General features: G+C 70.0%; 50 protein-coding genes (1 of these 50 only partly in view). 25 read left to right on the top strand and 25 right to left on the bottom strand.

What is annotated here, in order from left to right; genetic code table 11:
* Positions 1-73 precede the first annotated feature (73 nt).
* The 5 genes from ACIBI9_RS28125 to cysS all read left to right on the top strand — a co-directional run bounded on the left by ACIBI9_RS28125 (position 74) and on the right by cysS (position 8384).
* Positions 74-850 (top strand): class I SAM-dependent methyltransferase, encoded by a 777-nt coding sequence (locus tag ACIBI9_RS28125; RefSeq protein ID WP_397225875.1) that lies wholly within the window; start codon positions 74-76, stop codon positions 848-850.
* 112 nt (positions 851-962) lie between these two features.
* Positions 963-3290 carry a hypothetical protein gene (locus ACIBI9_RS28120; protein ID WP_397225873.1) on the top strand — a complete coding sequence of 776 codons (2328 nt, stop codon included), beginning with the start codon at positions 963-965 and terminating at the stop codon, positions 3288-3290.
* A gap of 4 nt (positions 3291-3294) precedes the next feature.
* Complete coding sequence (locus ACIBI9_RS28115) at positions 3295-5115, top strand: UvrD-helicase domain-containing protein (RefSeq protein WP_397225871.1); 1821 nt, start codon at positions 3295-3297, stop codon at positions 5113-5115.
* A gap of 50 nt (positions 5116-5165) precedes the next feature.
* Entirely contained in the window at positions 5166-7010 is a 1845-nt protein-coding gene (locus ACIBI9_RS28110) for a sigma factor-like helix-turn-helix DNA-binding protein (protein WP_397225869.1), read from the top strand.
* 18 nt (positions 7011-7028) lie between these two features.
* Positions 7029-8384: a cysteine--tRNA ligase gene (gene cysS / locus ACIBI9_RS28105; RefSeq protein WP_397225867.1), complete on the top strand. Its 1356-nt coding sequence runs from the start codon at positions 7029-7031 to the stop codon at positions 8382-8384.
* A 139-nt stretch (positions 8385-8523) separates the two neighbouring features.
* Here cysS and ACIBI9_RS28100 read toward each other — a convergent pair whose 3' ends face one another.
* A complete protein-coding gene (locus tag ACIBI9_RS28100) occupies positions 8524-9756 on the bottom strand; it encodes a serine hydrolase domain-containing protein (RefSeq protein WP_397225865.1) in 1233 nt (410 codons plus the stop codon).
* Positions 9757-10157: 401 nt separating this feature from the next.
* Between ACIBI9_RS28100 and ACIBI9_RS28095 the strand changes: the two genes are divergently transcribed.
* Both ACIBI9_RS28095 and ACIBI9_RS28090 read left to right on the top strand, forming a co-directional pair.
* Positions 10158-12644, top strand: a complete 2487-nt coding sequence (locus tag ACIBI9_RS28095) for a penicillin acylase family protein (RefSeq protein ID WP_397226071.1) — start codon at positions 10158-10160, stop codon at positions 12642-12644.
* 87 nt (positions 12645-12731) lie between these two features.
* Positions 12732-13583, top strand: a complete 852-nt coding sequence (locus ACIBI9_RS28090) for a hypothetical protein (RefSeq protein ID WP_397225863.1) — start codon at positions 12732-12734, stop codon at positions 13581-13583.
* Between the two features lie 23 nt (positions 13584-13606).
* Here ACIBI9_RS28090 and ACIBI9_RS28085 read toward each other — a convergent pair whose 3' ends face one another.
* A complete protein-coding gene (locus ACIBI9_RS28085) occupies positions 13607-14029 on the bottom strand; it encodes a hypothetical protein (protein ID WP_397225862.1) in 423 nt (140 codons plus the stop codon).
* Between the two features lie 75 nt (positions 14030-14104).
* Between ACIBI9_RS28085 and ACIBI9_RS28080 the strand changes: the two genes are divergently transcribed.
* The gene (locus tag ACIBI9_RS28080; protein ID WP_397225860.1) at positions 14105-15040 is read left to right on the top strand and encodes a hypothetical protein; all 936 of its coding nucleotides are present in this window, start codon (positions 14105-14107) and stop codon (positions 15038-15040) included.
* Positions 15041-15135: 95 nt separating this feature from the next.
* On the opposite strand, the gene ACIBI9_RS28075 is transcribed toward ACIBI9_RS28080, so the two are convergent.
* From ACIBI9_RS28075 to mshB, 3 genes are read right to left on the bottom strand one after another with little or no spacing between them, the layout of a single operon-like run.
* On the bottom strand, positions 15136-15630 hold the full coding sequence (locus tag ACIBI9_RS28075) for a flavin reductase family protein (protein ID WP_397225858.1): 495 nt from the start codon (positions 15628-15630) through the stop codon (positions 15136-15138).
* An 18-nt stretch (positions 15631-15648) separates the two neighbouring features.
* Entirely contained in the window at positions 15649-16065 is a 417-nt protein-coding gene (locus tag ACIBI9_RS28070) for a DUF6113 family protein (RefSeq protein ID WP_397225856.1), read from the bottom strand.
* 11 nt (positions 16066-16076) lie between these two features.
* On the bottom strand, positions 16077-16982 hold the full coding sequence (mshB, locus tag ACIBI9_RS28065) for an N-acetyl-1-D-myo-inositol-2-amino-2-deoxy-alpha-D-glucopyranoside deacetylase (RefSeq protein WP_397225854.1): 906 nt from the start codon (positions 16980-16982) through the stop codon (positions 16077-16079).
* A 72-nt stretch (positions 16983-17054) separates the two neighbouring features.
* Between mshB and ACIBI9_RS28060 the strand changes: the two genes are divergently transcribed.
* Complete coding sequence (locus tag ACIBI9_RS28060) at positions 17055-19118, top strand: prolyl oligopeptidase family serine peptidase (RefSeq protein WP_397225852.1); 2064 nt, start codon at positions 17055-17057, stop codon at positions 19116-19118.
* A gap of 48 nt (positions 19119-19166) precedes the next feature.
* Here ACIBI9_RS28060 and ACIBI9_RS28055 read toward each other — a convergent pair whose 3' ends face one another.
* The gene (locus tag ACIBI9_RS28055) at positions 19167-20135 is read right to left on the bottom strand and encodes a hypothetical protein (RefSeq protein WP_397225850.1); all 969 of its coding nucleotides are present in this window, start codon (positions 20133-20135) and stop codon (positions 19167-19169) included.
* A gap of 184 nt (positions 20136-20319) precedes the next feature.
* Between ACIBI9_RS28055 and ACIBI9_RS28050 the strand changes: the two genes are divergently transcribed.
* The gene (locus ACIBI9_RS28050; RefSeq protein ID WP_397225848.1) at positions 20320-21720 is read left to right on the top strand and encodes an alpha/beta fold hydrolase; all 1401 of its coding nucleotides are present in this window, start codon (positions 20320-20322) and stop codon (positions 21718-21720) included.
* Between the two features lie 278 nt (positions 21721-21998).
* On the opposite strand, the gene ACIBI9_RS28045 is transcribed toward ACIBI9_RS28050, so the two are convergent.
* Positions 21999-22742 (bottom strand): MarR family winged helix-turn-helix transcriptional regulator, encoded by a 744-nt coding sequence (locus tag ACIBI9_RS28045; RefSeq protein ID WP_397225846.1) that lies wholly within the window; start codon positions 22740-22742, stop codon positions 21999-22001.
* 67 nt (positions 22743-22809) lie between these two features.
* Between ACIBI9_RS28045 and ACIBI9_RS28040 the strand changes: the two genes are divergently transcribed.
* On the top strand, positions 22810-23694 hold the full coding sequence (locus ACIBI9_RS28040) for an MBL fold metallo-hydrolase (protein ID WP_397225844.1): 885 nt from the start codon (positions 22810-22812) through the stop codon (positions 23692-23694).
* A 281-nt stretch (positions 23695-23975) separates the two neighbouring features.
* On the opposite strand, the gene ACIBI9_RS28035 is transcribed toward ACIBI9_RS28040, so the two are convergent.
* On the bottom strand, positions 23976-24614 hold the full coding sequence (locus ACIBI9_RS28035) for a TetR family transcriptional regulator (protein WP_397225842.1): 639 nt from the start codon (positions 24612-24614) through the stop codon (positions 23976-23978).
* Positions 24615-24722: 108 nt separating this feature from the next.
* On the opposite strand from ACIBI9_RS28035, the gene ACIBI9_RS28030 reads away from it, so the two are divergent.
* Complete coding sequence (locus ACIBI9_RS28030) at positions 24723-25685, top strand: aldo/keto reductase (RefSeq protein WP_397225839.1); 963 nt, start codon at positions 24723-24725, stop codon at positions 25683-25685.
* A 545-nt stretch (positions 25686-26230) separates the two neighbouring features.
* On the opposite strand, the gene ACIBI9_RS28025 is transcribed toward ACIBI9_RS28030, so the two are convergent.
* The 3 genes from ACIBI9_RS28025 to ACIBI9_RS28015 all read right to left on the bottom strand — a co-directional run bounded on the left by ACIBI9_RS28025 (position 26231) and on the right by ACIBI9_RS28015 (position 31165).
* Positions 26231-27988, bottom strand: a complete 1758-nt coding sequence (locus ACIBI9_RS28025) for an ABC transporter ATP-binding protein (RefSeq protein WP_397225837.1) — start codon at positions 27986-27988, stop codon at positions 26231-26233.
* Between the two features lie 244 nt (positions 27989-28232).
* On the bottom strand, positions 28233-29921 hold the full coding sequence (locus ACIBI9_RS28020) for an ABC transporter ATP-binding protein (RefSeq protein WP_397225835.1): 1689 nt from the start codon (positions 29919-29921) through the stop codon (positions 28233-28235).
* Positions 29922-29998: 77 nt separating this feature from the next.
* On the bottom strand, positions 29999-31165 hold the full coding sequence (locus tag ACIBI9_RS28015) for a nitrate/nitrite transporter (RefSeq protein ID WP_397225833.1): 1167 nt from the start codon (positions 31163-31165) through the stop codon (positions 29999-30001).
* 45 nt (positions 31166-31210) lie between these two features.
* On the opposite strand from ACIBI9_RS28015, the gene ACIBI9_RS28010 reads away from it, so the two are divergent.
* From ACIBI9_RS28010 to ACIBI9_RS27990, 5 genes are read left to right on the top strand one after another with little or no spacing between them, the layout of a single operon-like run.
* The gene (locus ACIBI9_RS28010) at positions 31211-34705 is read left to right on the top strand and encodes a nitrate reductase subunit alpha (protein WP_397225831.1); all 3495 of its coding nucleotides are present in this window, start codon (positions 31211-31213) and stop codon (positions 34703-34705) included.
* Positions 34705-36312 carry a nitrate reductase subunit beta gene (gene narH / locus ACIBI9_RS28005; RefSeq protein ID WP_397225829.1) on the top strand — a complete coding sequence of 536 codons (1608 nt, stop codon included), beginning with the start codon at positions 34705-34707 and terminating at the stop codon, positions 36310-36312. The genes ACIBI9_RS28010 and narH overlap by 1 nt, the downstream gene beginning before the upstream one ends.
* Positions 36309-36875, top strand: coding sequence for a nitrate reductase molybdenum cofactor assembly chaperone (gene narJ / locus ACIBI9_RS28000; protein WP_397225827.1), 567 nt, complete (start codon positions 36309-36311; stop codon positions 36873-36875). Before narH ends, narJ begins: the two co-directional genes overlap by 4 nt.
* A complete protein-coding gene (narI, locus tag ACIBI9_RS27995; RefSeq protein ID WP_397225825.1) occupies positions 36872-37552 on the top strand; it encodes a respiratory nitrate reductase subunit gamma in 681 nt (226 codons plus the stop codon). The genes narJ and narI overlap by 4 nt, the downstream gene beginning before the upstream one ends.
* Positions 37553-37600: 48 nt before the next feature.
* Entirely contained in the window at positions 37601-38221 is a 621-nt protein-coding gene (locus ACIBI9_RS27990) for a phosphotransferase (RefSeq protein ID WP_397225823.1), read from the top strand.
* Positions 38222-38228: 7 nt separating this feature from the next.
* Here the strand turns inward: ACIBI9_RS27990 and ACIBI9_RS27985 are convergent, their stop codons facing one another.
* Positions 38229-38909: a phosphotransferase gene (locus ACIBI9_RS27985; protein ID WP_397225821.1), complete on the bottom strand. Its 681-nt coding sequence runs from the start codon at positions 38907-38909 to the stop codon at positions 38229-38231.
* A gap of 62 nt (positions 38910-38971) precedes the next feature.
* Between ACIBI9_RS27985 and ACIBI9_RS27980 the strand changes: the two genes are divergently transcribed.
* Both ACIBI9_RS27980 and ACIBI9_RS27975 read left to right on the top strand, forming a co-directional pair.
* Entirely contained in the window at positions 38972-40051 is a 1080-nt protein-coding gene (locus ACIBI9_RS27980) for a serine hydrolase domain-containing protein (protein ID WP_397225819.1), read from the top strand.
* Between the two features lie 88 nt (positions 40052-40139).
* Positions 40140-40355, top strand: a complete 216-nt coding sequence (locus tag ACIBI9_RS27975) for a hypothetical protein (protein ID WP_397225817.1) — start codon at positions 40140-40142, stop codon at positions 40353-40355.
* A gap of 66 nt (positions 40356-40421) precedes the next feature.
* Here ACIBI9_RS27975 and ACIBI9_RS27970 read toward each other — a convergent pair whose 3' ends face one another.
* Genes ACIBI9_RS27970 through ACIBI9_RS27960 form a run of 3 tightly spaced genes read right to left on the bottom strand, consistent with a single transcriptional unit; the run spans position 40422 to position 41752 of the window.
* A complete protein-coding gene (locus tag ACIBI9_RS27970) occupies positions 40422-40829 on the bottom strand; it encodes a hypothetical protein (protein WP_364850923.1) in 408 nt (135 codons plus the stop codon).
* A complete protein-coding gene (locus ACIBI9_RS27965; RefSeq protein WP_185068507.1) occupies positions 40826-41074 on the bottom strand; it encodes a hypothetical protein in 249 nt (82 codons plus the stop codon). Before ACIBI9_RS27965 ends, ACIBI9_RS27970 begins: the two co-directional genes overlap by 4 nt.
* 54 nt (positions 41075-41128) lie before the next feature.
* Complete coding sequence (locus ACIBI9_RS27960; RefSeq protein WP_397225815.1) at positions 41129-41752, bottom strand: TetR/AcrR family transcriptional regulator; 624 nt, start codon at positions 41750-41752, stop codon at positions 41129-41131.
* 80 nt (positions 41753-41832) lie between these two features.
* Here ACIBI9_RS27960 and ACIBI9_RS27955 point away from each other — a divergent pair, with 80 nt between their 5' ends.
* Together ACIBI9_RS27955 and ACIBI9_RS27950 are read left to right on the top strand one after the other, a co-directional pair.
* Complete coding sequence (locus ACIBI9_RS27955) at positions 41833-43263, top strand: DHA2 family efflux MFS transporter permease subunit (RefSeq protein ID WP_397225812.1); 1431 nt, start codon at positions 41833-41835, stop codon at positions 43261-43263.
* Positions 43260-44054, top strand: coding sequence for an SDR family NAD(P)-dependent oxidoreductase (locus tag ACIBI9_RS27950; protein WP_397225810.1), 795 nt, complete (start codon positions 43260-43262; stop codon positions 44052-44054). The genes ACIBI9_RS27955 and ACIBI9_RS27950 overlap by 4 nt, the downstream gene beginning before the upstream one ends.
* Here the strand turns inward: ACIBI9_RS27950 and ACIBI9_RS27945 are convergent.
* The 6 genes from ACIBI9_RS27945 to ACIBI9_RS27920 form a co-directional block, all read right to left on the bottom strand.
* On the bottom strand, positions 44042-45196 hold the full coding sequence (locus tag ACIBI9_RS27945; protein WP_397225808.1) for an RtcB family protein: 1155 nt from the start codon (positions 45194-45196) through the stop codon (positions 44042-44044). The two genes, ACIBI9_RS27950 and ACIBI9_RS27945, sit on opposite strands and share 13 nt — an antisense overlap.
* Before the next feature lie 117 nt (positions 45197-45313).
* Positions 45314-45985, bottom strand: coding sequence for a nitroreductase (locus ACIBI9_RS27940; protein WP_397225806.1), 672 nt, complete (start codon positions 45983-45985; stop codon positions 45314-45316).
* 117 nt (positions 45986-46102) lie between these two features.
* Positions 46103-46588, bottom strand: coding sequence for a MarR family winged helix-turn-helix transcriptional regulator (locus tag ACIBI9_RS27935; RefSeq protein WP_397225804.1), 486 nt, complete (start codon positions 46586-46588; stop codon positions 46103-46105).
* Between the two features lie 72 nt (positions 46589-46660).
* Positions 46661-46957 carry an antibiotic biosynthesis monooxygenase family protein gene (locus tag ACIBI9_RS27930; RefSeq protein ID WP_397225802.1) on the bottom strand — a complete coding sequence of 99 codons (297 nt, stop codon included), beginning with the start codon at positions 46955-46957 and terminating at the stop codon, positions 46661-46663.
* Positions 46958-47132: 175 nt separating this feature from the next.
* On the bottom strand, positions 47133-47555 hold the full coding sequence (locus ACIBI9_RS27925; protein ID WP_397225800.1) for a hypothetical protein: 423 nt from the start codon (positions 47553-47555) through the stop codon (positions 47133-47135).
* 73 nt (positions 47556-47628) lie between these two features.
* Positions 47629-47844, bottom strand: coding sequence for a DUF397 domain-containing protein (locus ACIBI9_RS27920; protein WP_397225798.1), 216 nt, complete (start codon positions 47842-47844; stop codon positions 47629-47631).
* Between the two features lie 259 nt (positions 47845-48103).
* Between ACIBI9_RS27920 and ACIBI9_RS27915 the strand changes: the two genes are divergently transcribed.
* Positions 48104-49348 (top strand): helix-turn-helix domain-containing protein, encoded by a 1245-nt coding sequence (locus ACIBI9_RS27915; protein ID WP_397225796.1) that lies wholly within the window; start codon positions 48104-48106, stop codon positions 49346-49348.
* Here ACIBI9_RS27915 and ACIBI9_RS27910 read toward each other — a convergent pair.
* The 4 genes from ACIBI9_RS27910 to ACIBI9_RS27895 form a co-directional block, all read right to left on the bottom strand.
* Positions 49325-50170 carry an alpha/beta hydrolase gene (locus ACIBI9_RS27910; protein WP_397225794.1) on the bottom strand — a complete coding sequence of 282 codons (846 nt, stop codon included), beginning with the start codon at positions 50168-50170 and terminating at the stop codon, positions 49325-49327. The two genes, ACIBI9_RS27915 and ACIBI9_RS27910, sit on opposite strands and share 24 nt — an antisense overlap.
* Before the next feature lie 416 nt (positions 50171-50586).
* Positions 50587-51327, bottom strand: coding sequence for a succinate dehydrogenase/fumarate reductase iron-sulfur subunit (locus ACIBI9_RS27905; protein WP_397225792.1), 741 nt, complete (start codon positions 51325-51327; stop codon positions 50587-50589).
* Positions 51324-53246: a fumarate reductase/succinate dehydrogenase flavoprotein subunit gene (locus tag ACIBI9_RS27900; RefSeq protein WP_397225790.1), complete on the bottom strand. Its 1923-nt coding sequence runs from the start codon at positions 53244-53246 to the stop codon at positions 51324-51326. The genes ACIBI9_RS27905 and ACIBI9_RS27900 overlap by 4 nt, the downstream gene beginning before the upstream one ends.
* Complete coding sequence (locus ACIBI9_RS27895) at positions 53246-53995, bottom strand: succinate dehydrogenase cytochrome b subunit (RefSeq protein ID WP_397225788.1); 750 nt, start codon at positions 53993-53995, stop codon at positions 53246-53248. Before ACIBI9_RS27895 ends, ACIBI9_RS27900 begins: the two co-directional genes overlap by 1 nt.
* Positions 53996-54129: 134 nt before the next feature.
* Between ACIBI9_RS27895 and ACIBI9_RS27890 the strand changes: the two genes are divergently transcribed.
* The 3 genes in view from ACIBI9_RS27890 to ACIBI9_RS27880 are tightly spaced (at most 31 nt apart) and all read left to right on the top strand, a layout consistent with a single transcriptional unit that may run on beyond the window.
* A complete protein-coding gene (locus ACIBI9_RS27890; protein ID WP_185068521.1) occupies positions 54130-55059 on the top strand; it encodes a LysR family transcriptional regulator in 930 nt (309 codons plus the stop codon).
* Between the two features lie 31 nt (positions 55060-55090).
* Positions 55091-56224, top strand: a complete 1134-nt coding sequence (locus tag ACIBI9_RS27885) for a PP2C family protein-serine/threonine phosphatase (protein WP_397225786.1) — start codon at positions 55091-55093, stop codon at positions 56222-56224.
* Positions 56221-56723 carry the start of an ATP-binding protein gene (locus tag ACIBI9_RS27880; protein WP_397225784.1) on the top strand. It continues 643 nt past the right edge of the window, so only the first 503 of its 1146 coding nucleotides appear in the window; its start codon is at positions 56221-56223; its stop codon lies beyond the right edge, outside the window. The genes ACIBI9_RS27885 and ACIBI9_RS27880 overlap by 4 nt, the downstream gene beginning before the upstream one ends.

Below are 56723 nucleotides of genomic sequence, written 5' to 3'. Positions count from 1 at the left end.
CGTTCAGGCTCTAAAGTGAGCAGACAGCACGGCCACGGGGGCCCGATGTCTGATCGAATGTGAGCTGATCGTCTTGCGATATGACACACCGAGCTTGGAGCGGTGGAACAGTCGCGCCTACGACAGCAGCTTCGGCTACGTCTCAACTCAGGGCGCTCCACTGGTCGACCTGCTGGATCCGCGGCCCGGCGAGCGGGTGCTCGACCTCGGCTGCGGCACGGGCGTGCTCACCGCGCAGATCGCCTTCAGGGGCGCCGACGTGCTGGGCATCGACGGCTCCCCCGCGATGATCGAGAAGGCCATCGCGCAGTACCCGGGGATCAACTTCATCGTCGGCGACGGGCACGACTTCAACGTCGTGAACCCGTACGACGCGGTGTTCTCCAACGCGGCGCTGCACTGGATGAGCCGCGACCCCGACCTGGTGATCGCCAGCGTGCGCGAGGCGCTGACGCCTGGCGGGCGTTTCGTCGCCGAGATGGGCGGGGCGGGCAACTGCGCCGAGCTGACCGCCGCGATGCTGACGGCCTGGCGCGAGTACGGCCTGCGCGAACCCGATCTTCCGTGGTACTTTCCCTCGCCTGCCGAGTACGCCCGCCGCCTCGAGCAGGAGGGATTCGTGGTCAGGCTGCTGGAATACTTCGACCGGCCGACCCCCCTGGACGAGTGCCCTGGCGGGGCCGCCGACTGGGTGCGCATGTTCGCCTCGTCGGTGCTCGAAGGACTCCCGCCGGAGATCGTGGAGCCCCTGCTTCATCGTGTGAACGAGTTGGCCGCGCCCGCGCTTCGCAGGGAGACTGGCTGGATGGCTGACTACGTGCGTCTACGCTTTGCCGCTGTTCGGCGTTGATGCGTTGTACATGATGCGTAGGGCTGATTTGCCGGACTATGGTCTGTTCCGTGGGCGGCGAGATTATGGCTGCACCGCTGCGGCGGCGTGAGGGGCTGGTGAACGGAACGGAATGAACTTCTGCCTGAGCGACCTCGTACCACCGTTGAGGTGGAGCGACGCCACGACGATCACGCTACTCACCGGGCAACCGGAGCTGCCCGACGCGTGGTGGCGCAGCCTGCCCATGCCACACGTCCTGAGGGCCATCGGCCCCGAGTCGTTGGGCGAGCTGCTGACGGAGATCGCCCTGGAGCACTGGCCCGCGGCGGCGGTGGGTGACGTCCTGCCGGCGCTGCACGTGCTGGACCCGGAGGAGGCCGACGAGCCCGCCGTCGCGATCGCCCTCGACCGGGCCGGATCGTGGGCCGGGCTGCTGGCGCTGACCAGCAGGGACCTGGTGGACCAGCCCTTCATCCAGGCGCGGCCGGTGCTGAACACGCTGTTCTCGGCGGTCCTGGTACGTCTGGCGCACCCGCGGGTGGAGCAGCCCGCGCACCCGGCGCCGGTTCCGGCCCCGAGCGAGCAGGCGGCGGAGGCCGAGCACCCGCCCGCCGAGGAGCCGGAGCCCGTGGCCGAGGAGCCGTCCTCCGAGCCGGTCGAGGAGCCCGACCCCGTGGTCCGGTTCGCCGCGGTCGGGTCGGTGATCGACGACCCCGAGCCCGTCGCCCACTTCGTCCCCGCCGGTTCGGTCATCGACGACCCCGAGCCCGACGAGGGCGCGGCCGCTCCCGAGCCCGCCGAGGCCCCGCACGCCGTCGAGGCCGAGCACCCGTCGGACGAGGAGCCCGTGGCGTCCCACGAGAGCACGCCCGAGACCGCCGCTCCCCAGGAGGAAGAGCCCCAGGCCGTCGCGCCGCACGAGGACGTCCTCGAGACCGCCGCTCCTCAGGAGGACGTGCTCCAGAGCGCCGCTCCCCAGGAGGACGCCTCCGAGGTCGCCGCTTCGCACGAAGGCGCGCCCGAGGCTGTCGCTCCCCAGGAGAGCGAGCCCGAGGCCGCCGCACCCGAGGCCGTCGCTTCGGACGGGAGCGAGCCCGAGGCCGTCGCCTCGCAGCAGGACGCGTCCGAGGACGCCGAGCCGGTGCTGGACGCCGACGCCGAGCCGGTCGCCGACGAGGCGCCCGAGCCCGAGCCGCAGCCCGTGCTCGACGCCGCCGAGGAGCCCGCCCCCGAACCGGCCGCCCAGGAAGCAGCCGCCCAGGAAGCAGCCGCCCTGGAAGCAGCCGTCCTGGAAGCAGCCGTCCTGGAAGCAGCCGTCCTGGAGGAGGCGGCAGCCCCGGAGGCCGGGAGCGCGGACGCGGCGCCCGAGCCGGAAGGGGCCGAGGCGCCCGAGCCGGAGCCCGCCCAGGCGGTCGCCCCCGAGCAGGGTCAGCCGCTGCCGGACCTCATCGAGGCCGCGTTCGCCGGGCTCGACGACAAGAGCTGGGCCGTCGCCCAGAACCGCGTCTTCACCGACGAGCCCTCCGCCGTGGACCAGCTGGCCAAGCTCTTCGCCGTCCCCCCGGCCGAGATCTCCGCCACCGAGGACGAGCTCCGTACCCGCCTCGACCACTGGCTGGCGAGCGAGGAGGCGGCCCCGTACCGGGCCCATCTGGAGGAGCTGCGCAGGACCCTGGGCCCGGCCGCCCCCAAGGAGCAGCTCATCGGCGCGGCCGACTGGCACAACGTGGAGATCCGCGCCCTGGAGGTCCCGGCCTGGCAGTTCGTGCTCGCGACGCTGTCACCTCAGCCCCAGCCGCAGCCCCAGTTGCAGCCGCAGTCGGCGTTCGGCTCGCCCCAGATGCCGCCGTCCCCTCCCCCGGGCCCGCCGCAGTTCCAGGCGTTCACCCCGGCCGCCCCGCCGGTGGAGGAGGCCAACGGCGACGGCGAGCACAAGCCGTACCAGCCGCTGAAGGACGTCTCGCAGACCAGGCGCTGCTTCAGGCAGCCCGACGGACGCTGGTGGCTGCGCATCGACGTGACGGCCGAGCAGCTGGCCGGGGGCGAGTGCGCGCTGCCGACGGGGTTCGCCTCGTACCTGGGCCTGTCGCCCGGCGAGAGCCGGACGGTCAGGAGCGCCGCGGGCGAGCTGACCATGACGTGGCACGGCAGGCCGGTGCTCGAATCCATCGAACGCCTCCTGGTGGACGTGGGCGCGCGAGAGGGCGGGCACCTGTTCCTGACGCTGTCGGACGAGGGCGTGCTCAGGGCCAGGCACCTCCCGGTCGCCGCGCAGGGCGCCGAGAAGATCACCAAGGCGCTCCGGCTGGTCGGGTACACGGCCCCGGGCGGCACCCGGGACCAGGCGGCCAGGGTGATCGCCACCAGGATCGGCATGACGGGACCGGTAGCGCTCCCTGACCTGCTCACCAGGCTCCGCGAACGCGGGGACCGCGACCTGCTCGCCCTCCTGGACTGAGCCGGTGCCGCGGCTCGCGATCGGCCCTGAGTTTGCCGGGGAGCTCAGCGCACTGGCCCAGCCGGTGCGCAGGGACGCCGTTGTCGCGCTGCGCCGGTTCCTGCTGAACGTGGCCGGCGCCCCGCACCCCGAGCGGGTCAGGGGCTGCCGGGATGCGCGGGTCGCGACGCTGCGGCTGGCCGAGGGCCATCGCGGGGTGGTGGTGCGGCAGCGGGACGTGTACTGGCTGCGTACGGTGCTGCCCGACCCCGAGGCCTGGTCGTACGCGCGCCGCTTCAGGTTCGGGGTCAACCCGGTGATCGGCGTGGTCGAGGAGTGGGACGCCGAGGCGCTCGAACGCGTCGAGCCCGCGTTACGCCGTTCGGCCAGGTCGTCCCGGCTGTTCGACCCGATCTGCGACGGCGACCTGATGGGGCTCGGCCTGGACGTGCATGCGCTGCCGCTGTTCAGGCTGATCACGACCGAGGCCGACGTGGCCGCGCTCGAACCGCTGCTCCCGCCGACCCAGCACGTCCCGCTCGCCGTGCTGGCCCGTGGCGGCACGCTCGCCGAGGCGTGGCGGGAGCTGGACGCCTGGCGCGCCTCCGACGACGAGACCGGGCCGATCGACCCCGAGGACCTGCACGCGGCGCTGCGCCGCAGCCCCGACCGGGCGGCGTTCGTCGCCGACAAGGTGGAGCTGGACCGGGTGCTCGGGGCGCCTGCCTGGTGCACGTTTCTCGACCCGCCGCAGCACCGGCTGGCCAGGGCCGCCCGCTTCGAGCAGCCGGTGCTGGTCGTGGGCGGGGCGGGCACCGGCAAGACGGTCGTCGCCCTGCAGCGGGCCGCGCACCTGGCCGCGCACGGGTCGGGGCCGGTGCTGCTCGTGACGTTCTCCCAGGCGCTGGCCGAGGACCTGTCGGCCAAGCTGGACCTGCTGATCGAGGACGAGGTGGTCCGCAAGCGGGTCGAGGTCGGCAACACCGAACGCCTGGCCCTGCGCATCGTGGCCGACGCCGAGGGCCGCCGCCCCGCGCTGGTCGGCCCGGGGGCGCGGACGCTGGCCCAGCTCACGGACGAGGCGCTCAGGCTGCTCTCCCTGGCGACGGGCGGCCTGCTCGACGACGTGGATCCGGGGCGCAAGCCGTACCGTCACATCGTCGTGGACGAGGCGCAGGACATCAGCCCGTCGCAGTGGCGGCTGCTGCGCGCGGCGGTGCCGCGGGCGCACGACGACCTGTTCGTGGTCGGCGACCCGCACCAGCGGATCACCGACACGCGGGTGGCGCTCGGCGCGGTCGGCATCCCCGCCGTCCAGCACACGCTGCGGCTCTCCTACCGGCTGCCCCAGGAACTGCTGTCCTTCGTGGTACGGCTGCGCGGCGGCGGCCCGGCCAGCGGCCTGGTCAAGGGCACGACCAATATGTACGGCTTCCACTCGACGCGTAACGGCGACCGGCCCATTGTCAGGGCCTATGAAACGCCGGAGTCGGAGCTGGCCGGGCTGCGGAGCACGGTCGAGTCGTGGCTGGCGGACGGCGTGCCCGCGGACGAGATCGCCGTCGGCGCGCGCAACCCGCGGCTCGTGCGGGATGCCAGGCGAGCGCTGGACGGGCTGGACGTACGGGCCTCGACGTTCCAACATCTCAAGGGGCTGGAATTCGAGCGGGTGGCGCTCATCGGCGTGGCGGAGGGCGTGGTGCCCGAGCCGCCGCCCGAGGATCCTGACGCTCGGGCTCGTGCCCTGCAACGCGAACGGAGCATACTGTTCGTCGCCTGCACGCGGGCTCGTGCGATGCTCTATATCTCCCATTCCGGAAGAGGCAGCCCGTTTTTGTCACTCTAATCACATAGTCTGAACTGCGGATATATCTTCCCTTTGCCGGTTGGACGTCAATGAACCTCAGCCTGAGCGACCTCGCGCCACCCCTGCGATGGACCTCCCCTGGTCAGATCGCGCCGATCGTGGAGGAGCCACAGCTGCCCGAGGCCTGGTGGCAGGCGATCCCCCTCGATCGCGCGTGCGCCATTGTCGGGACGCAGGCCGTGGCCGGCCGCCTGGCCGACCTCGCCGTGGCCTGCTGGGGTCATCTGATGGTCGGCGACATCCTCCCGTTGCTGCGCTTCTCCGACCCCGCCGAGGCCGAGCGGTCGCCGGAGACGCTGGGCAAGGACGTGGTGCAGAAGCTGTTCACCGGCGTGTTCGAGCGGCTGCTCGAGCCCGCCCCCGAGGCCGCGCCCGCGCCGTCCAGGCCGGACCGGCCGCTGCCCGAGCTGATCGACGACCTGTTCGGGGCATTGGACGACCGGCAGCGGGCCATCGCCCGCGACCGGCTCTACGCCGCGCAGCGGGCCACGCTGGACGAGCTGGCCCAGCGCTTCTCGGTCACGCGGGAGCGGATCCGGCAGATCGAACGCGACCTGCGCGACCACGTGGAGGCCTGGCTCGGCAAGCCGGACGCCTCCGCCCTCGTCGCGCACGTCTCCTGGCTGCGCGGCCGGCTCGGCTCCGCGGTCCCGGCCGACGACCTGCAGGCCGCCGTGCCGTGGCACCGGGCCGAACTGCGTTCGCTGGGGATCCCGGCGTGGCGGTTCGTGCGTACGCTGCTGACCGGCTACGAGCAGTCCGACGGATGGCTCGTGGCGGGCGGGGCCGACGAGCTCCGGGAGAAGACGCGGCAGCTGTTCGCCGACGGGCCGCGGCCGCTCGGCGAGGCGGTGTCCATGGTCGCCCAGCTCGGCGTGCGCGAGGACGTGGCCGAGCGGTGGATCCTGGCGGTGCCGCAGCTGCGCGTGCTGGGCCAGCACGTCGTGCCGTGGCCGCGCAGCATCAACGAGAAGGCCGAGGCGGTGCTGGCGGTGGCGGGCGCGCCGCTGTCGCCCGAGGAGATCCAGGAGCGCATCGGCGAGGACTACAGCCTGGTCGGCATCCGCAACCAGCTCACCGCCGACGAACGCTTCCGCCGGGTCGACCGCAACAAGTACGGCCTGACGCGATGGGGCGGCGACGAATACCTGGGGATCAGGGAGATGATCGCCAGGGAGATCGAGCGGGCCGGGGGCGAGGCCTCGGTGAGCACGATCGTCACCAACCTGACCTCCAAGTACGACGTCAGCGAGAGCTCGGTGCGGGCGTACTCGGGCGGGCCGGGCTTCGAGCGGACGCAGCGGGGCTGGATCCGGGTGGCCGGCACCTCGCCGACCGGGGAGGCGGAGCCGTACCAGCCGCGCAAGGACGTCTCGGAGACGCGGCGCAGCTTCCGCTCCCGCGACGGCCGCTGGTGGCACCGGGTGGACGTCAACGCAGAGCACCTGCGCGGGTCCGGTTCGCCGCTGCCCACCGGGTTCGCGGCGTACCTGGGGATGGCGCCGGGCGGGCAGCTCACCGCCTCGACCCCGTCCGGGGACGTGGTGATCAGCTGGCACAACCAGCCGACCATGGGGTCGATCCGCAACGTGCTGGCCGACTTCAAGGCGAGCGAGGGCGACCACGTGTTCCTGACCGTGTCGGACGGCGGCGAGCTGCTGACCCGCTACCTGCCGGCCGCGCCGGTCGGGATGCCGCCGGTTAACCGCGCCCTCTACCTCATCGGCTACACCGCTCCCGTCAGCTCGGAGCTGGAGGGGCTGCGGCTGATCGGGGCCAGGATCGGGATGCCCGACACGGCCGCGCGCGAGGAAGTGCTGGGCAGGCTGCGCGAGCGCGGCGACCGGGACATCCTCGGCTTCCTGGGGGGCTGACGCGGCTAGGCTCGGAGAATGCTCCGGATCTACGACACGCGTGCCCGGCAGGTCGAGGAGATCGCCGCGGGGCGGGCGGTGCGCATGTACACGTGCGGGCCGACCGTCTACCGCCACGCGCATGTGGGCAACCTCCGTACGTACCTGCTGTCCGACCTGATCAGGCGGGTGCTCGAACGGCGGCGGGTACGCGTGCTGGCCTGCCAGAACATCACCGACGTGGGCCACCTGACCGACACCGGCTCCGACAAGGTCCTGGAGCAGGCGCGGGCGGAGGGACGCTCGGTGGCCGAGCTCGCCCGCTTCTACGAGGACGCCTTCAGGAACGACACCTCGGCGCTCAACCTCCGCCCGCCGGAGCACACGCCCCGGGCGAGCGAGACCGTCGACCTGATGATCGAGCTGATCGCCAAGCTGGTCGAGCGGGGGCACGCGTACGAGGTGCCGGACGGGTCGGTGTTCTTCGACGTCCAAACCTTCCCCACTTACGGCGAAATTTCAGGAAATCGCCTGGATGCGCTCAAGCCCGCCCACCGCATCGACGCCGTCGACCCGCGCAAGCGCTTCCACGCCGACTGGGCCCTGTGGAAGCCCTCCACGGGAGACCTCACGTGGGACTCGCCCTGGGGGCGCGGCTTCCCCGGGTGGCACGTGGAATGCTCGGCCATGTCCCTCCGCTTCCTCGGCTCCAGCTTCGAGCTCCACGTCGGCGGGATCGACCTGCGTTTCCCGCACCATGAGGACGAGCGGGCCCAGTCCGACTCGGCGACCGGCCACGAGGTGGTGCGGCACTGGGTGCACGGGGAGCACCTGCTGTTCGACGGCCGCAAGATGGCCAAGTCCACGGGGAACATGGTGCTGCTCTCGGACGTGGTCACGGCCGGGCTCGACCCGCTCGCCGTACGCATGGCGTTCCTGGAGCACCGCTACCGGCAGCAGCTGAACCTGACCTGGGACACCCTGCGCGCCGCCGACCGCACGGTGCGGCGGTGGCGCGCCCGGGTGGCCGAGTGGTCGGAGTCGCCCAGCGCGCCGCTGGCCGCGGACTACGCCGAACGGGTGGAGGCCGCCTTTTCCGACGACCTGGACACGCCGTCCGCACTGCTGATCCTCCGGGACCTCGAACGCGACGAGTCCGTCGCGCCCGGGGCCAAGTTCGAGACGTTCCTGCATCTGGACCAGGTGCTGGGGCTCGACCTCTCGACGGAGATCGGCAAGGCGCGGGTGCTGCCTCCCGGGGCCGGGGAGCTCTTGGAGGCGCGGTCCCGTGCCCGGGATGCTCGGGACTGGGAGGAGGCGGACCGGCTCCGGGAGGAGCTGGCGGAGATGGGGGTACGCGTCGCAGACACCCCCGACGGCCAAACCTGGGCCTAACCCCCACCCGCCAGCACCTTCACCCCCACACCGCCGTCCGCATCCCGCTACCCGCACCACACCATCCCCCGTCGTACAACGGCACCCACCGCCCCGAGACCCCGCCGCGGTGATCCCGCTCGGGCGCGCGCAAGATGCGTCATGCACCGGCGGCCGGTCGGGAGAAGGCGGCCAGGGCGATGCGCAGCGTTCTGTTGTTCTGGCCGGATGCCTTGGCGTCGGTGGAGTTGACCGAGTAGACGAGGGTCCGGCTCAGGTCGCGGGTCGCGCCGACGCCGGCGGCGTAGCCGTAGCGGGCCCCGGTCTTGCCATAGGCGACGATCCCGCCCGGCAGCACGAGCCTCGTCATGCCCGAGGTGTAGACGGCCGGCTGGTTGCCGCACTCGTCGTACATCGTCACCTCCGGGACGGTGAACATCGGCTCCAGCTGCGCGCGCGGCACGACCTTCCCCGAGAACAGGGCCTTGACGAACTTCTCCAGGTCCGCGGTGGTGGAGATGAGATCACCCGAGGCCCAGGTCGAGGTGACGCTGGTCTCGGTCATGTCCACCACCTGGCCCGCACCGTAGGCGATGGCGCCGTCGAAGCCCGCGGGCACGGACTGGTAGCCCTTGTGGTGCGGGCCGCGGATACGGGGCGAGGCGCCGGGCAGGTAACTGTCCCGCATGCTGAGCGGGCGCAGGATCCTGGACGTGACCTCGTGCTCGTACGAGCGTCCGGTGATCTTCTCGATCAGCAGGCCGGCCACGAACGTGTTGGTGTTGAGGTAGTGCTGCCTGGTGCCGGGCGTGAACTCGATCGGGTTGCGCACGGCCAGCCCGACGTACTCCTCCGGCGTCCAGGTCTTGAACCGGGTCCGGTAGACCCAGTCGAACGTGCCGGGCAGGTCGGGCGCCGGCAGCCCGCTCGTGTGGTTGAGCAGCTGACCGACGCGGACCTCGGGGTAGGAGCCGGGCAGCAGGCCGGGGAGATAGTCCTGGACGGCTCCGTCGAGTGAGATCCTGCCCTCGGCCACGAGCTGCAGCACGACCGCGGTGGTGAACATCTTGGTCACGCTGCCCGCCCGGAAGCGTACGTGTGCGGAGGCCTTGCGGCGGGTGGTGATGTCGGCCACGCCGGTCACGCCCTGCCACGAGCCCTTCGTACCACCCACCCGCACGATCGCGGCGGTGGCGTCGGCCGCGGGCAGGTCCTTGATGGACTGCTCCAGCGCGGCGGCGTTGACGGGAGGGACCGGCGCGCCGGGATCGGGCTGGACCACGGCCGGTGGCGGGCAGGCACTCGGCGTGGGGGCCGGGGTGGTGGCGGCCGCTTGAGCGGGCGTCGCCACGAGGAGAGTGGCGAGGGCGAGGCAGGCGGCTGACAGCTTCATCGGAGTGTCTCCAAGGGAGAGGGTGCAGGTGGAATGCGTCCATCCTGTCGATCAGCACTGCCGCCGCGGATCGCCGATGCGACCGATTCTCCCTCACTCTTACGAGGGAGCACCCGAATCGCCCTTACCGGCGACATCCGCCACCCCTCTACACCACCGCCCCGCCCTCAACCACCCGCACCACCCCTCGCCCGCGCACTCTCGCCCCACGAGACACCATCGCCCACACAACGCGCCCCGTTGCCGGATGCGGCGCGTGAGGGAGGGGTTCTTGCCCGTGACCAGGCGGCGCAAAGTCCTCCGTCCGGGGTTCGGGAAGGCGGCCGGAGGAGTGATCCCGGACTGACAGACTTAGTGCCAGTTCGGCGGAGATGGAGGTGTCGGTGAGGCCCTATGCGTGGATGCCGCGTTCGTTGCGGTGGTTCGCTCGGGTGCTGTCCGTAGTGCTCGCGCTGGTCCTGGTGCTGGCAGGGGTCCTCGTCTACACGGTGCGGAAATCGTTCCCGCAGGTGGACGGATCGCTGCGGCTGCCGGGCCTGACCGGGAATGTGGAGATTTATCGGGATAAATACGGAATCCCGCACATCTACGCCGACACCGCAGCGGACCTGTTCACGGCTCAGGGGTTCGTCCACGCCCAGGATCGCTTCTACGAAATGGACTTCCGCCGCCACCTCACCGCCGGCCGCCTCTCGGAGCTCTACGGCAAGGCCACCGTCGAGAACGACAAGGCCATCAGGACCATGGGCTGGCGCAAGGTCGCCGAGGAGGAGCTGCCCGAACTGTCCCAGGAGACCCGGGACTACATGGACGCGTACGCGAGAGGCGTGAACGCCTGGCTCACCGCCAACCCCAACGCCTCCGACCGCAGCCTCGAGTACTCCATCCTGAAGATCCAGAACGGCGGCTACCAGCCGGAGAAGTGGACCGCGGCCGACTCCGTGGCCTGGCTGAAGGCCATGGCCTGGGACCTGCGCTCCAACATGGAGGACGAGATCGACCGCGCGCTGGCGCTGACCAAGCTGCCCAAGGAGCGCGTCGAACAGCTCTACCCCGGCTACCCGTACGACCGCCACAGCCCGATCGTCACCGAGGGCACCATCGACCAGGGGCGCTTCAACCAGCGCGCCGAGCCGCAACTGCGCGCCGACCGCGCGATCAACCAGGCCGCCAAGACGCTGGACGCCGTACCGAGCACCATGGGCACGGAGGACCGCGAGGGCATCGGGTCCAACTCGTGGGTGGTCTCCGGCGAGTACACCAAGAGCGGCAAGCCGCTGCTGGCCAACGACCCGCACCTTTCGCCGCAGATGCCCTCCGTCTGGTACCAGGCGGGGCTGCACTGCAGGAAGATCACGGAGGCGTGCCCGTACGACGTGACCGGGTTCACGTTCTCGGGCGTTCCGGGCGTGGTCATCGGGCGCACGGACAAGATCGCGTGGGGCTTCACCAACCTGGGCCCCGACGTGGCCGACCTCTTCCTGGAGCAGGTGCAGGGCGACACGTACCTGTACAAGGGCCAGCAGCTGAAGCTGGAGACCAGGAAGGAGCAGATCAAGGTCGCGGGCGCCTCTCCGGTCACGATCACGGTCAGGAGCACCCGGCACGGGCCGCTGATCAACGACGTCATCGGCGGCGCCAAACCGAGCGGCGAGGCCAACGCGGTGGCGCTGCAGTGGACGGCGCTGACGCCCGGCCGGACGGCCGACGCCATCTTCGCGCTGAACAAGGCGGGCGACTGGCAGGAGTTCAGGGCCGCGGCGGCGCTGTTCGACGTGCCGTCCCAGAACCTGATCTACGCCGACACCTCGGGCAAGATCGGCTACCAGGCTCCCGGGCGCATCCCCGTACGCGCCAAGGGTGACGGCACCTTGCCCGTCCCGGGATGGACGGGCGAGTACGACTGGATGACGGCCCCCATCCCGTACGACCAGTTACCCTCGGTGGAGGACCCGGCCGACGGGTTCATCGTCACGGCGAACAACGCCGTCATCGACCCCAAGCGGTACAAACCCCTGCTGACCAAGGACTGGGCGCACGGCTACCGCTCCGAACGCATCCGCGACCGCATCAAGGAAGCGCTCAAGAAGGGCCCGATCGACGCCGCGACCATGTCGGCGATCCAGCAGGACACGTACAACGGCTTCGCCGAGACGCTGGTCCCGGCCCTGATGCAGGTGGACCTGGCGGGGCCCAGCGGCGAGGCCAGGCAGTTGCTGAAGACGTGGGACCGCATGCAGGGCCTCGACTCCACCGCCGCCGCCTACTTCAACGCGGTGTGGCGGCAGGTGCTCACGCTGACGTTCAACGACGACCTGCCCGAGGCGGCGCGGCCGGCCGGAGGGGACCGCTGGTACGAGGTCGTCAGACGCCTGCTCGACGCTCCGGACGACCCCTTCTGGGACGACCTGAGCACGAAGAACCTCAAGGAGACCCGCGACGACATCCTCCGCCAGGCGCTCGCCTCGGCGTACCAGGAGCTGTCGGACCGGCTCGGGCCGGAGGTCAAGTCCTGGCGCTGGGGCGACCTGCACCGGTTGGAGCTGGTCAACGGCTCGCTGGGGACCTCGGGGATAGCTCCGGTGGAGGCGCTGTTCAACCGCGGGCCGCTGTCCGTGGCAGGGGGCAAGGACGCCGTGAACGCCACGGGGTGGAACGTCCAGAAGGGGTACGAGATCACCGCCGTCCCGTCGATGCGCATGATCGTCGACCTGTCGGACACCGACAAGTCCCAATGGATCAACCTGACGGGCGCCTCCGGACACGCCTTCCACGACAACTACTGGGATCAGGCGGAGGCCTGGGCCAAGGGCGACCTGCTGCCGATGTACGGGAAGCCCGAGTCGATCAAGAAGGCGGCCGTCCACACCCTCAAACTCACCCCCTGACCGCCCTCGTCGTACGACCAGCGTTGTAGAGGCGATCCAAACCCTGGGCCGACGCGCCGGCCCCCGCCGCCTTGCCACCATGGCGGCATGAATCGCCTCTGGTACGTCATCGGAGTCCTGCTGGTGCTCGCGGGCCTCGTTCACCTGGGCGTGTTCGTCGTGGACGGCGGACCGTGGGAGGGCGCGGTGTCGTGGCGCAAGCCGTTCACGTTCGGCGTGTCGTTCGGGCTGAGCGTCCTGACCCTCACCTGGGTCGCCCAGTTCGTACGGCTCCGCGCCCGGTCATTCCTGGTCGGCGCCTTCGCGGTGGCGTCCACGCTGGAGGTGGCTCTGATCACCCTCCAGGCGTGGCGAGGCGTCCCGTCCCACTTCAACATGGAGACCGCCTTCGACACGGCCGTCGCGAGGACCCTGGCGGCAGGCGGCGGCGTCCTCGTCGCCATCGGGATCGTCATGACGATCGCCGCGTTCCGCCCCGATCCGGACCTTGCCCCGAGCATGCGCCTGGCCGTACGCGCGGGCTTCGCCACGCTTCTCGCCGCGATGGCGTTCGGCGCTGTCATGATCGCCCGTGGCGTCATCGAGGTGGTGACCGGAAACCAGCAGCTCGCGTACACGGTGGCCATCACCCTGAAGCCCGCCCACGCGATCTTCATGCACGGCGTCCTCCTCCTGCCGGCCCTGTCCTGGCTCCTCGCCCGCACGCTGCCTTCCGAGGACTCCCGCGTCCGCTGGATCCGCCTGGCCACCTGGCTCTACGTGGCCACCGCCACCGCCGTCTCGGCCCTCGCCCTGGCGGGCATCGAGCCCGTGTCCCCGTCCACCGCCTCCGTCCTCTGCGCCGGCGCCGTCTCCGGCCTGGCCATCGCCTCGCTCATGCTCGGCCGGCTGAAGGGCTCGTCAAGACGCGCTCCCGCACCTCAGGGATCGCCCCACTGACACCGGGAGCACGCGCCCCGGCCTCACTCGCCGCCGCTCCGCCGTCGCCACCACAGCGGGGCGCGGGGGTAGCCGCCGTCCTCCAGGTCGGCCAGGCGCTCGAAGACGTTGTACGAAGCCTGGTTGCCGCAGACCACCACCGACATGAGCATCGACAGCAGGTAGAGCGGCAGCATGGGGAGCCCCACGCACCAGGCCCACTGGGTGGCGTGCCGGCCCTCGTGGAGGATGAGCCGATCGGGGAGCGAGTCCCACCTGGTCAGGACGACGTTTCCCACGGTGAACGCCCCCGCGATGGGGAAGCGGTAGCGGTAGCCGAAGGCCAGGATGAGCCCGTTGGGGCCGGGGTTCCTGGTCGCGCCACCGATGATCGAGATCAGCAAACCGAGCGGCGTGGCGAGGTTCACGTAGTTCGCCACACGCCGGAACCGGAAGCGCCTGTCCATGCGTCTCAGTCTTGACCAATCTTGACAAGTCGGAATAATGATCCCCGTCCTGAAATCTCCCACAAGAGCAGGATTATGAGATTCTCCATCCTGGGCGCGCTGCTCGGCACCGTCGCACTGGCAGGAGCCGGCGGAGTCGCGATCACCCAGACGTCAGCGACCGATCCCCTACGATCCACTGACAACCGACTAGGCGCTCTAGGCGCGGAAGTGGCGTTAACCACCGTCCCGACCACGAGTCCGGCACCCACGGAGACTCCCACGATCGGGGAGTACACCGCCACGACGAAGGTAGTCAAGAGGCGAGGCGTCTCCTACCTGAATGTATCGATCACAGACGCGCAAGCTGCTCTCTTCTCGATCAAGCAGCGCGTGTGCAAGGGCAGATCCTGCAAGACGACCAGCGTCGACCTCCTGGTGACCGAGGGCTCGGGAGAGTCCACGAAGCGGCTCGGCCGGGGCACGTACAAGAAAAAGGGCAGACCGGCGGTCAGCCTGACGCCCCTTCCGACGGTGACGGTGAAGGAGCAGGTCACGGTCACCGAGCCGGGGCCGACGGTCACGCAGACGGTGACGTTCACCTGTCAGCCGAGCGTCGAGCCGACGGAGACCCCTCCGCCCACGACCGTCCCCACGGAGACCCCTCCACCGACGACCGTCCCGACGGACACGGGAACGCCCACCGCCACGGGCACGGAGTCCCCGCCGGTCACCGGCACGCCGACGCCGACCCCGACCCTGACTGACAGCGCGACCGAAACTCCCACGCAAACCCCGACCGAAACGCCGACCACGACCCCGACCGAGACATCTACCACGACCCCGACGGAGTCCGTGGCGCCGACGGAGAGCGCGCCAGGGATCCCCACCTGTCCGCCGCCGGCGGAGGAGACACCGACAGAGCTCCCCTCCGAGACCCCGACGGACACGGCGCCGCCGACCGACACCAGCGTCCCGACGGAGACACCGACCACCACGCCGTCGGAATCCGCCAGCGCTACCACCCAGTAGCGAAAGCGGAAGCGAGCACGTGAGCGGGCCAGGCCAGGCGCCTGGCCCGACTCATGCCCGCACCAAAGCCGGCGAGCGACCGCGCTGAAGCCCGGCTAGAGGGTCTTGTACCGCCCTTCGTGGTACAGCAGCGGCGCCCCGTCCGAAGGCGTGTCCAGGGCCGTCACCTCGCCCACCACGATCGAGTGGTCTCCGCCGTCGTGCACCGCCGTCGTCACGCACTCCACCGTCGCGAGGGCCCCGTCGAACAACGCCACCCCCGACTCCCCCAGATGATGCGGCCACCGCGCGAGCTGCCCGTTCAACGGCCGGCCCCGGTGGGCGAAGAAGCGCGAGGCGTCCTCCATCGAGGCGGGCAGCACGGAGACCCCCCACACCCCCGCCTCCAGCACCGCGTCATGGAACCGGGCCACCTTCTCCGCGCAGAACAGCACAAGGAGCGGATCAAGGGAGACAGAGGTGAACGAATTCACCGTCATCGCATGATCGACATCGCCCAGCCTGGTGGTAACGATCGCGACTCCAGTGGCGAAGCGGCCGACGACCTTGCGGTACGTCCCAGGGTCCACGGGCCGCTCGATGGAATGCACGAACGCTACTTTATGCCTCTACATAGAGTTCTTCGGAGGGTACCCATGCAAGAGCCACGATCCCCCCTGTGACGAGGGCGAAATCAAATAGGCCGCCACAATGGCCGCCAAGCCTCCGTACAGATACACGTACCCGGGCGCGCCATCCGCGATCACCAGATCGCCCGCGCTCAGCTTCAGCGTGAACGGCATCGTCACCAGCAACCACCCGACCGCCGCCATGAAAGCCCCGAGCTTGCCCCGCATCAGCTTGCCCGCCCCCAGGCACACCCCGAACAGCGCCAGCACCCACAAGATCGCCGCACCCGGGACGGGCCCGAGCCCCCACACCGCATGCGTGAAGCCGCCCACGACCCCCATGACGACGCCCAGCACGAACAGCATGCCGTACGCCGCCCCACCCAGCGCTGACTCGGCCTGGCTGCGATGTTCCATGTCGCACGAGGTTAGTGGATGCCCGCGAAGAGATCGTTCTCGCGGGTGTGGGGTCCGCCGAGACCGCCCGCCTCGATGGGCGGGCCGGGCACGGCGGGGCCGGGCACGCCGATGGCCAGCCTGTAGTGCTCGACGCCCAGGACCTCCTGGCCGATGTTGTTGGACAGCGCGAACCACGGGTCGTCCACGACGATCTGCGTGGCGTGCGCCCGCATGGCCTCCATCTTGTGGCCGATCCACGGGCGGGCGTCGATCTCGGTGGTGACGTCCTCGTCCGCGTTGCCGAACGGCATGTCCTCCACCTCCTCGATCAGGAAGCCGACGTCCGCCCCGCGCAGCGCCTCGGTCGTGCGCCGCATGACGGATCGGGCGAGGGCCGTGTGGTAGAACTTCGCGATCTGCCACGGTTCGCCCTCGCCGAAGTCGGGTTTCGCGGCCAGCTCGAACGCTCTGCGCGAAACCCGATGCGCCTGGATGTGGTCGGGGTGCCCGTAGAAGCCGTTGTCGTCGTACGTGACGAGGACCTGCGGGCGTACCTCCCGGATGACCTTGACGAGTTCCCCCGCCGCCTCGTCGAGGTCGGCGCGCCAGAACGCCTTCGGGTGGTCGTTGGACGCCGCCCCCATCATCCCCGAGTCCCGCCAGCGGCCCGGCGCGCCCAGGAAGCGGTGGTCCTCGACGCCGAGCGCTTGGCAGGCGGCGGCGAGCTCGCCGATCCGGTACGGCCCGAGCGCGTCGTCCTGGTCGGCGGCCAGATGGGCGAGATCGCCGGGAATGACCTCGCCTTCCTCGCCGAGAGTGCAGGTCACCAGCGTGACGTGGGCTCCCTCGGCGGCGTACTTGGCCATGGTCGCCCCGGTGCCGATCGACTCGTCGTCCGGATGGGCGTGCACGAGGAGGAGCCGTCGATCAGTCATAGGGATGAGCGTACCGACGGGCCTCGGACGCCGTTGCGCAGGTTCCTCATCGGCGGTGGCAGGATTGGGCCCATGAGCGAGAGCTTCCCGCGACTGTCTGCCAGGACCCGCCGGTTCACCCTCGGAGTGCCCAGGAGTTTCACGATCACTCCGGACGGCGGCAGGGTGGTCTTCCTCCGCACGAAATCGGGCACCGACCCGGTGACGTGCCTGTGGGAGCTCGACACCGAGACCCACGTCGAGCGCCTGGTCGTCGACCCGCGCGCGCTCGACGCCGACGAGGAGAACCTGCCGCCGGAGGAGCGGGCCAGGCGCGAGCGCAGCCGGGAGGCGGCGGGCGGCGTGGTCGCGTACGCCGCCGACACGGACGTCACGCGGGCCTCCTTCGCCCTGTCGGGCGCTCTCTATGTCGTGGAGTTCGCGACCGGTCAGGCGCGGCGCCTGGACACGCCGGGCGCGGTCATCGACCCTCGCCTGTCCCCGGACGGTGGACATGTCGCGTACGTCACCGGCGGCGCGCTACGCGTCCAGGACCTCGCGTCCGGCGAGGACCGCGCGCTGGCCACGCCGGAGTTCGAGACCGTGACGTACGGGCTGGCCGAGTTCATCGCCGCCGAGGAGATGGACAGGATGCGCGGCTACTGGTGGGCGCCGTCGAGCGACGCGCTGCTGGTCGAACGCGTCGACGAGGCCCCGGTCCGCGTCTGGCACATCGCCGACCCGGCCAACCCCGACCGTCCCGCGTCTGCCCAGCGCTATCCGGCCGCCGGCACCCCCAACGCGGTCACCGAGCTGTTCGTGCTGGGGCTCGACGGGTCGCGGGTCGCGGTGCCGTACGAGGAGGAATACCTCACGACGGCGGCCTGGGACCCCCACGCGCTGTCGATCGTGACCCTGACGCGCGACCAGCGGACGATTCGGCTGTTCACGGTCGATCCGGCGACGGGCGCGTCCTCGCTGGTGCGCGAGGACACCGATCCGGCCTGGGTCGACATCGTGTCCGGCGTGCCCGCGCACCTCGACGACGGGTCGCTGGTGTGGGTGGCCGCTTCGGAGGGCGGCAACCGGCTGTTCGTGGGCGACCGCGCGGTCACGCCGCCCACGCTGCAGGTGCGGGCGGTGCTCGACGTCGACCACGACAGCGTGCTGTTCAGCGCGAGCGGCGATCCGACCGAGGTTCACCTGTGGACGTGGGACGGTCATTCGCTGCTGCCGGTCTCGACCCGTTCCGGGGTGTTCTCTGGGCGGATGTCGGGCGGCGTGGGCGTGCTGACCGAGCAGAGCCTCGACGCCGAGGGCGTGTCGACCACGGTCGTGCGGCGCGACGGCATGGCGGTGCCGATCCCGTCGTTCGCCGAGCGGCCCGGGCTCGACCTGCGCGTCTCGCTCGGCCGTTCCGGCCGTCGCGAGCTGGCCACCGCCGTGGTGCTGCCCTCGTGGCACGAGCAGGGCTCCGGGAAGCTGCCGGTCCTCATGGATCCGTACGGCGGGCCGCACGCGCAGCGCGTGCTCAACCGGCGCGGCGCGTTCCTGGAGAGCCAGTGGTTCGCCGAGCAGGGGTTCGCGGTCATCGTGGCGGACGGGCGCGGCACTCCTGGCAGGGGCCCCGAGTTCGAGCGGTCCGTGCTGAACGACCTGGCGACCCCCGCGCTCGAGGACCAGATCGACGCCCTGCAGGGGGTGGCCGAGCAGTATCCCGACGATCTCGACCTGACGAGGGTGGCCATTCGCGGCTGGTCGTTCGGCGGCTTCCTGGCCGCGCTGGCGGTGCTGCGGCGGCCGGACGTGTTCCACGCGGCGGTGGCGGGGGCGCCGGTGACCGACTGGCGGCTGTACGACACGTGCTACACCGAGCGATACCTGGGCCATCCGGACGAGCAGCCCGAGGTGTACGAGAACTCTTCGCTGTTCGCGGACGCGGCCAAGCTCGAACGCCCGCTCCTGCTGATCCACGGCCTGGCCGACGACAACGTGGTGGCCGCCCACACGCTGCGCCTGTCGTCCGCCCTGCTCGCGGCGGGCCGGCAGCACAACGTGCTCCCACTCTCCGGGGTGACGCACATGACACCCCAGGAGGTCGTGGCGGAGAACCTGCTGCTGCTCCAGGTCGACTTCCTGAAGAGGTCACTGAGCTGACCCACTGACACAGACCTCTACCGGCGGAGGCCTTACCGGCGCGGAGCTTTACTGACGCAGGGCGTCGAGCGCTCGGGACACGGCCAGGCCGCCGATCACGACGCCACCCAGGACGATCATGATGACGTACGTGGGGGCGGCCAGCAGGGCGAGCTCCCCCTGCACGATCGTCAGGAGGAGCACGGCGAGCAGGGTGCCGGCGACGGCCCCACGTCCCCCGTCGGCCACCGCACTCGTCGCGCCGGTGCCGTTCGAAAGGCCAGTACCGTCCGTAAAGCCAGTACCGCTCGTAAGGCCGGTGCCGTTCCGAAGGCCGGTGCCGTTCGTGAGACCGGTGCCGCCCAGGAGGACGGCCGCCAGCGCGAACACCACGGTGAACAGCCCCGGAGACCCCGGCTGCGCCGCTCCCAGCCGCAACAGCAGCATGAACCCACCCAAAGCAGCAAGCACACAGGATCCGGCCAGCCCGACGAGAGGCCCGACCCACCCCTTGGTGAGCCACTGCCGGAACTCCCGCCGCACCCACAGCAGCCCGCCCGCCACCGAGACGACGGCGAACACCGCGAACCCCACCACGGGCGAGAGCGACGGCGCCTCCTGCAGGATGATCGCCCTGCCCTGGGCGAACGCGAGCGACAACGCGTCGCAGACCACGGCGGCGGCGAGCGTGACCGCCCAGGCCGGCGCCTCCAGCAGCACCGTGAACGCCCCCATGACCAGCCCGCAGAGCGCGGCGAGCAGGATGACGAGAAGCACCCCGACGACCAGCGGCATGTCGAGGACGACCATGAAGGAGGCGATGAGCACTCCGGACAGCGCGGAGACCGAGCCCACGGCCAGGTTGGGCGTGCCGGCGCGCATCGACAGGGAGAGCGCCACGGCGACCAGGCCGAGCGGCGCGGAGGACGCGAGGATGCTCAGCAGGTGCTCGCCGGGAGCGGTGAACAGGACCATCCCCAGCCCCAGCACCGTGACCACCCCAAGCGCGCCTTCCCAGACCCACTGCCATTTGCTCACGCCGTCGATCGTGACAACGCCACCCCACCACCGCAAGACCCGTCCCACCCACAGATCCCCACAGACCCCCTCCAACCGGTCGAGGTCTGCAGCGGTCTGACAACCCCTGGTTGGACCCTCACCCCCAAAAGACCAAACCCTAGTCCGACGCGATTCCGCCTCCCCCTCCGGCATCGTGAACGCCATGCTCAAGCCCCTCACCATCACCCTGGCCTTGCTGGGCATGGGGACCTTGCCGACCACCTCGGCGTCCGCGGCGACCACCGCCGGCGGGCCGCAGCAGTGGCAGACCTGCCCCAATGACAAGATCGGCATGGAGTGCAGCGACCTCCAGGTCCCGGCCGACTGGCAGAAGCCGGACGGCCGCAAGATCACCCTCAAGCTGGGCCGCCTGAAGGCCACCGGCAAGTCCGAAGGTTCGGTCCTGGTGGCCTACGGCGGCCCTGGCGGCCCCGGCATCGGCATCACGCAGTCCGCCCCCGACTGGTGGACCAAGCTCCGCGAACGCATGGACATCGTCACGTGGGACACCCGCGGCTACGGCGAGCAGTTCGGGGGTCTCAGCACGGGCCTGCAGTGCGCCTGGACCCGCATCCCCATCCCCGACTCGCCCCGCGACGACGCCGACTTCGGCCGCCTGTCCGACACCAACCGCGGCTACGCCGAGGCCTGCCGTCTCAAGGACCCCGAGCTGTTCGCCAACATGAGCTCGGCAGACCAGGCCAGAGACATGGAGGCGATCAGAAAGGCCCTCGGCGACGACAAGCTCAACTACTACGGCGCCTCCTACGCCGGCTTCTACGGTCAGGCCTACGCCCGCCTCTTCCCGGACCGGATCCGCACGATGGTCCTCGACGGCACGTGGAGCCACAGCGCCGCCGATTGGAAGCGTGAGCTGGAGGAGATGGCCAAGTCCAACGAGCAGTTCCTGCAACGCTTCTTCACCTGGTGCGCCTCCAACGACTGCGCGGACGTCCCCGCCCTCTGGCGCACCCTGATCGCCCGAGCCGACCGCACCCCCATCCCCACGAAGACCGCCAACGTCGCCTACAAGACCCGCGACCTCCAGAGCTTCGCCCTGGGCCTGGCCCGCCAGGGCACCGCCGCCTGGCCCAAGCTGGCCCAGGCGATCCGCAAGGCCGCCGACGGTGACGCCTCCGACTTCGTCCCGCAGCGCGGCGCCCGCTACCCCGACCAGGCCACCGGCGTCACCGAATGCGCCGACTGGCCCCGCTTCGCCAACCGCAAGGAAATGACCACCACCATCAAGCGCCTGCAACGCGTGGCCCCCAACACCGGCACGGCCAACACCCTCGCCTCAGCGACCCTGGGCTGCATCGGCTGGCCCCAGCCGGTCACCAACCCACCCACCCCACTCCCCAAGGGCCTCCCACCCATGCTGGGAGCAGGCGCCTGGGGCGAGTCGGACGCCGTAACCCGCGTCCTCTCCCAGGTTCCCGGCAGCGCCACCATCCGCCACGAGGGCCCCGGCCACACCCTCTACGGCGCCAACCCCTGCGCCCGCGACCACATCAACCGCTACTTCACCGACCGCACCCTGCCCCCCACCAAAACCCAATGCTGACCACCCAACCCTGACCACCACAATCGAACGCCCCCCCGCAACGTCCCACAACGAACACCCTCACTCACAGCCAACGCCCCCAGCACCGGCGCAGTGACCAAGCCAAGAGCTGCACGCGGCCACGCCAGCACCGACGCGGTGGCCGAGCCGAGAGCTGCACGTGGGCGTGCCAGCACACCGGCGCGGTGGCCGTGCCTATCGCGGGGAAGCAATTGGGAGACGACGCGGGTGCGTGACGCGGCGCGGCGGACGTCAACCAGAGGGCGAACTGCTCCCGGTTATCGCACCACGCGCGTGAGGAGATCGTTGAGGGTGGACTGCTCTTCCGACGTGAGCCGGGCCAAGGGTGAGGCCTCGGTGAGCAGGTCGATCAGCCGCTCACGGAGTGCGGCGCCTTCGGAGGTCAGCACGAGTTGTTTGGCCCGGCGATCACCGGGATGAGGGCGCCGTTCGACGATGCCCTGCTCCTCCAGCCGATCGACGACGAAGGTGGCGTTCGACGGCTCGCAGCTCATCCGATCGGCCAGGTCGCGCATGGTCATCGGGCCGGTGAGTTCGCGCAGCGCCACCGCTTGGGCCGCCGTCAGGTCCAGTGCGCCCGCCCGCTCCCTGATGTGGCCCTCGATCTGCTTGGCCAAGGCACCGACAAGGCCGCACAGATTCCGCTCGGCAATGGCGCGCTCCGCACTGTCGGCGGCGCTACCGCTGGCGGCACCCACACCGATGACGGCCCCACCCGCGACATCACCGCTGATGGCATCGCCGCTGGCGGCACCCACACCGATGACGGCCCCACCGGCGGCATCACCGCTGGCGGCATCACCGCTGGCGGCATCACCGCTGGCGGCGTCACTGCTGGCGGCGTCACTGCTGGCGGCGTCACTGCTGGCGGCGTCACTGCTGGCGGCGTCAACACCGGCGACGTCACCGGTGATGGTGTCACTGACGGTGGTGTCACTGACGGTGGTGTCACTGACGGTGGTGGCAAGGCTGGCAGTGGTGGCGGGCTCGGGCGAGTTCACATGGTCCAGGATAGCTCAAACGTGCATATTTGCAGCTTTAATAGTTCTAGTTGTAAGTTTCTCTGCCATGAACAGCTACGAAGAGCGTCTGCGTCGGCCGTCCTCTGCCCGTTCCCTGCAGCTTGGCGACCTCAAGATCAGCTATGTGCCCGACGGCGCGGTGCAGCTCAAGCCGTACGGATGGTTGCTCGAGACGACAGAGCAGGACTGGAAGGACAACGCCGCGTTCCTCGACCACACGGGGAACCTCGTGGGGAGCATCGGTGCGCTGTTGGTGGAGTACGGCGAAAGGGCCTTGTTGATCGATGCCGGAGTGGGCCCGGTGTCCGTACCGGACGATCCGGAGAACCCGAAGATCGGCATGATCCGTGGTGGCGAGTTGCTCGACAACCTCGCCAAACTGGGCCGACGGCCCAACGAGATCGAGGCGGTGGCCTTCACTCACCTGCACCTCGACCACCTCGGCTGGGCCTGGCACCCCGCGCCCGGCAGCGACCGCCCCGCGTTCACCGAGGCCGACTACCTGATCTCCGAGCCCGAATGGGAGCAGCGGCACCTGAGCCTCGAGCAGGGGACGACCGACGAGATGCTCGCCGCGCTGGCGCCCCGCGTGCGTACCGTGCGGGACGACGAGGAAATCTTCCCGGGAGTGCGGGTGGCGCTGGCTCCCGGGCATACGTTCGGGCACGCCACGTACACGATCACGTCCGGTGGCCAGCGGTTGATCGCGTTCGGCGACGCTCTGCACTCCTCAGCCCAGATCCGGCACCCCGACTGGTTCGCCGGTTCGGACCTGGACTCGGTGGAGTCGACGGTGCACCGGCATCGGCTGGTCAACGAACTGCAGCGTCCGGACACGATCGGCTTCGGCGTGCACTTCGCCGACGTGGTGTTCGGCCGCGTCGACCCCACCGCCGACGACGACGGCCCGGCCTGGGTGCCCGTAGCGTAGGCCCCCATTTGCCTGGCGCCCATGCAGCACTACCCGACGCCCCACCGCAGCGCTCAACCCGTCGCCGTCCAACCCTGGGCACAGCACATGGGTCTCACCACCTAACATCCCCGCGCAGCACTACCCGACGCCCCACCGCAGCACTCAACCCGTCGCCGTCCGCCCCTGGGCGCGGCACATGGCGCGGGGCTTGAGCAGCATCCGAATGGTCAGTGGCGTTAGTGAGCCGTCGAGGCCCGGGTTGCGCCAGGGCCGTGCAAATGCGGGTTGGCGCTCAGGTGTCAGCTGGGTGAGGAGTCGGTTGTCGTGGGCTCTGTCCGTTCGCGGGGGGTGGCGGGCGGGAAGAGCGTGGTGACGGCGCGGATGACGGCGGCGCGACGGGCGGCCGGGCTGGGATCGGCGGCAGTACGGGGGGCGACGGCGCCGAGTTCGGTTTGGTCGATCCAGGTCATGGCGATCTGGACGACCAGCGCCATGATGTCGATGGGATCCCAGGCAGGGTCGAGGTCGCCGTCGGCCTGGGCAGCCCGGATTTTTTCGATCTTGGTGGGGAGCGTGCGCAGGACGGCGCCGGTGTAGGGGGTGGAGACCTCGCCGAGTGCGGCGGCCCGTTCCAGGCGGCCCCAGAGGATGAACCGGTGCCGGTCGGGATGGGCAGTGAAGTAGTCGAACAGCTGGCCGGCGTAGGAGGGCAGGTCGGCGGGGTCCAGATGGGCGGCGTCGGCGGCGGCGGCGAGTTCGGCGGAGGCGACGTGCTCGTACAGCCCTTCCTTGCTGCGGAAGTAGGCGTAGACGCGTTCCTTGCTGGTGCTGGCGGCCTTGGCGATCCGGTCGACGCGGGCGCCGGCGATCCCGTGCTGGGCGAACTCTGCGCGGGCGGCGGCGATGATCCGTTCGTGGGTGGAATCGGTGCTGGCCATGCCCCCACTGTAGCCAACCGAACCGTTCGGTTTGACCTCGCCGATCCGGGGAGTAGTGTGAGAACCGTTCATACCAAACGGTTTGGTTTGCTTTTGGGAGGGATTGCTGTGCAGCAGCGCACTCTGGGCCGTCAAGGCCTGGCCACCTCGGCCGTCGGCTTCGGGTCGATGGGCATCTCCTTCGCCTACGGGCCCGCCGACGAGACCGGCGGGGCGGCCGCGATCCATCGGGCCTACGAGCTGGGCGTCACCCACTTCGACACCGCAGAGCTGTACGGGTGGGGTCAGAACGAGAAGCTGGTCGGCAAGGCCGTCGCGGCGTTCCGGGACGAGATCACCATCGCCACCAAGTTCGGGTTCACCCGCGACTACAGCACCGACTCTCGTCCCGAGCACATCCGCGAGGTGCTCGACAACAGCCTGCGCTACCTCGGCGTGGACCACGTGGACGTGCTCTACCAGCACCGGGTCGACCCACAGGTGCCGATCGAGGACGTCGCCGGGACCGTCGGGGAACTGATCGAGGCCGGGAAGGTGAAGTACCTCGGCCTGTCCGAGGCAGGGCCGGAGACGATCCGCAAGGCCCACGCCGTGCAGCCGGTGTCGGTCCTGCAGACCGAGTATTCGCTGTTCGAGCGGGACGTGGAGCAGCTGTTCCCGACTCTGCGGGAGCTGGGGATCGGGTTTGTCGCCTACTCCCCTCTGGGCCGGGGCTTCCTGACCGGCACCGCCCAGCCCGCCGGATCCTACGACCAGAGCGACATGCGCAACAACGACCTGCGCTGGCAACCTGGCAACTTCGAGAAGAACGTCGAGGCCGTCCGGCAGCTGTCGGAGCTTGCCGCCGCCAAGGGCGCCACCGTCGCCCAGCTCGCTCTGGCATGGATCCTCGCCCAGGGTGAGGACATCGTGCCGATCCCGGGCACCCGCAGCCCCGAGCGAGTGGAGGAGAACACCGCCGCCGCCGGCCTCGTCCTCACCCCCGCCGATCTGGACGCCATCGCGACGATCTTGCCCACCGGCGGCTTCGGCGGCCGCTACGCCGAGGCCTCCCTCCCCACCTGGGTCTGAGCCCCCCACATGCACGAGCGATGAGGGCGCTGACCATGACCGGCGAACTCCGACGACCAGCGGCCATGGACCTCGGAGGTCGACCCCGCCCGGCGGCGGCCGCGCTGGTACACCGACGCCGAGCTCGGCGCTGTCCGGGTGGTCAAGACCGACGCCGAGGACGGCGCGTACCGGGATCGTGGTCGCCGGCGAACTGCTCGGCGCCTACCGGGTCGTGGTCGCCGCCGAACTGCTCAGCGCGTACCGGAGTCGTGGTCGCCGCCGAACTGCTCGGCACCGTGAGCCCGGCCCGGGCGGGCCGGCCCAAGGCCGCTCCGTCACGCCGATCACCAGGACCGGGCCCCCGTGCCCGGGTCGCAGCCGTCGCCGAGCTGGTCGGCGACACGCACCGGCTGTGGCAGGGCGCCAGGACCGCGCCCGTTCGTAGGCCCACCTCGACGGCCGCCGCCCCAGGGCGAGGGGCCGTTGTCCTGTCAATGAGTGTCACCGTAGACCAACCTCTCTCGTGGCCGCAGGGTTGATCCGGCTGGTTCGCGGCCCCCGGTTCAGGAGGGGGTGGTGGTTGGGGTGCCGTGCCAGCTGGTCCAGAGGGCGGCGTAGGAGCCGCCCGCTGCCACCAGGTCGTCGTGGGAGCCCAGCTCGCTGATCCGCCCGTCCTCCACGACCGCCACCCGGTCGGCGTCGTGGGCCGTGTAGAGGCGGTGGGCGATGGCGATCACGGTGCGGCCGTCGAGGACGGCGGCCAGTGAGCGTTCGAGGTGGCGGGCCGCGCGGGGGTCGATGAGGGAGGTGGCCTCGTCCAGGACCAGGGTGTGCGGGTCGGCGAGCACCAGGCGGGCCAGGGCGAGTTGTTGCGCCTGGGCGGGCGACACCGCCAGGCCGCCGGAGCCCACCTCCGTCTCCAGGCCCGCAGGCAGGGCGTGGACCCAGTCGAGGGCGTCCACGGCCTCGAGCGCCTGGCGCACGGCCGCGTCGGAGGCGTCCGGGCGGGCGATCAGCAGGTTGTCACGCAGCGAGCCCTTGAACACGTGGTGCTCCTGCGTCACCAGCGCCACGTGCCCCCGCAGTTCGTCCAGCGGCAGGTCCACGAGCGGGACCCCGCCCACGGACACCGACCCGGTACGCGGTCCGTGGATGCCCGCCAGCAGCCGGCCCAGCGTGGACTTTCCGGCCCCCGAAGGGCCCACCATGGCGAGCCGTTCGCCGGGCCGGACGGTCAGGGACACGCCGTGCAGCACGTCCCGGCCCTCCCGGTACGCGTACCGGACGCCGGACGCCTCCAGCAGCTCGCCCGAGGGACGCGAGGAGCCGGCGGCGCGGTCGTCGGGTACGTTGGCCACGCCCAGCAGCCGGGCCATGGACGCCCCGCCCACCTGCAGCTCGTCGATCCACATCAGGAACCTGTCCAGCGGGTCGATCAGCTGCTGCGCATAAAGCGTGGCGGTGGCCACCTGGGAGAGCGCCACCCAGCCATTGGTGTAGAACAGGCCCCCGACCAGCAGTGTGGTCACCACCGGGATCACGTAGCCCAGCTCGACGGCGGGGAACCACACAGTGCGAAGCCCGAGCGTGTACCGCTCGGCGGCGAAGGAGCGGCTGATGTCGCCGTCGGTACGCGATCGGCGGCGCGCCTGCAGGCCGAGCGCCTCCACGGCACGGGCGCCCTCGACGGTTTCGGCCAGCCCTTCCGTCATGTCGGCGTAGGCGGCGTTCTCCCGGAGGTAGCCGTCTCGTGCCCGCTTGAGGTACCAGCGCGTGGAAACCCAGATCACCGGCCCGGCGACCAGCATCGGCAGCATGAGCAGGGGGCTGACCAGGAGCAGCGCCCCGACCGTGATCAGGAAGGTGACGAGAGCGATCAGCGTCTCCGGGACGGCCTTGCGTACGGTGCGGGAAAGCGAGTCCACGTCACGGGAGGTACGGGTGATCAGGTCGCCGGACCCGGCCCGCTCGACGGTGGACAGCGGCAGCCCGAGCACCCGGTCCACGAACTCCTCGCGCAGCTCCGCCAGCACCTTCTCGCCGAGCTTGGCGGAGGCCAGCACCGCGAACCGCATGAGCGCTCCCTGCAGCAGCAGGAAGCCCCCGATGGCGGCGGCCACGACGGCGACGTTGACCTCGACGCCGTACTGGACGTCCTGCACCAGCCCGCCGAGCTGCCACGGCACCACCAGGCCCGCGACGGCCGCCAGGCCGTGCAGGGCCAGCGCGATCGTGAGCTGTCGCGGGTAGCGGAGGGTGAGCCGCCTGGCGTAGGCGCGCACCTGTTTTCGGTCGGCGACCGGCAAGATCTCGCGAGCCATGCTGCTTCAATCCTTCCCGAGCGGGCGAACGTCCCGAATGTGACCGTGTCGCCGGTTGCACAGGCCCCCAGCGCTCCCAGGTGCCCCGCTCCACCGGGACGGCGCGCTCTGACGCCCTGCCGGGGACGCGGTCGCCGCCGAGCACGAGGCCGGCTCCGCCACGCCGGCGGCCTCGGAGTCGAGGCGTGCCCGGGAGCCGGGAGTGGGCAGGGTGCAGCGCTTGCCGCGGGTCCGGGGCATGAGGTCAGTCCTCTCCGCGGGTCACGGTGGCGGCGTACTGCGGTGAGCTGTCCAGCAGCTGCCGGTGCGTGCCCTCGGCGAGCACCCGCCCGTCCTCCACGTAGACGACGTGGTCGGTACGGTCGAGCACCAGCGGGCTGGTCGTGCAGATCAGCGTGGTCCGGCCGGCCCGGGCCTTGGCCAGGCGTTCGGCGATGCGGGCCTCGCTGTGGGCGTCGACGGCGCTGGTGGGTTCGACCAGGATGAGCACCTCCGGGTCGGTCAGCAGCGCCCGGGCCAGGCGCAGCCGCTGCTGCTGCCCGCCCGAGAACTCCCGCCCGGCCTCGGCCACCGTGGCGGACAGCCCGTCGGGCAGCGCCTCCACGATGTCCTCCGCGCAGGATGCGTACAGGGCGTCGCGCAGCTGCGCGTCGGAGGCCCCGCCGCGCACGTCGAGCTCGTCGCGCAGGGGGCCGGTGAACAGCCGGGCGCCGTTGTCGGCGACCAGGATGCGGGCGCGGACCTCGTCGACGGGCAGCGTGGACAGGTCGGCCGCGCCGAACGTGACGTCGCCGTCGGCGTAGCGGCCGAGCCGGTCGGCGATGGCGATCGCGTCGTCGGGGGTGTTCGCCGCGACCGCCGTGAGGCAGCCGGGCTGGAGGGTCACGCCGCTGTACGAGTCGCGCAGCACGCCGCCCGCGCTGGTGCCGGTGCCGCCGGTGACCTCGGGCTGAATGGACAGGATCCGGATCACGCGCCCCGCCGCCACGTGGCCCTTGGTGAGCTTGTCGGCGGCCTCGGTGAGCGTCCGCATGGGGCCGATCAGGAAGACCGCATAGAGGTAGAACGCGACGAGCTGCCCGGTGGGGATCTCCCCGGCGGCCGCGAACGAGGCGCCGATGCCGGTGACGGCGGCGATGAGCAGGCCGGGCAGCACGATCTGGGCGCCTTCGAGCACGGACTCGATCCCGGCCACGCTCACACCGGCCCGCCTGACCCGCTGCGACTCCGCCCGGTAGCGGTCGGTGAACACCTGCTCCCCGCCGATCCCGCGCAGCACCCGCAGCCCGGCCACGATGTCGGCGGCCCTGGTGGACAGATCGCCGGACAGCTCGCGCTGCCTGGCCTGTCGCTTGTGCAGGGGCCTGAGCAGCGGCCCCACGGCCGCGGTCATCAACGGCACGCCGAACAGGACCAGCAGCCCGAGCGGCAGCGAGGTCGAGATGAGGATCACCGTGACGGTGACGATGGCCACGATGGAGCCGGTGCCGCGCAGCAGGATGTCGATGGAGTTGCCGATGTGGGCGATGTCGGAGTTTCCGACGCTGACGACCTCACCGGTCGAGAGCCGCTTCGGCAGCGTGGCGCCCAGCCTGGCGGACTGCCTGGCGGTCAACTGCACGGTGCGGTAGGCGGCGGCCAGCCAGTTGTAGACGGCCATCCGGTGCCGCATGATCCCGGTGAACGCCTGCATCAGCCCCAGGCCGAACAGGACCGACGCCCAGAGCAGCAGCGCCCCGGTGTCCTTCGCGGTGACGGCGTCGATGCCCTTCCCGAGCGCCGCCGGCATCAGCGCCTGCACCAGCCACCACAAGGTGGCGAAACCGATGCCCGCGAGAAGGTGTGCCGACTGCCGCCGCGCGTTCCACCACAGGTAGCGGAGCGGGCTGCGGATGTCGGGCACGCCGGGATCGGCTTCAGGAAGGGATCGCATGGCCTGACAAGGTTGACAAGGCGCACCCCGGCTCGGCAAACGGTTTTCGAGCAGCTGGAACGTACGAAAACCCGCTCCTAAAGCGTCCGGAACGCCCGGTACGTGTACGTGAGCGCCGCCAGCGCAGTCACCGCCAGCAGCAAATACCCGACCGTGTACGCCCCCGTCGCGGTGAAGACGACCCCCATCACCAGCGGCGGGAAGTACCCGCCCAGCCCTCCGGCGGCACCGACGAGCCCGGTCACCGTCCCCACCCTGGACGCCTCGACCAGCCTGGCCACCAGGGCGAACACGCCACCGGTCCCGAGGCCCAGGAAGAACGCCATGAGCACGAAGCTCACCCCGGCGGGCACCTCGGGCGGCGGCCGCAGGGCCAGGACCAGCGCCATCACCACGGTCCCGCCGAGCGACACGAACAGCACCCTGACCGGCCCGATCCGGTCGGAGAGCGCCCCGCCCAGCGGCCTGGACAGCACGGCCGCGATCGAGAACCCGGCCGCACGCAGCCCGGCGTCGGTCTGAGCGAAGCGGTACACGTTCTGCAGCAATGTCGGCAAATAAGTGGAAAAAGCTACGAAGCCACCAAAAGTCACCGCATACAGGAACGCGCACTGCCAGGTCGCCTTGATCCGCACCGCCTCCCGCATCCCAAGCAACGCGGGCGCACCGGCAGACGACCCCGCCGGCGAGTCCCGGCTCCCGCCCAGCATGATCACCCCCATCAGCGCCAGCACCGCCGCCATCAGCACATGAGCCCCCGCCCGCCCGAACTCCTCCACCAGTCGCGGCGTGAAGAACGAGGACAGCGCCGTGCCGCCCATCCCCGCCCCGAAGACGCCGGTCGCGAACCCCCGCCGCGCGGGCTCGTACCAGGCGTTCACGAACGGGATGCCGACCGCGAACGACGTCCCCGAGATCCCCAGCAGGAACCCCCAGAACAACAGCCACGCATACGAACCGGACCACCCTACGAACAGCACGGGCACGATCGACACGAAGCAGATGACCGCGAACATCCGCCGCCCGCCGAGCCGATCGGTCAGCACTCCCACCGGGATCCGCCCCAGCGCCCCGACCACCACCGGGATCGCCACCAGCAGCGAGGTCTGGGTCGGCGACAGCCCCAACTGCCTGCTGTAGCTCCCGGACAGGGGCCCGATGAGGTTCCACGCCCAGAAGGTCACCGCGAACGCCGCAGTGGCCAGGGCCAGGTTCGACACCTGACCTTTACGAAGCTCAGACATACACCCTGTGTAACAGAGGGTCACCATCTGTGATGAAGTGGGGGTATGAGTGCAGAGGAGCTCCTGCTGAAGACCGGTCGCTATCTGCGCAGGTCGGTCACCAGCGCCGATCTGCACACCATCTATCTGAAAGGCGGCGTGGAGGGAGACGTCTTCTACCGCGACCGATGGAGTCACGACAAGGTGGTCCGCTCCACGCACGGCGTGAACTGCACGGGCTCGTGCTCGTGGAAGGTGTTCGTCAAGGACGGCATCATCACGTGGGAGGCGCAGGAGACCGACTACCCGAGCGTGGGCCCCGACCGCCCCGAGTACGAGCCGCGCGGCTGCCCCCGCGGCGCCGCCTTCTCCTGGTACACCTACTCGCCGACCCGGGTCCGCTACCCGTACGCCCGGCGCGTCCTGGTCGAGATGTACCTGGAAGCGAAGAAACGCCTGAACGGCGACCCGGTGGACGCATGGGCATATGTCGTGAAGAACCCGTTGAAAAGGCGGCGCTACCAGTCCGCCCGAGGCACTGGCGGCCTCGTCCGCGTCAGCTGGGACCTCGCCACCGAGATGATCGCCGCCGCCCACGTCTACACCATCCAGCGGTACGGCCCCGACCGGATCGCCGGCTTCTCCCCCATCCCGGCCATGTCGATGGTCTCCCAGGCGGTCGGCTCCCGGTTCCTGTCGCTGATCGGCGGCGCCATGCTCTCCTTCTACGACTGGTACGCCGACCTGCCCGTCGCCTCCCCCCAGGTGTTCGGCGACCAGACCGACGTGCCGGAGTCCGCCGACTGGTGGGACGCCGCGTACCTGATGATGTGGGGCGCGAACGTCCCCGTCACCCGCACCCCCGACGCGCACTGGATGGCCGAGGCCCGCTACCGGGGCCAGAAGGTCGTCGTGGTCTCCCCCGACTACAGCGACGCCGCCAAGTTCGCCGACGAGTTCGTCAGCGTGCGGCCCGGCACGGACGGCGCGCTGGCCATGGCCATGGGGCACGTGCTGCTGAAGGAGTTCTTCGTCGAGCGCGGGACGCCCTACTTCACCGACTACGTCAAGCGCTTCACCGACCTGCCGTTCCTCGTCCGGCTGGAGGAGCGCGCGGGCGCGTACGTGCCCGGCAGGTTCCTCACGGCCAGGGACCTGGGCTCCGAGGAGGAGGCGGCCGAGTGGAAGACCGTGCTCATGTCGGAGACCGGCGAGCCCGTCGTGCCGAACGGCTCGGCCGGCTTCCGCTGGACCGAGTCCGGCAAGGGCCGCTGGAACCTCGACCTCGGCACCGACCCCAAGCTCACCCTGTACGGGGGCGAGCCGGCCGAGGTCCTGCTGCCCCGCTTCGACGGCGGCCGATCGGTACGCAGGGGCGTCCCGGTGACCAGGGTCGGGGAGCACCTGGTGACCACGGTGTTCGACCTGCTGCTGGCCCAGTACGGGGTGGCGCGCGACGGGCTCCCGGGCGTCTGGCCGGCGGGCTACGAGGACGCCGGGGAGCCGTACACGCCGGCCTGGCAGGAGGCGATCACGGGCGTGCCCGCCCAGAGGATGGTGAAGATCGCCAGAGAGTTCGCGAGGACGGCCGAGTCGACCCGGGGCCGCTGCATGATCATCCTCGGGGCGGGCACCACGCAGTGGTTCCACGGCGACACGATGTACCGGGCGTTCCTGTCGCTCCTCCTGTTGACCGGCTGCCAGGGCCGCAACGGCGGCGGCTGGGCGCACTACGTGGGCCAGGAGAAATGCCGCCCCCTGGCCGGCTGGGCACTGCTGGCGGGCGCCCTCGACTGGGCGCGGCCGCCACGGCAGGTCCCGGGCACGCCGTACTGGTACCTGCACACCGATCAGTGGCGCTACGACCACTTCGACGCGGGCGACCTGGCCTCGCCCCTCGGCCCCGGCAAGTTCCGCGGCAAGCACACCGCGGAGCTGGTGGCGGAGGCCGTCAGGAACGGCTGGATGCCGATGGCCCCGACGTTCGACCGCAACCCCCTGGAGCTCGGCGACGCCGACGACCCCATCGCCTACACGCGCGAGGAGCTGCGCTCGGGCCGGCTCGGATACGCCGCCGAACGTCCGGACGACCCGCGCAACTGGCCCCGCGTGCTCACGCTCTGGCGCTCGAACCTCCTCGGCTCCTCCGCCAAGGGCAGCGAGTACTTCCAGCACCACCTCCTCGGCGCCATCTCCAACCTGGAGGACCCCGACAGCCGGGCCCCGAGCGGCAAGCTGGACCTCCTGGTCACGCTCGACTTCAGGATGACGTCCTCGACGATCTTCTCCGACATCGTGCTCCCGGCCGCCACCTGGTACGAGAAGCACGACCTGTCGTCCACGGACATGCACCCGTTCGTGCACGCGTTCAACCCGGCGATCAGCCCACCCTGGGAGACAAAAACCGATTTTTCTGCCTTTCATGCGATCGCCCGCACCTTCAGCGAGCTCGGCGAGAAGCACCTCGGCGTCCGCAGGGACGTGGTCGCGACGGCGTACCAGCACGACACCCCGGGCGAGCTGGCGGTGGGCGGCGGGCCCGAGCTCAAGGTGGTGGAGCGCGACTACGGCGCCATCGCCGAGAAGCTGTCGGCGCTCGGCCCCCTCACGGAGAAGCTGGGGATCCCGGTCAAGGGCGTGACGTTCATGCCCGACGAGGAGGTGGCCTGGCTGGGCCAGGCGTGCGGCCTGGTGCCGCGCGGCCCGGCCAAGGGCCGGCCGGTGCTCGACACCGACGCCAAGGCGTGCGAGGCGATCCTGGCGCTGTCGGGCGTCAGCAACGGCAGGCTGGCCGCGCAGGGCTTCAGGCAGCTCGCCGAGCGTACGGGCACCGACTTCGAGGACCTGGTCAACGTCTGGCACCGGATCGTCTTCTCCGACACCCAGGCCAGGCCGGTGTCCGTCGCCGCCAGCCCCGAGTGGTCGGGCAAGGAGTCGCACGAGCGCCGCTACTCCCCCTTCACGATCAACGTCGAGAACGGCAAGCCCTGGCACACGCTCACCGGCCGCATGCACTTCTTCCTCGACCACGACTGGATGCACGAGTACGGCGAGTCGCTGCCGATCTACCGCCCGCCGCTGGACCTGGCGGCGCTGCTGGGCGAGACCGGAACGCTGCGCTACCTGACCCCGCACAGCAAGTGGTCGATCCACTCCGAGTTCCAGGACAACCTGCTCATGCTGTCGCTGTCGAGGGGCGGCCCGACGATCTGGATGTCGGTCGAGGACGCGGCCGGGCTCGGCATTGCGGACAACGACTGGATCGAGGCGGTCAACCGCAACGGCGTGGTCGTGGCCAGGGCGATCGTCTCGCACCGCATGCCGAAGGGCACGGTGTACATGTACCACGCGCAGGAGCGCCTGATCGACGTGCCCAAGTCTGAGGCGACCGGCCGCAGGGGCGGCATCCACAACGCGCTGACCAGGGTGCTCATCAAGCCCACCCACATGATCGGCGGTTACGCCCAGCTCTCGTACGGCTTCAACTACTTCGGCCCCACCGGCAACCAGCGCGACGAGATCACCACCATCCGCCGCAGATCACAGGAGGTGCGCTTCTGATGGCCACGATCATGGCCCAGATCGCCATGGTGATGAACCTGGACAAGTGCATCGGCTGCCACACCTGCTCGGTCACCTGCAAGCAGACCTGGACCAACCGGGCGGGCGTCGAGTACGTCTGGTTCAACAACGTCGAGACCCGCCCGGGCCAGGGCTACCCGAGGCGCTACGAGGACCAGGACCGCTGGCGCGGCGGCTGGACGCTCGACAAGCGGGGCAGGCTCAAGCTCAGGGCGGGCGGCCGCCTCCGCAAGCTGCTCACCATCTTCGCCAACCCCCTCATGCCCGCGCTCCGGGACTACTACGAGCCCTGGACGTACGACTACGAGAACCTCATCAGGGCGCCCCTCTCCGAGGACGTCCCCGTCGCGCCGCCCAGGTCGCTCATCAGCAACCGGCCCACCAAGATCGAGTGGAGCGCCAACTGGGACGACGACCTCGGCGGCGACCCGTCGCCCGACCCCGTGCTCGCCAAGGTGTCGGACCAGGTCAAGCTGGCCTTCGAGCAGGCGTTCATGTTCTACCTGCCGCGCATCTGCGAGCACTGCCTCAACCCGTCGTGCGTGGCCTCGTGCCCGTCGGGCGCCCTGTACAAGCGGGCCGAGGACGGCATCGTGCTCGTGGACCAGGACAAGTGCCGGGGCTGGCGCATGTGCGTGACGGGCTGCCCGTACAAGAAGATGTACTTCAACCACAAGACCGGCAAAGCGGAGAAGTGCCATTTCTGCTACCCGCGGGTGGAGGTCGGGCTCCCGACGGTCTGCTCGGAGACCTGCGTCGGGCGCCTGCGCTACCTCGGGGTCCTGCTGTACGACGCCGAACGCGTGGCGGCGGCCGCCTCGGTGGCCGACGAGCGTGACCTGTACGAGGCCCAGCTGGACCTGTTCGTCGACCCGAACGACCCGGCGGTGGACGAGGCGGGGCTGCCCGCCGACTGGGTGGAGGCGGCGCGGAGATCCCCGGTGTACGACCTGATCAAGAAATATCGGATAGCGCTGCCGTTGCACCCGGAGTACCGCACCCTGCCGATGGTCTGGTACGTCCCGCCGCTCTCCCCCGTCGTCGACGCGCTCTCCGGAGGCGGCCACGACGGCGAGGACGCGGTCAACCTGTTCGCCGCCATCGAGTCGCTCCGCATCCCCGTCGGCTACCTGGCCGAGCTGTTCACCGCCGGCGACCCGGCGCCCGTGACCGCCGCGCTGCGCCGGCTGGCGGCGATGCGCTCGTACATGCGCTCGGTCAACCTGGGCGAGCCGCCCGTCCTGGCGGACACGGGCCTGTCGGAGGAACAGGTACGCGAAATGTACCGGCTGCTGGCCCTGGCCAAGTACGACGAGCGGTACGTGATCCCGACCGCCTTCGGGAACATCCCGCCCGGGATCGTGGAGGAGGGCGGCTGCAGCCTCGACTACGACGGCGGACCCGGCATGCAGGCCCCGTTCGGCGAGGCGTCGGGCCGGCCCGTCCCGGTCTCGGTGGAGACCTTCCACAGCCTGAAGCAGCGCCAGACCGGCGACGAGGTCACCCACGAGCGGGTGAACCTGCTCAACTGGGACGGCCGCGGCACCCCAGCCGGCCTGTTCCCGCTCAAGAGGAGAAGACCATGAGCAGTGCCGTCATCGGCGCCGTCGTCTGGCAGGCCGCCGCCCACCTCCTCGCCTATCCCGACGAGCGCTTCTGGAACCGGCTGCCGCTCATCAAGGAGGCCGCCGAGCCGCACTTCGGGACGTTCCTGTCGCGCGCCTCCGACCTCGGGCCCGGCGAGCTGGCCGCGCACTACGTGGAGACGTTCGACCTGCACCGGCGCTGCTGCCTCTACCTCACCTACTACACCGACGGCGACACCCGCCGCCGCGGCCGGTCGCTGGCTGCCCTGAAACAGCGCTACCGGGCGGCCGGGTGGGAGCTGATGGACGACGAACTGCCCGACTTCCTGCCGGTGATGCTGGAGTTCGCCGCGCTCGATCCTTCGGGCGCCGAGCTGCTCAAGGAGCACAGGCCGGGGCTGGAGCTGCTGCTCACGGCCCTGACCGATCGCGACTCGCCGTACGCGTACGTGATCGGCGCGGTGTGCGCGGCCCTGCCGCCGATCACCGCCGCCGAGCGGCTCCAGACCACGCGCCTGGCCCAGGCCGGGCCGCCGGCCGAGACCGTAGGAGGTTACCTGTGAGCTGGGCGGAGAGCACGCTCTGGGTGGTCATGCCGTACCTGACCCTGCTCGTCTTCGTGGGCGGGCTGATCTGGCGCTACCGCTACGACAAGTTCGGCTGGACGACCCGCTCGTCCCAGCTCTACGAGAGCCCGCTGCTGCGCGTGGCCAGCCCGCTGTTCCACTACGGCCTGATCTTCGTGATCGTCGGCCACGTCACGGGCCTGCTGATCCCGGTGAGCTGGACCGACGCGATCGGCGTGTCCAACGCCGCCTACCACATGAACGCGCTCGTCTGGGGCGGGCTCGCGGGCCTGGTCACGCTGGTGGGGCTGGGCCTGCTGATCTACCGCCGCCGCGCCACCGGCCCGGTGTTCATGGCGACCACGGCCAACGACAAGACGATGTACGCGGTGCTGGCCGCCTCGATCGTGGCGGGCGTGGTGACGACGGTCACAGGGTTCGTGCCCAGCGAGGTCAGCTACCGGACCACGGTCGCGCCCTGGTTCCGCAGCATCTTCATCCTCCAGCCGGACGCCGCCGCGATGCGTCAGGCCAACGTCCTTTACAAGGTGCACACGCTCATCGGGATGGCACTGTTCGTACTTTTCCCGTTCAGCCGCCTGGTGCACGCTCTTTCCGCCCCGTTGGGGTATTTGTTCCGTCCTTACATCGTGTATCGGAGTCGCACGCGATAGCGTGCCGGGGCGTCTGGCAGGGGTGGGAGTAGGCGAGAATCAACCCTTGTGAAGCACGGGTACACCAACAGCACAGTCGGCGACGGCGCCCTGGTCGTGAAGTGCTACCAGGGGCCGGAGGCGGCGTTCCGGCTGGGCACGGAGAGCAGATACCTGCGCCGGCTGCGCGGCCGGCTGCCGGTCCCCCGCGTTCACCAGGTCACCTCGACCAGCCTGACCACCCGCTTCGTCTCCGGCACCCACGGCCAGGACCTCATCGACGAGGGGCACGCCGCCGAGGTGCTCGCCGAGTGCGGCCGGGCCCTGTCCGGCATCCACCGGCTGGGGATCGTGCACGGCGACTTCGGCCCGCAGAACATGCTGTTCGACCCGGCCACGTTCCGGACGGCCGCGATCCTCGACTGGGAGTGGGCCCACCCCGGGCGCCCGGTCGAGGACCTCGCGTGGTGCGAGTGGATCATCCGCAGCCATCACCCGGAGCACGTTCCGCTGCTCTCGCGCTTCTTCGCCGCGTACGACGGGCCCGTCCCCTCGTGGGAGGAGCGCCAGGAGGCCATGGTGGCGCGCTGCCGCGACCTGATCGACTTCTGCTCCCGCTGGGAGCCCGGCGGGGCGGGCGAGAAGCTCTGGCGCGAACGCCTCGAAACCACGGCCGCCTGGACGGAGTAGCGGCGCCTCAGCCCGCCCCGGGCTGCCTCAAGCCGCGGATCGACGCCACCGCCGCGTCCAGCAGCCCGACCTCCCGCTCGGTGAGCGCCTTGTCGGCGGCCCGGCGCGCCCTGGCCCGGTCGAGCCCGTCGCCGAAGTCCATGGCGGGGCCCAGCCCGGCGACCAGCGCGACGAGGCCCCGCCGCGCCACGTCGGCGAACTCGATCTCGTCCACGGCCGCCTGCGCGAAGATCACCGCGGACATCGCGCAGTCGAACCCGGGAGGCCCGTCCTGGCTGTTGCACCAGTCGATCACGACCGGCCCTCGGGGCGTGAGCATGACGTTGTCGGGATGCAGGTCCAGATGCAGCACCCGGTCACCGGGATCGGCGCACGCCAGTGCCGGGATCTCGTGCAGCCGCCGCAGCAACCGGGCGACGGTCGCGCCCGCCTCCTCGGCCGTGATCTCCCCGTCGAGCATCGCCCGCAACATCGTCGGCCCCGACAGCCGCCCCATCACCAGGTCGGTGGCCGCCCACGCGTCGGGGTAGAGCTCGGGCACCGGATATCCGTGGCCGGCCACGTGCGCGATGACCGCCGCCTCCCGCCGCGCGTCGATCGGTATCCGGTAGCGGCGTAAGACCCGCTCGTCATCGATCGCGTACACGTCCGCGGTGCGCCCGGATCCCAGCAGCTCGCCGACCTCCATGCGCCACAACCTAGTCAAAAAAGCCGTGGCCCGCCGACGGGGACGCGGGCTAGGTTCCGTCCATGGCCGAGATACACGGTGTGTGCGAGGACCGCTTCGGCGAGGTGCGCGAGATGCTGGCCGCCTCGCTGGCCAAGGACGACGTCGGCGCCTCGGTGGCCGTCTACGTGGACGGCGAGCCGGTGGTGGACATCTGGGGCGGGTACGCCGACGCGGCCCGAACCGTCCCCTGGGAACGCGACACCATCACCAACGTCTGGTCGACCACCAAGCCGATGACGGCGCTGTGCGCGCTGATCCTCGCCGACCGGGGCGAGCTCGACCTGGCCGCGCCGGTCGCCGCCTACTGGCCGGAGTTCGCCGCCGCGGGCAAGGAGCGCGTGCTCGTACGCCACCTGCTCTCCCACACCGCCGGCCTGCCCGTCTGGGACGAGCCGATGACGGTCGAGGACCTCTACGACTGGCAGCTGGCCACGACGCGGCTGGCCGGGCAGGCGCCGCGCTGGGAGCCGGGCACCGAGGCCGGATACCACGCGGCCACCCAGGGTTTCCTGGTCGGGGAGGTCGTCCGCCGCGTCACCGGGCGCAGCCTGGGCGCCTTCTTCGCCGAGGAGGTGGCCGGGCCGCTGGGGGCGGACTTCCACATCGGCCTCGCCGCCGAGCACGACCCCCGGGTCTCCCCCGTCATCCCGCCCCCGACGCTCATGGAACCCCCGTCCGACCTGCCCGCCAATCCCCTGCTGCGGCCCGAGGAGGCCAACACCACGCCCTGGCGGCGCGCCGAGATCCCGGCCGCGAACGGGCACGGCAACGCCCGCTCGGTCGGCCTCGTACAGTCGGTCCTGGCCTGTGGCGGGACGGTCCGAGGCGTGCGGCTGCTGTCGGAGGAGGGCTGCGCGCGTGCCGTCGAGGAGCAGTTCCGGGGCTTCGACCGGGTTCTGGGCACGCGGATGTGGTACGGCATGGGCTACGGGCTGCTCGAGCCGCGCACGTGCTTCTGGGGCGGGATGGGCGGCTCGCTGGTCGTGATCGACCTCGACGCCCGCATGACGGTGGCGTACGTGATGAACCGGATGCTCGACCAGGGCGACGACCGTGGCATGGGTTTCCTGCTGGCCGCCTACGAGGCTTTGTCCTCCTGACGGTTTTGTGGCCGCTCTGTAGCGGTCTTATAGGGCCGTCCATGATCGTTGTATGCGAGAGGCCCCCCGTAGAAAGGGAAGATCACGCATGCGCGTTCGTGCAGGTATCGTCGCCGCGGGTATCGCGGCTCTGGCCGCCATCGGTATCGCCGCCCCGGCGCAGGCGGCCGGCTGGACATACATCGGCGAATACACCAGCTACTCGAAGTGTGTAGACATGGGCCAGTCGTACCAGCGTGAGGGCTGGGACGAGTACAAGTGCACGCTTAACGCCACCGGCTGGTACTACCTCTGGGTCAGGTAGTCCCCATTCCCGGCGGCGCCTCCTCGCGAGAGGGGGCGCCGTTCGCGTGCCGGGAGGAGGGCGACTCTAGGAGACCTGGCGGGACTCGTCGTTCGTGCTGCTGCGGATCTGCTGGATGCGCTGCTTGGTCAGGCCGAGCAGCTCGCCGATGTCCCCGTCCGACAGGCCGAGCTCGTGCATGTGCTTGACGCGCTTCTTGAGCGTGCGCGTGTAGTCCTCGGCGATCGCGGCGGCCTGGCGCTGGAGAGCGGCGAAGTCGTCGAGGTCCTGCTCCGACAGGCCGGGCAGCGCGTAGTGGTAGACGGGCTTGGGCGGCTGGGGGCGGTCGGCGAAGAGGAACGGCAGCCCCTCGGCGACGTCCCCGTGCAGCTCCTTCAACGTGCGGGCGGACATGCCGCCGGCCACGCCGTCCACCTGGGCCAGCCACAGGCTGCCCGCGAGGGTGATGTGAACGTCAACGCGGTCCGCGGTCATGGATCCTCCAGCCAGTCGTCACCGAACAGGTGCGCGAGCCCCCGTTCGAGGGAGTCCACCAGGTGCGGGGTCTCCCCAGGGTAGAGCGGGACGATCGCGCGGGCCGCGACACGGCCCTCGGCGTCCCACAGCAGGAGGAATCGCTGGCGTTTCGTCGTTTCCGCCCAGTCGCAGCGCAAGCCATGGGTGTGGGAGAGCCCGATGATCCGATCGCGGATGGCCGCATAGTCGTCTCGTTCCACCACACGCGGCAGACTATATAGCTTGCCCATCACCGACAAGGGACCTTGTCGGCGAGATTAGTCAGCACCCCAGGCGTCGAGGAACGCCCGCACCGCGGCGCGCGCCAGCTCTCGCAGCTCGTCCTCAGGGATCGTACGGGTGCCCATCTGGGAACGGGCCTCCAGCGGGCCGACGAGCAGGGCCATGAACTGCTCGGCCGCCGTGTCGGGATCGGTGGCACGCAGGCGCCCCGCGAGCGCGAGCCGGGCCATCCGGTCGGCGAGGGCCTGGTTGAGGCGGTCCGGGCCGCTCTCCTTGACGATGTCGAGTATGTCGGGGAAGCGGATGATCTCCGCGTAGAGCAGCCGACGCAGCGCGCACGAGCGCCCGTCGGTGTGCAGGCGGAGCAGCTCGTCGGCGACGCCCTCCAGCGTGGCACGCAGGTCCTCGCCCGGGTCGGCCAGCGGTTCCAGGGCGGCCAGGCGGGCGTTCAGCGTCATCTGCGCGGCGGCCTCCACGGCGCTCCTGAACAGGGTGGCCTTGTCCGTCATGTGGTTGTAGACCGTCGGCTTGGCCACGCCCGCCTCGTCCGCGATGTCCTGCACGCACGCCTGCGCGTAACCGAGCCGGGCGAACACGGCGAACGCGCCCTCCAGGATCGCCTGCCGCTTGTCGATGCGCCCGCGCGAGGTGGTGACCATACCTCCGAATTGTACCCGCCGGTTCAACTTCATGGACGTACGGGTTGCGAACGAACGTACGAGGTAACTACTTTGAACCCATGAGTTCAAATATGCCGGACGACCGGCTGGACGCGCGGCTGCTGGGCATGATCGGCGTGATCCTGCTCGGCGGCCTGCTGGGCATCCTCAACAGCACGATGGCCGCCGTCGCCGTCGACACCCTGGCCACGACCTTCCACACCTCACTGAGCACGATCGGCTGGACGTCCACCGGGTTCCTGCTGGCCGTGACGGCCACCATCCCGTTCACCACCTGGGCCGTCGACCGGTTCGGCGGCAAGCGGCTGTGGCTGGCCGGGCTGGCGCTGTTCCTCGCCGGCTCGCTCGGGGCCGGGCTCGCCTGGAACGTGGGCGTCCTGATCGTCTTCCGCGTGGTCCAGGGGTTCGGGGCCGGGCTGCTCGACCCCCTCGTGTTGATCCTCCTGGCCCGCGCCGCCGGGCCGCGCCGGGCCGGGCGGGTGATGGGCCTGATGGGCGTCGTCCTGTCCCTGGGCCCCGTGCTCGGGCCGATCGCGGGCGGCGCCGTACTGGCCGGGCTGTCGTGGCGGTGGATGTTCCTGCTCAGCGTGCCCTTCGGCCTGGTGGCGCTGCTGCTCGCGCTGCGCGTGGTCCCCGCCGACGAGCCGCCCGCCGGGGCGTCGGCGCGGCTCGACGTCGTGGGGCTGGCGCTGCTCGGGCCCGGGTTCGCGGCCGTCGTCCTGGCCCTGTCGCAGACGGCCGAACAGGGGGCCTTCACCGCCTGGCAGGCCCTGCTCCCGCTGGGCGCGGGCCTGGCCCTGCTCCTCGCCTACGCCGTACACGCCCGGCACGCCCCAGGCGGGACGCCACCTCTGATCGACCTGCGGTTGTTCACCAGCCGGGGCTTCAGCGCCAGCGTCGCGATCATGGGCCTCGGCGGGCTGGCCCTCTTCGCCGCCCTGTTCGCCCTACCCCTCTACTACCAGCAGGCCCACGGGCACGGCGTGCTCGCCGCCGGGCTGCTGATGGCGCCACTCGGGCTCGGCGGCGCGGTCGCCATGCCGCTGGCCGGGCGGCTCTCGGACCGCATCGGCGCCCGCGGCCTGGCCACCGGCGGCGCGCTCGTGGCCGGCCTCAGCGCGCTGGCCTTCACCCGGATCGGCGCGAACACGCCCGAGATCTGGCCGGCGCTGGCGGCGTTCACGATCGGGCTGGGCAGCGGGTGCTTCAGCGCACCCGCGATGGGCTCCCTCTACCGGGCGCTCCCGCCGTCCATGGTGGCGCAGGGCAGCTCGGTGCTCTACATGCTCAACCAGCTCGGCGCCGCGCTCGGCGTCGCCGTGGTCACGCTCATCCTCCAGACCGCCGGAGAAGTGATCATCGGCTTCCACGGCATCTTCTGGCTCGTCGTGGCCGTGATCGCGATCGTCCTGGCCGCCGTCCCACTGCTGCCGGGCCGCCCCCGTACGGAACCCGTACGGGAAGCGGAGCCGGCGAGGAGCGCATCATGAGGACACTGGTGATCAGCGGCGGCACGGACGGCATGGGACGGGCGCTCGCCCGCACTTACCTCGAACGGGGCGACGCCGTGGCCGTCATCGGCCGCGACAGGTCCAAGGCTCTCCCCGGGGCCGTGTTCATCCCCGCGGATCTGAGCTTGATCAGCGCGAATCGGCGGGTGATCGACGAGGTCAACGTCAGGTTCCCGGTCGTGGACGCGCTCGTGTTGTGCGCGCGCTACTTCCGCACGCACCGGTTCGTGACGGCGGAGGGCATGGAGGGGACCTTCGCGCTGGACTACCTGAGCCGCTTCCTCCTCAGCTACGGCCTCACCGCACCTCGCCTCATCGTGAACGTGTCAGGCCCGGGCCAGCCGACCGACCTCATCCACTGGAACGACCTCATGCTCGAGCGCGGGTACGACGGCGTGACCGCCCAATTCCAGGCCGGCAAGGCGAACGACCTGCTCGGCGTGGCCTTCGCCGCCCGGCACGGCGGCCGCACGCGCTATGTCCTCATCCACCCCGGAGGCGTCTCGACGAGCGTCGCCGGCGAGTACGACGCGGCGACCGCCGCGCACGTGGAGGCGCTCAAGAAGCACGGACTGCCGGTCGAGGAGGGCATCAAGCCGATCGTCGCCCGCATCGACGACCCGCCCGCCGAGCCGCTCAGCGCCTTCATCCGAGAGCGCCGGATCGCCCTCGACCCCGGGCCCTTCGACCCGGCCGCCGCGGAGCGACTCCACGAGCGCACGCTGAAGGTGATCGACTCGACGGGGAACCGAGTGTCCTATCCCTTGTAGTTGAAGATCTGGCGGAGCGTGTGCTGGACCTCCACGAGATCCCGCTGGTCCGCCATCACCTGGTCGATCGACTTGTACGCCTCGGGATGCTCGTCCACCAGCGCGGCGGCCCGATCCGCGTTCCAGGTGCGGCCGCTCATCGCCGCGGTGAGGGAAGCCGCGGACAGCTCCCGCTTCGCCTTCGTCCGCGACATGCGGCGGCCCGCACCGTGGGAGCACGAGTTGTACGACTCGGGGTTACCGCGACCGCGCACGATGTACGAGCGCGTGCCCATCGAACCCGGGATCACGCCCTCGTCACCGGTGTCGGCCTTGATGGCCCCCTTGCGGGTGATCCACAACGTCTTGCCGTAGTGGGTCTCCTGCTGCGTAAAGTTATGGTGACAATTGATCGTGCGGACCCGCTCGCCCTTGCCGACGACCTTGAACAGGGCGTTGATCAGGACCCTGTCCATCCGCGCCCGCGAGGCCATGGCGTAGTGCTGGGCCCACAGCATGTCCTCGATGTACGCGGTGAACTCCGGCGTGCTCTGCACGAGATACGCCAGGTCCGGGTCCTCCAGGCTGAGGGCCTGCTGCTTCATCAGCTTCTTCGCGCCCGTGATGTGCATCTGGGCGAGCTGGTTGCCGATGCCGCGCGACCCCGAGTGCAGGACCGTCCAGACGTGGTCCCGCTCGTCCAGGCAGACCTCGACGAAGTGGTTGCCCGAGCCGAGCGTGCCGAACTGGTCGCTCACCTTCTTGGTCTGCTTGGGGGTGAGGTCGGTGTGCGGGAGCCCGAGGTCGCTGAGCGCGCGGTCGACCGCCGGGTCTTCGTGCCCCTTGCCGACGCCGGCGGGGATGCGGTGCTCCACCATCGGCATCAGGGCGGCGAGGGTCTCGGGCAGGTCGGCGGCCGTGAGCGTCGTCTCGGTGGCCACCATGCCGCAGCCGATGTCCACGCCGACGGCGGCCGGGATGATCGCGTTCTCCGTGGGGATCACCGAGCCGACCGTCGCACCGATGCCGACGTGCGCGTCGGGCATGAGAGCGACGTGGCCGGAGACGAACGGCAGGCGTGCGGTGCGAGCGGCCTGCGTGATCGCGCCTTCGTCGATCTCGCTGGCCCACGACAGCAGGTTGGGTGCGGGCTGGTTCGGCACGGTGAAATCTCCTCACTGGTTCTTGATCAGTGTGGCGTGACCAGGAAGGATTTTCCCACCTATTTTACCGAAGCCGAGTTTGACGGGCGGGCGAGGTTGATCTCTGTGACAAGTGGGCTAACCCTCGACGAACGTGACCGTCTCGTCGAGTGGCGCGCGGCCCGTACGGATGTAATCCACCGTGACGTCCTCGAACCCGATCGACATGCCGCAGAAGAGGACGAGCCCGTCCGGGGGTGTTAGGACCTCCGCGACGGTCTTGCGATAGACCGACCACGCCATCTGCGGGCAACTGTGCAGCCCTTCGGCGCGCAGCAGCAGCATGACGCTCTGCAGAAACATGCCGAGGTCGGCCCATTGGGGCCGGCCCATGTCGCGGTCGATGTAGCAGAACAGGGCGGCGGGCGCGCCGAAGCACTGCCAGTTCGCGGAAGCGGCCCTCTGGCGCGACTCCCAGTCGTCGCGCGTAATGCCGAGCGCGCTGTAGCGCTCCTTGCCGAAGGCGGATCGGCGCTCATGGTAGGGGGACTTCAGTGCGGACGGGTACATCTCGTACTCCCGCTCGTCCCAGGGATCGCCCGCGGCCACGCGCTCGCCGGCGCGCTTCTTGAGCTCGGCCAACGGCTCGCCCGTCAGCACATAGGCGTGCCAGGGCTGGAGGTTCGATCCGGACGGCGACCAGGCCGCGGCGGACAGCACGCGTTCCAGCACTTCCCTTGGGACAGGCCGGTCGTCGAATCCCCGCACCGCCCGTCGACTCGTGACCGCCTCGTATACGTCCAAGATCACCGACCCCCCATCGGCTCAACGCATCTAATTCCGTTACGGTAGCCGACGCGTTCAGGAGCGACGATGGTGGCACTGCTCAAGGCCAGGTTCGCCGCGAAGCCGCACAGAACGAAGCGCCTACGCCTCACCACCTGCGGGATAGGCGAACCGGGTCAGCAGATCTCTCAGCTGCTCGCGCTCGCCAGGCCCCAGATCGGCAACCAGACGCTCGGCCAGCGGCTCCGCCGCCACATGGGCCGCGTCGAAAAGCTCGACGCCCTGAGGCGTGATCTCCACAGCCCGCACCCGCCGGTCCCCCGGAACGGCCTTGCGTACGGCCAGCCCCTTGCGCTCCAGGTCGTCCACGACCCGCATGATTCCCGCCTTGTCCGATCCCGTCGCCGCCGCCAGGTCGCGCTGCACCGTGGGCCCGCGGTTGACCAGCACGATCAGCACGGCGAAATGCCGCAGCTCGATGCCGAGCGGCCGGAGCGCCTCCGTCATCACCGTGGCCGCTCGCCAGTGCGCCTGGCGCAGCAGCAGGCCGAGAGCGAAGGGCGAGGGATCTCCGGGGCGGTCGGTCGCACGTGAGGCGGCGGCTTCGCGAGGAACGTCGGCGGTCATAAGAGCATGCTACCGCCATCATTTCATTCGATACGGTATCGCATGAAATTAACGCCGTCCGGCTCAGCGGTCTCACTCCGGGTCGGCCAGCGTGCCCTGCTCGTCACCCACCACCTCGGCGATGGCCGCGAAGAACGCGGCGATGCCGGGCAGGTTGGCGCCCTTGGCACGGGAGGCGGCGAAGTCGTCTTCCGACCGCCACTCGACGATGTCCAGCCACTCCTCGCCCGGCAGCCGTACGAGGCGGGCGTCCAGGAAGCCCTCCCGGTCTGCACGGAAATCCGCCAACATGGCGGGCCGGGCGGCCAGCAACGCCTCGCCCTGGTCCGGCGCCACTTTGAAACGCGTCAGCTCCACGAAGGTCGTCATCGTCATCTCCTCGATCGGTTCTGCCACCGAACGATATAGTCACAATTTATTATAGTCAAATTTAGTGACAATCATCTTAGGTGACCGAAGGTGCGGGCACGGCTCCCAGCGGTACCTGTCGATCACTTCCGTGGCGCGCCGGCGTGCCTCTGGGATGCGGGACCCGCATCGCCGCTCATGGGGCGCCGCCCTCGGCTCGCCTACCGAGCGGGCAGGGGTGGGGAACGTGTCGGTTCGGGCAGCAGATCACGCCGATGCTGACGAAGCGGCCGCCCTGCAGCCACTCGCCCCACTGCACGTCAACGCCGCGCGGCAGCAGGTCGCGAGCGTGGTCAAGCCGCTCCCGCAGCGTGATGCGCTCCGGCGCGAGCAGTACACCACGGACCTTGCCGTACTCGGCCGCCAGCCAGTCGGCCGCCTCACCCACGTCGTGGAAGGTGGCCGCGATCCGAGAGGCGGGCTTGGCCAGCCAGTCGCCGGTCCGCATCGGCGGCAAGACCGATGTGGGGAAATCAGGCGAGCCAGTACGGCGCTCGGCCTCGTTGGCACGCTCGGCACCGTTGCCGATCCACTGGTAGGCATGCCAGTGCATGATCATGGCGCTCCCGTAGAGTGCTGGGGGCGGCCCCTGCTTGCTTCGATCAGGCAGGGACCGCCGTCTCACGCTGTGCCTAGATGGTGGTCATGCCGGTGGCACGCAGCTCGGCACCGGTGAACCGGAGTGTCCCGGCGTCCGGGTTCTTCGAGTCACGCAGCGCATAGGCGTCCTCGACACCCGGAATCGGGGCGATCAGCACGCAGGACTCCATCGTCTCCTCCTGCTGGTTGCCGCCGCACAGTCGGGTGAACGGCACGTCGCCGAGCGGTTGACCGTACAGATCCCTCACGCGGATCTCCTCTCGTTCGAGCCCCTTGAGTCATGGGGCGGACTTCCCATGCGCGCGGTTGCGCCTGGGGGGTTGGAATCCTTTGGCCCGCCGTGGGCGTTCGGACGCCGGGTCGGGGCCGCCTTTATGCAGCAGACTCCGAGAAAGCAGCCCACGAAGTAGCGTTGCCAATACAGAGAGTCATGGTCTAGGGGTGGACTGTCCGCATGGTGTCCGCAGCCGCTGCGGACAGTCATGCGGACATGACAGGGAGCGCCGCATGGGCACTGAAACGTTCGGCGAGGCACTTCGACGCCTACGTGGTGATATGTCCATCCGGGACGTAGCGCGGCTGGCCAACTGCGGCAAGAGCCACATCTCCGATCTCGAAAACGGACGACGGGCACCCAGCCTGGCCATCGCAACAGCACTCGACAGGGCTCTCGGAGCCAACGGCAGACTGGTGGCCCGATTGCCGCCCCCACCGGACTGCGCTCCGGCACCGCAGCCGCATAGGGATGAATGGGAGGATCTGAGCGAACTGCTGCGCCGCACCTTCTTGAGACGTGGCCTTGCCGCCGTCACATTGCCCGCCATCGGCTTGGAAGACCTGAAGCACATCGCGATGGCGATCAACGATGCCCGCCGGTACGCCGATAAGGAAGTGGCTGCTCATCTTGAGCGCCAACTTGTCGATTGTGCTGCCAACGATCGCACGCGCGAGCCCAGACAGAGCATTCCAACGGCCCTTGGCCTGGTTGCCGCCATCGAGGATATGGCGAAGGAAGCAAAACCAGATGTGCGGCACTCTCTGTTCAAAGTCGGGGCACGGACTGCTGAGCTTGCCGGCTGGCTGTACCGCGATATTGCGATGCCGGAGCCGGCCGGCTACTGGCGCGACCGTGCGATGGAATGGGCTCAGGCGACGAGTGATTTCCCCATGCAAGGGTACGTGCTACTGAAAAAGAGCCAATCGGCATGGGATCAGCGCGATGCGCAAAGGATGCTCGCCCTTGCCGTGGCCGCCCAGGAAGGACCATGGCGCTTGCCACCTCACGTGCAAGCCGAAGCGGTCCAGCAGGAGGCCAGAGGTCTCGCCATGCTCGATGGCGACACGAAGCTGATCGAGTCGAAGCTTGAACTGGCACGTGACCTGCTGACACAGGACGGCAAGGCAACCGGAATCGCCGCTCACTACGATGAACCCTTGTTCAGCCTGCAAGTCGCCATCTGCCACCAGGAGTCAGGCGAGTCCGAGCGAGCCATCGAGACTTATGAGCGGTGGCTCTCGCCACAAGCATTCTCGCGGAGGGATTACGGCTACTTCCTCGCGCTGAAGGGTGAGGCATTTGCAGCGGCCGAGCAACCGGACCAGGCAGCAACCAGTGGTCTTGAAGCCTTGACGCTGGCACAGGAAACCAATTCAGCCCGCACCCGTCTGGAGATTTTGCGACTCATCGGACGGTTGCAGCCCTGGCAGCACAGGGAAAGCGTGCGCGAGCTACGTTACGCCATCCTTGCTTAGCCACTCGACCACTGTGCGGATGACGTAGGCTTGCCACTCCTGAGTCCGCGGATCGGCATAACGAGGATCATCGTGGACGGCGATGCCGTGTTGGGCACCCTCTATTTCGATGAGCCGGGCATCCCCTCCGAACTGGCGGACCGCATCCCGCGACGACTGCACTGGAATGAACGTGTCATCGGTGCCGTGCACCAGCAGCGTCGGCGTGGTGATATTACCTAGCTCCTTGTGCGGTTGGAGGTAGAACACTTCGTTGAGCAGCGCTCGTCCCAGCTTGAAGGTCGGCGAGTGGCGCACAAAGCCCTGCGCGGCCAACTCCTGTCCAGCGTCCTCGTTGACGTAGCCATCCTGCCAGTACGGCTTGTCATCCACGAAGCGCTTCTTATAGTTGAGCAGCGGATTGAACAGCACCAGCCGATGCACGGCTTCCGGGTGGCGCGATGCGTAGAAGGCCGATATCCCACCGCCAAAACTTGCACCGACGATGTTCGTCTGCTCACTGCCCAGTTCGGCGCATACATAGTCGACTGCCGCCCGGATGTCGTTGACGACACCGGCAATCGTCAGGTCTTCTTGCCTGCCGTCGCTCTCGCCGTGGGCTCGGAAGTCGAAGCGCAGCGATGGCAGACCGGCATCTGCCAGACCAAGCGCCAGACGACTGAAGAAGCCGCCTTCCTCGCGAGTGACGCCGCCACCGTGCACCAATACCGTTGTCGGTGTCCCCTCTGGCACGTCAGGGACAACCATGGTGCCGCGGAGTTCGAGTCCGTCGAGGGAGCGGAAGGCGACTTCGCGTGCGATTGGAGTCACGACCAGCAGCATACGGACGGCATCGACAATACGGCGGCTATCGGCGCTGAGCGCACGGACGTTGTCGTCGCATCTCATCCAGGAGCCCTGTCACGTCGCCTTCAGAGCAATCGCGTCTCCGGGTGACACGCGTTCGGACGAGCGAGGCGGCGACGTTGACGTCGGCGAAGACCATTCCAACGCATTGTCGAATTGCTGCCAGGCATGCCCCTGCTGGGCGAGGACCTTGGTCCGGGGTGGGCTCCAGCAGGCCCAGCCGGTAATCGGGCAACGGGCGGGCCCAACCAGTCGCCGAAGGCGTGGGGTGCGCCGATAGGCGCCTTGATAAGAGACAGCCTGAGCCCCGAGCGCGAAGCGCTCCCTTGGGAAGCCCTTTTTGCTCGGGGCGGGCATCTGACGGCCCACTGTCCAGATGGGCGACGGGTGTACTACTTGGCGTTGGCCTTCAGGTAGTCGGTGTTCATCTGGGCGATGGTGTCCAGCGGGATGCCCTTGGGGCACACCGCCGTGCACTCTCCCGTGTTCGTGCAGCCGCCGAACCCCTCCGCGTCCATCTGGTCCACCATGGCCTTGGCGCGGGACAGGCGCTCCGGCTGGCCCTGGGGCAGCAGGCTCAGGTGGGTGATCTTGGCGGCGGTGAACAGGGAGGCGGAGCCGTTCGGGCAGGCCGCCACGCACGCGCCGCAGCCGATGCAGGTCGCCGCGTCGAAGGCCGCGTCCGCGTCCTCCTTGCGTACGGGGATGCTGTGGGCGTCCGGGGCCGAGCCGGCCGGGACCGAGACGAAGCCGCCCGCCTGGATGATCCGGTCGAAGGCGCTGCGGTCCACGACCAGGTCCTTGACGACCGGGAAGGGGGCGGCGCGCCACGGCTCGATGGTGATCGTGGCGCCGTCCTCGAAGTGACGCATGTGCAGCTGGCACGTCGTCGTCGCGCGCTGTTCCCCGTGCGCGACGCCGTTGATGACCATGCCGCACATGCCGCAGATGCCCTCGCGGCAGTCGTGGTCGAAGGCGATCGGGTCGTCGCCCTCCAGGATGAGACGCTCGTTGAGGACGTCCAGCATCTCCAGGAAGGACATGTCCGGCGAGACGTCTTCCACCCGGTAGGTCACCATCCGGCCGGAGTCGGTAGGGCCGTTCTGGCGCCAGACCTTGAGGGTCAGGTTCACTTGTAGCTCCGCTGGCTCATCTTGACGTACTCGTACTCGAGCGCTTCCTTGTGCAGCACCGGCCCGTCGGGCGAGGACTCCCAGGCCGACACGTGCGCGAAGTGCTCGTCGTCGCGCAGCGCCTCGCCGTCGGCGTCCTGGGACTCGGCGCGGAAGTGGCCGCCGCAGGACTCCGTGCGGACCAGGGCGTCCAGGCACATGAGCTCGGCCAGGTCGAAGAAGTCGGCGACGCGGCCGGCCTTCTCCAGGACCTGGTTCAGCTCCTCGGCCGTGCCGCTGACCTTGACGTTCTGCCAGAACTCTGCACGCAGCTCAGGGATGCGCTCCAGCGCCTTGCGCAGCGACTCCTCGGTGCGCTCCATGCCGCAGTAGTCCCACATGAGCTTGCCCAGCTCGCGGTGGAAGGAGTCGGGGGTACGGGTGCCGTTCACGGCCAGGAGCCGGTCGATCTTGCTCCGGACCTTGATCTCGGCCTCCGCCACGGCCTCCTCGTCCACGTCGCCGAACGGCCCGGCGGCCAGGTAGTCGCCGAGGGTGGTCGGCAGGACGAAGTAGCCGTCGGCCAGGCCCTGCATCAGGGCCGAGGCGCCGAGGCGGTTGGCGCCGTGGTCGGAGAAGTTGGCCTCGCCGATGACGAACAGGCCCGGGATCGTGGACTGCAGGTCGTAGTCCACCCACAGCCCGCCCATCGTGTAGTGGACGGCCGGGTAGATGCGCATCGGCACGTCGTACGGGTTCTCACCGGTGATGCGCTCGTACATCTCGAAGAGGTTGCCGTACTTCTTCTCCACGGCGTCGCGCCCGAGGCGGGCGATGGCGTCGCGGAAGTCCAGGTAGACGCCCAGACCGCCGGGGCCGACGCCGCGGCCCTCGTCGCAGACGTTCTTGGCGGCGCGGGAGGCGATGTCACGCGGGACGAGGTTGCCGAAGGCGGGGTAGATCCGCTCCAGGTAGTAGTCGCGCTCCTCGTCCGGGATGTCGCCGGGGGCGCGGGTGTCGTTCTTGCGCAGCGGCACCCAGACGCGGCCGTCGTTGCGCAGCGACTCCGACATCAGCGTCAGCTTCGACTGGTACTCGCCGGAGACGGGGATGCAGGTCGGGTGGATCTGCGTGTAGCAGGGGTTGGCGAAGTACGCGCCGCGCTCGTGCGCCCGCCAGATCGCCGTCGTGTTGCAGCCCTTGGCGTTCGTGGACAGGAAGAACACGTTGCCGTAGCCGCCGGTGGCCAGCACCACGGCGTCGGCGATGTGGCGCTCGATCTCGCCGGTCACCATGTCGCGCACGATGACGCCGCGGGCCCGCCCGTCGGAGACGATCACGTCGAGCATCTCGTGCCGGGTGTGCATGGTCACGGTCCCGGCCGCGATCTGCCGCTCCAGCGCCTGGTAGGCGCCCAGCAGGAGCTGCTGGCCCGTCTGGCCGCGGGCGTAGAACGTACGGGAGACCTGGGCGCCGCCGAAGGAGCGGGTGTCGAGCAGGCCGCCGTACTCGCGGGCGAAGGGGACGCCCTGGGCCACGGCCTGGTCGATGATGTTCACCGAGACCTGGGCCAGGCGGTAGACGTTCGACTCGCGGGCGCGGAAGTCGCCGCCCTTGACCGTGTCGTAGAAGAGCCGGTAAATGCTGTCGCCGTCACCGCGGTAGTTCTTGGCGGCGTTGATCCCGCCCTGCGCGGCGATGGAGTGCGCGCGGCGCGGCGTGTCCTGGTAGCAGAACGACTTGACGTTGTAGCCCAGCTCGCCCAGCGTCGCCGCGGCCGAGCCGCCCGCCAGGCCGGTGCCGACCACGATCACGTTGAGCTTGCGCTTGTTGGCGGGGTTGACCAGCTTCGCGCTGAACTTCCGCTTCTCCCACCGCTCCTCGATGGGACCGGCCGGAGCCTTGCTGTCCCGAATCTCCGGGCCTTCCGTATATTTCATTACTTAACAACTCCGAAGGTGATCGCGAGCGGCGGCGCGAGGAACCCGATGACCAGCAGGGCGGACACCAGCCCGGCGACCGGCCGGAGAGCCTTGTTACGCGTCCGGTTGGCCCAGCCGAGGGTCTGGAAGGCGCTCCAGATGCCGTGCCGCAGGTGCAGGCCGACCATGACGACGGCGACCACGTAGATCAGGGTCACCCACCACCGGGAGGCGTCGAAGCCGGCGATCATCCGGTCGGCGGGCGCGGAGTCGAAGCCCTTGGGGTTCACGACGCCGAAGGTGAGGTCCAGCAGGTGCCAGACGAGGAAGAGCAGGATCGTGAGGCCACCGAACCGCATGATGTGCGTCGCGTAGCCGTTCGCCTGCGACTTCTTGGCGACGTACTTGACGGGCCTGGCCTGGTGGGCGCGGCGGGACAGCGAGATCGCGGCCCACATGTGCAGGACGACCGACGCGACGAGGACGACCTCGAGCAGGGTCAGCACCGTTCGATAGGGCGCGATCGGCTCCAGGAGCGTACGCAGCGCGTGGGCGTACTCGTTGAACGAGTCCCTGCCCAGGAAGATCTTGAGGTTGCCCAGCATGTGGAGGACGAGGAAGAGCACCATCACGGCCCCCGTGACGGCCATGACGGCTTTCTTGCCGTTCGACGAGCGCAGGAACCCGCCGGGCCTCCTGCTCGTTGGAGCGTTCTTGCGAGCGGTAACAGGCGCGGTGGCTGCGCCGCGCTCTATCGTGGCAGTCACGTCTCCAAACGCTAGGTATCCAGCAATCATCCGTCCAAGTCATGACGGGTCTGGTTTCGATAGCCACCGGCTATGATGCTTGGTTTGTACGGTCGCCCCACGGAAATGACGCCGCTCGGTGCGAGGAAAATCACATGCAGTTGCAACAACTCGCGTACTTCGTGGCGGTCGCGGAGGCCAGGCACTTCACCCAGGCGGCCGAGCGCATGAGAGTCGCGCAGCCGTCGCTCAGCAAGCAGATCAAGGCCCTGGAGGCCGATCTGGGCGCCCCGCTGTTCTCCCGGGCCCGGGGCAACGTCACGCTGACGCCGGCCGGTGAGGCGCTGCTACCGCTCGCCCGCAGGATCCTCGCCGACGCCGACACCGCCAGGCAGGAGGTGGCCCAGCTCGCCGGGCTCCGCCGGGGCCGGGTGCGGCTCGGCGCCACGCCGTCGCTCTGCGCGGGGCTGATGGCAGACGCGCTGGCCCGCTTCCACCGCGCGTACCCGGGGATCGAGCTGCTGGTGGAGGAGGGCGGCTCGCGTGACCTCGTCAGGGCGCTCGCGCGGGGGCAGCTCGACCTGTCGCTGATCATCATGCCGCTGCAGAGCGACGACCCCTCGCTGGTGACCGAGGAGATCCTGCGGGAGAACCTGGTGGTGGCCGCCCCCTCCCATGAGCGGCCGAAGGGCCCGTACATGGAGATCGAGGCCCTGCGCGGGCGCCAGATGGTGATGTTCAGGCGCGGCTACGACCTTCGGGAGGCCACGCTGGCGGCCTGCCGGCAGGCCGGGTTCGAGCCCAGGTTCGCGGTGCAGGGCGGCGAGATGGACGCCGTGCTGCGGTTCGTGGAGGCGGGGCTGGGCGTGGCCGTGGTGCCCTCGATGGTGCTCGACGGGCGCCCGGGGCTGTCCGGCACGCCGCTCGCGCCGCCGGGGCTCAGCCGTACGATCGCGCTGGCCCAGCGCAAGGACGTCGAGCCGACCAGGGCCGCCCAGGCGTTCAGGGAGACCCTGCTGTCGTTCGTCGTGGAGGCCGGTCACGAGGGCACGCTTCCGCAAGGGGTGGATCTCATCGCAGAATGACCTGGACAGCCCGACTCCCTGGTGAGGCGTTTTGACCGCACATCTAACGGAAACGCTGACGCTGCTCCTGATCGAGGACGACGACGGCGACGCCTTCCTCGTGGAGGAGCTGCTCAAGCAGGCCGACGCGCCGCCGAAGATCTTCTGGGCGCGCAGCCTGCAGGAGGCCAAGGCCAAGCTGACGCCCCAGATCCAGTGCGTGCTGGTCGATCTCTCCCTGCCCGACGCCGGCGGCCTGGAAGCCCTGGAAGCGGTGCTCGCGCTGGCGCCGCACACCGCCGTGCTGGTCCTCACCGGGCTCAGGGACGCGCACGTGGGCGTGGCCGCCGTCCAGGCCGGCGCGCAGGACTACCTGGTCAAGGGCGACGTCGACGAGCGGCTGCTGGCCAGGGCCATCCGGTACTCGATGGAACGCAAGCGGGCCGACCTGGCCCAGCTCGGGCTCGTGCAGGCGGAGCTGACGGCCAAGGAGAACGCCAGGCTGCAGGGCGCCCTGCTCCCCGGCCCCCTGCTGCGTACGGACGCGATCGAGCACGTCACCCGCTACCTGCCGGGCAGCGGCGGCACGCTGGCAGGTGACTTCTTCGACACCGTGCAGACGCCGGACGGCTCGGTGCACATCGTGGTCGGCGACGTGTGCGGGCACGGCCCCGACGAGGCGGCGCTCGGCGTGGCGCTGCGCGTCGCCTGGCGCACGCTGGTCCTCGCCGGTCAGACGGACGACACGCTGCTGCGCACGATGGACGCCCTGCTGCGGGCCGAGCGGAACACCCCCGAGATCTTCACCACCCTGTGCATGGCCACGCTCAGCCCCGACCTGCGGCACGCCAGGATGCGCGTGGTCGGGCACCCGCCGCCGGTGCTGGTGCGCGACGGAGCCGTCCAGGTGGTCGACGGCACGCCCTCCGGACCGCCGCTCGGGATCTTCTCGGACGCGGAGTGGTCGGTCATCGACGTGCCGCTGGGCGACGAGTGGTCCATGATGCTCTACACCGACGGCCTGATCGAGGCCGCGGTGGGCGAGGGCGAAGAGCTGCTCGGCGTGGAGGGCCTGGTCGATCTCGTACGCGAGTACGGCGCCATCGACCTCGACCGGCTCATCACCCACGTCGGCACGCTGAGCGACGACCTCGCCGTGGTCCTGGTCCGGAGGAGGAGACAATGAGCATCAACCCGCTGCCTCCCCCCAAGGAGCCGACCGGGCTGGGCAGGCTGCCCGTGGCCCGCTGGTTCCTGATCATGGGCCTGGTGGCCGGTGTCGTGCTCCTGGCCGGGATCGTGATCGCCATGATGTTCAGCGCGCGCGCCCGCGCGCTGGCGCGGGCTCCCGCCGTCGAGGAGCAGCTCGACCAGCTCAACATGGCGCTGATCGTGCTCTTCGCGGTGATGGCCGCGTTCGGCATAGCGCTGGCCTTCATCATCCGCTACGCCGTGCTGAAGCCCATCGACCAGCTCACCCAGCAGGTCCGCACCGTGGCCGCCGGCGACTTCGACCACGCCCTGCACGTCGACAGGCCGGCCGAGCTGGCCGAGCTGTCCAGCCACGTCGACTCCATGCGCGGCCGCATCGTGTCGGCCTGGCGGACGGCCGACGACCAGGCCGAGGAGCTGCGCAGGTCCAACGGGGAGCTGGAGCAGTTCGCGTACGTGGCCAGCCACGACCT

It is taken from the genome of Nonomuraea sp. NPDC050451 (assembly GCF_044458585.1).
The sequence above is the reverse complement of the archived record's forward strand: the minus strand, read 5'-3'. Positions and strand labels throughout refer to the sequence as shown.

What these genes read in the sequence shown, in the direction of transcription:
- ACIBI9_RS28120 (WP_397225873.1), top strand. Translation starts at nt 963, where the DNA reads ATGAACTTCTGCCTGAGCGACCTCGTACCACCGTTGAGGTGGAGCGAC.
- ACIBI9_RS28110 (WP_397225869.1), top strand. Translation starts at nt 5,166, where the DNA reads ATGAACCTCAGCCTGAGCGACCTCGCGCCACCCCTGCGATGGACCTCC.
- cysS (WP_397225867.1), top strand. Translation starts at nt 7,029, where the DNA reads ATGCTCCGGATCTACGACACGCGTGCCCGGCAGGTCGAGGAGATCGCC.
- ACIBI9_RS28100 (WP_397225865.1), bottom strand. Translation starts at nt 9,756, where the DNA reads ATGAAGCTGTCAGCCGCCTGCCTCGCCCTCGCCACTCTCCTCGTGGCG.
- ACIBI9_RS28095 (WP_397226071.1), top strand. Translation starts at nt 10,158, where the DNA reads ATGCCGCGTTCGTTGCGGTGGTTCGCTCGGGTGCTGTCCGTAGTGCTC.
- ACIBI9_RS28090 (WP_397225863.1), top strand. Translation starts at nt 12,732, where the DNA reads ATGAATCGCCTCTGGTACGTCATCGGAGTCCTGCTGGTGCTCGCGGGC.
- ACIBI9_RS28085 (WP_397225862.1), bottom strand. Translation starts at nt 14,029, where the DNA reads ATGGACAGGCGCTTCCGGTTCCGGCGTGTGGCGAACTACGTGAACCTC.
- ACIBI9_RS28080 (WP_397225860.1), top strand. Translation starts at nt 14,105, where the DNA reads ATGAGATTCTCCATCCTGGGCGCGCTGCTCGGCACCGTCGCACTGGCA.
- ACIBI9_RS28070 (WP_397225856.1), bottom strand. Translation starts at nt 16,065, where the DNA reads ATGGAACATCGCAGCCAGGCCGAGTCAGCGCTGGGTGGGGCGGCGTAC.
- mshB (WP_397225854.1), bottom strand. Translation starts at nt 16,982, where the DNA reads ATGACTGATCGACGGCTCCTCCTCGTGCACGCCCATCCGGACGACGAG.
- ACIBI9_RS28060 (WP_397225852.1), top strand. Translation starts at nt 17,055, where the DNA reads ATGAGCGAGAGCTTCCCGCGACTGTCTGCCAGGACCCGCCGGTTCACC.
- ACIBI9_RS28050 (WP_397225848.1), top strand. Translation starts at nt 20,320, where the DNA reads ATGCTCAAGCCCCTCACCATCACCCTGGCCTTGCTGGGCATGGGGACC.
- ACIBI9_RS28040 (WP_397225844.1), top strand. Translation starts at nt 22,810, where the DNA reads ATGAACAGCTACGAAGAGCGTCTGCGTCGGCCGTCCTCTGCCCGTTCC.
- ACIBI9_RS28035 (WP_397225842.1), bottom strand. Translation starts at nt 24,614, where the DNA reads ATGGCCAGCACCGATTCCACCCACGAACGGATCATCGCCGCCGCCCGC.
- ACIBI9_RS28025 (WP_397225837.1), bottom strand. Translation starts at nt 27,988, where the DNA reads ATGGCTCGCGAGATCTTGCCGGTCGCCGACCGAAAACAGGTGCGCGCC.
- ACIBI9_RS28020 (WP_397225835.1), bottom strand. Translation starts at nt 29,921, where the DNA reads ATGCGATCCCTTCCTGAAGCCGATCCCGGCGTGCCCGACATCCGCAGC.
- ACIBI9_RS28015 (WP_397225833.1), bottom strand. Translation starts at nt 31,165, where the DNA reads ATGTCTGAGCTTCGTAAAGGTCAGGTGTCGAACCTGGCCCTGGCCACT.
- ACIBI9_RS28010 (WP_397225831.1), top strand. Translation starts at nt 31,211, where the DNA reads ATGAGTGCAGAGGAGCTCCTGCTGAAGACCGGTCGCTATCTGCGCAGG.
- narH (WP_397225829.1), top strand. Translation starts at nt 34,705, where the DNA reads ATGGCCACGATCATGGCCCAGATCGCCATGGTGATGAACCTGGACAAG.
- narJ (WP_397225827.1), top strand. Translation starts at nt 36,309, where the DNA reads ATGAGCAGTGCCGTCATCGGCGCCGTCGTCTGGCAGGCCGCCGCCCAC.
- ACIBI9_RS27985 (WP_397225821.1), bottom strand. Translation starts at nt 38,909, where the DNA reads ATGGAGGTCGGCGAGCTGCTGGGATCCGGGCGCACCGCGGACGTGTAC.
- ACIBI9_RS27980 (WP_397225819.1), top strand. Translation starts at nt 38,972, where the DNA reads ATGGCCGAGATACACGGTGTGTGCGAGGACCGCTTCGGCGAGGTGCGC.
- ACIBI9_RS27975 (WP_397225817.1), top strand. Translation starts at nt 40,140, where the DNA reads ATGCGCGTTCGTGCAGGTATCGTCGCCGCGGGTATCGCGGCTCTGGCC.
- ACIBI9_RS27970 (WP_364850923.1), bottom strand. Translation starts at nt 40,829, where the DNA reads ATGACCGCGGACCGCGTTGACGTTCACATCACCCTCGCGGGCAGCCTG.
- ACIBI9_RS27960 (WP_397225815.1), bottom strand. Translation starts at nt 41,752, where the DNA reads ATGGTCACCACCTCGCGCGGGCGCATCGACAAGCGGCAGGCGATCCTG.
- ACIBI9_RS27955 (WP_397225812.1), top strand. Translation starts at nt 41,833, where the DNA reads ATGAGTTCAAATATGCCGGACGACCGGCTGGACGCGCGGCTGCTGGGC.
- ACIBI9_RS27950 (WP_397225810.1), top strand. Translation starts at nt 43,260, where the DNA reads ATGAGGACACTGGTGATCAGCGGCGGCACGGACGGCATGGGACGGGCG.
- ACIBI9_RS27935 (WP_397225804.1), bottom strand. Translation starts at nt 46,588, where the DNA reads ATGACCGCCGACGTTCCTCGCGAAGCCGCCGCCTCACGTGCGACCGAC.
- ACIBI9_RS27930 (WP_397225802.1), bottom strand. Translation starts at nt 46,957, where the DNA reads ATGACGACCTTCGTGGAGCTGACGCGTTTCAAAGTGGCGCCGGACCAG.
- ACIBI9_RS27925 (WP_397225800.1), bottom strand. Translation starts at nt 47,555, where the DNA reads ATGATCATGCACTGGCATGCCTACCAGTGGATCGGCAACGGTGCCGAG.
- ACIBI9_RS27915 (WP_397225796.1), top strand. Translation starts at nt 48,104, where the DNA reads ATGGGCACTGAAACGTTCGGCGAGGCACTTCGACGCCTACGTGGTGAT.
- ACIBI9_RS27910 (WP_397225794.1), bottom strand. Translation starts at nt 50,170, where the DNA reads ATGCTGCTGGTCGTGACTCCAATCGCACGCGAAGTCGCCTTCCGCTCC.
- ACIBI9_RS27900 (WP_397225790.1), bottom strand. Translation starts at nt 53,246, where the DNA reads ATGAAATATACGGAAGGCCCGGAGATTCGGGACAGCAAGGCTCCGGCC.
- ACIBI9_RS27890 (WP_185068521.1), top strand. Translation starts at nt 54,130, where the DNA reads ATGCAGTTGCAACAACTCGCGTACTTCGTGGCGGTCGCGGAGGCCAGG.